This window comes from Castellaniella sp. (assembly GCF_047971665.1).
GTDB lineage: Bacteria > Pseudomonadota > Gammaproteobacteria > Burkholderiales > Burkholderiaceae_B > Castellaniella.
Genome location: NZ_JBKEAA010000002.1, coordinates 1 through 51,811 on the forward strand (window position 1 = coordinate 1; position 51,811 = coordinate 51,811).

Consider the following 51,811-nt stretch of genomic DNA (forward strand, 5'->3'; position numbering starts at 1 on the left):
ATTGCGCGCCGTGCGGCGAAATTGCAGATTGCCGCTGCGGTCGGCCTTCCAGGCCTTGACCAGCGACACGTCCGGCACCAGGGCGCGTTCCATGATGTAGGTGCGGCCATCGATCTCGCGGGTTTCCTTGCCCTCGGCCACCACCGTGCCCACCCCCGTCGCGGTGAAGAACGCCGGAATGCCGGCGCCGCCGGCCCGCAGCTTTTCGGCCAGCGTGCCTTGCGGGGTGAATTCCAGCTCCAGCTCGCCCGTCAGGTACTGGCGTTCGAATTCCTTGTTCTCGCCCACATAGGAGGCGATCATCTTGCTGATCTGGCGGGTGGACAGCAGCTGGCCCAGGCCAAAGCCGTCGACCCCGGCGTTGTTGCTGATGCAGGTCAGGTTGCGTACCCCCGAGTCCCGCAGCGCGGCAATCAGGGCCTCGGGAATGCCGCACAGCCCGAAACCGCCCACGGCGATCATCTGGCCGTCCCTGACCAGGCCCGCCAGCGCCGCGTCGGCACTTGCATAGACTTTGTCCATCCTCTCCTGCTCCTTTCGTGTGGGTACTGCTGGAAGTTCTCAGGCTTCTAGTGTGTACGCGTGCATGCGCAGGACACAAGTGGCTGGCAGGATTTGCAAAAATTCTGGCACGACCCTGACCAGGAGGAGTCTGGGCCGCGCGAGGCAGGCGGGGCCGGGTCTGCTCAGCGCAGCAACGTCCAGGCGCCGTCCTTGACGGTGATGAGTTCGCGTCCGCGCCGGTCGAAACCGCTGTGGTCCTCCGGGGTCATCGTGTAGACCCCCTGGGTCGCCACCAGTTCGTGCGTCTGTTCCAGGGCATCGCGCAGGGCGCGCCGGAATTCCGGCGTGCCCGGCTTGGCGGATTTCAAGGCGATGGGGATGGCGTGTTGCAGCAGCAGGCCGGCGTCATAGACGTTGGCGCCGAAGGTGGCCGGCTTTTCGCCGTACATCGCCTGATAGCGCTTGATGTAGTCCTCGACGATGGGTTTGGACGGGTTGCTGTCGGAGATCTCGGGCAGCACGAGCATCAGGCTGGCCGCCAGGATGGTGCCTTCGGCCGATTTGCCCGCGAATTTGAGGAACGCGGGCAGCGCGGCGCCATGGGTCTGGTAGAAGCGGCCCTTGTAGCCCTGTTGCGCCAGTGTGGTCTGGGGCAGGGCGGCGGCACCGCCTGTGCCGGCGATCAGGATGGCATCGGGATTGGCCGTCAGCAGCTTCAGGGACTGGCCGGTGACGGAACTGTCGGTACGCTGATAGCGTTCGGTCACGGTCAGTTTCAGGCCATTGTCTGCGGCCATGCGGCTGAACACCTTGTACCAGTCGTCGCCGTAGGCGTCCGCGAAGCCGATGAACCCGACGGTCTTGATCCCGCGCTTGACCATATCCTGGACCAGGGCCTGGGCGATGATGCCGGTGTTCTGGGTGGTCTTGAAGGCCCACTTTTTCTGTTCGGTCATGGGCAGCACCACGGCGGCCGCGCCCACGGGCGCCAGCATCGGCGTGCCCGATTCCGCCGCGAACTGCAGCACGCTCATGGAGTTGGGTGATCCGGTGGGGCCGATCAGGGCATCGACGTGTTCCTCGGTGATCAGTTTCTTGAAGGCCGTGACGGTCTGCGTCGGATCGCTGGCATCGTCCAGCGTGATGTATTCGATGTCCTGCCCGCCCGCCTGGGTCGGCAACAGCGGGACGGTGTTTTTCTGCGGAATGCCGACCAGGGCGGTCGGCCCGGTGGCGGACACCACGACGCCGATTTTGATCTGCGCTTGCGCGTGGAACGGGATGGCCAGGGCCAGGGCGGCCGCAAGGGCGGCGGCATGAATGCGGATCTTCACGTCAGGTGTCTCCTTTATGTGGCGCGCGGCCCGTATGTACGGACCCCGCTTGAATTTCACCTGATTGTAATGAAAAGGACGGAAAGATCGACCGGATTCAGGTGGCCGTCAGCCTGAAGACGTTGGTGTCCATCCGCGATATGCCGCGTTCGGCGAATTTGGGTTCCTGTGCCAGGACATCGCGGGTTTCGAGCCGCTCCATGCGCCAGCGGTCACCGTAAAGGGTTTTGATTTCGGCTTCGGGCACAGAAAACGGCGGCCCGTCCATTTCCGCTTGCGGGTAATCCAGCGTCAGCAGCAACGTGCGACAGCCGACAGGGAGCTGGCCGTAGACGTGGCGCACGTAGCGTGCGCGCAGCTCAGGCGTCAGGGCGATCAGCGCCGCGCGGTCGTAGCAGGCGGTGCAGCGGGTCAGGACTGCGGCGTCCAGATCGAAAATATCGCCGCACAGGAACTCGATCCGGCCGGCGCGATACAGCGTGCCATGGGGCGTGGCCTGGACGTCGGGCCGCAGCTTGTGTTCCTCGAAGAACTGCTCGACGGCAATCGGCGAAAGCTCCACCGCCAGCACGGGATGGCCCTGTTCCGCCAGCCAGGCGATGTCCAGGGTTTTGCCGGCCAGCGGCACCAACACCCGGGCGTCTGCCGGCAGGTCGAGCCCGGGCCAGTGTTTTTGCAGCAAGGGCATGACGCGGGATTGATGAAAGCCGGTTTGTCCCTGCTCCCAGCGTTGCAACCAGAAATCCGTATCCATGTGTGTCTCTTCGTAGGGATGGGCGCCTGCCCGCCGGGTCGGAAAACGCCCGGTGTCGGTGGCGGCTGGTGGCATGATGACACAGGACCGTACATCGGGAAACTTGAAACGTTCCTCCTCCGCCGCGATCATGAAACGGTCGATCACGCATCGCAGGGGTACAGGATGAATCAGCCGATGAAGGCATTTTTGCCGCCGGACCGTCCCAAGGCAAAAAACGCCCCCCCTGGGGGGGCAGCAAGCGGCCATGGGCTGCGCAGCGTGGGGGGCTTTTTGGCGGCTTCCGTCGTCGCGTTGGGCCTGGCGGGGCCCCTGACGGTGTCCCGGCCGGCGGGAGCCCAGACGGTATACGAGGCCGTGGACCGGCCGACCGATGAACAGCTGCAGCGCTACGCGGCCGCCGTGCGCAAGGTCAGCGCCGTGGCGGCGGAATACCAGCCCAGGCTGGAGGCCGCTCGGGACGGGCCGGCCAAGCAGGCGGTGCGCGTCGAGGCCGACCAGAAGATGGTGGATCAGGTCGAGGCGGGTGGCATGAGCGTCGCCGAATACAACGGCATCAGCCGCGCCGTGCGCGAGAATCCCGAACTGCGCCAGAAGGTCGAACGCTTGGTCGGCCAGTAGCGGCGACCGCGGCGGCGGCCGTCAAGGGCCGCCCTTGCCTGACTCGCGTGCTGCGCGGGTGTTTCCGCGAAAAGGGTCAGTTCTTTTCAGACCAGAACACGCCGCCCGTGGCCCAGCGGTCCTTGCTGACCTCCGTCAGGATGATGTCCACCGAGTCCGGCTGACAGCCCAGGACTTCGCAGGTGCGTTCGCTCAGGGCGCGGACGAGTTCGCGCTTCTTTTCGGGGGGGCGGCCCTCGAGCAATTCAATGTGCATGGTCGGCATGGCGCGGCTCCTGTGAATGGAAGGGAGCCTAGCATATCCCGCGCGCTTTCTGTGTCCGTCTTTCCCGATGTTCCGGCGAGGCAAGCCCCTGCCGGCGGCATCAGTGTTTACCCTCAATATGTTGTAAATATATTTATTGGATATTAGACTGGCGGCAGCGCGGTTCCGGTCCGGTCATCGCGTATTCCAATTCAAGGGGGAGACCATGAAGAAGATTTTCCGTACCTTGGCCGTGGCGGCCTTCACGATGTGCACGGTGGGCGCCGCGACCGCGGCCGACGTGACCTGGCGCGTGCCGACCTCGGTGCCCGAAGGCTCGCCCTTCTACCAGAACTTCCTGGAGCGCTTCGCCTCCAACGTCAAGATCATCACGTCCGGCCGGGTCGAGATCCAGCCCTTCGGCGCCGGGGTGATCGTGCCGGCCCTGAAAGTGTTCGACGCGGTGCGCGACGGCGTGGTCGAGGCTGGCCACTCCACGCCCAGCTACCTGGTCAACCAGGATCCGGAAAACGCCATTTTCTCGGGCTTTCCGGGTGGCATGGGGCCGGACGCCTACAAAGCCTGGCTGTACCAGGGCGGCGGCAAGGAAAAGCTGGAGAAACTGCGCGCCGGCCAGGGGCTGAAGACCATGATCGTCGGCATCGGGTCTTCCGAAATCATGGCCCACGCCAACAAGCCCATCCGCGGCGCGGAAGACCTGAAGGGCCTGAAGTACCGCACGTCCGGCCCCTGGGCCGAGGTGATGCGCGACTATTTCGGCGCCGTTCCGACCGTGGTGCCGCCGGGCGAGATCTATACGCTGCTGCAGCGCAAGGGCGTGGACGCGGTGGAATGGGCGCCGCCCTCGGCGAACATGCCCGAAGGTTTCCATCAGGCGGCCAGGTACATCGTCGTGCCGGGCGTGCATCAACCGACCTTCATGTGGGAAGTGGTCGTCAAGCAGGAAACCTGGGACAAGGTGCCCACGGACCTGAAACCGCTGATCGAAGCGGCCGCCCATCTGACCACGGAGCAAAGCCTGGACTATTTCTATGACGCCGACATGAAGGCGATGGAGAAGTATCGTTCCGGCCGCAACGAGGTCATCACGCTCAGTCCCGAGTTCGTGAAACAGTTGTCCGACGCGGGCTACGACTGGATGCGCAAGACGGCCGAAGCGCAGAAGGCCGCCGGCAAGCCGGAGATGGCTGAGGTGCTGGCCGACTACGAGGCTTACCACGAGCGCTGGAGGGCCGAAAGCAACTACCTGATGCGCGACTGATCCGCGACGCGCACAGCGAGGCCGAGATGCTCAATGCCCTGACCCGATTCGCGAACGGCGTGTCCTGGTGCGCCTCCCAGCTGGCCAGCGTGGCGGCGGCCGTCCTGACCGTGGCCATGATCTACGAGGTCTTCGCCCGCTACGTGTTCGACGCGCCCACAGTCTGGGCCTTCGATGTGGCCTACATGGCCAACGGCGCCGTCTTCCTGCTGGGCGTGGCCTACGTCCTGAGGGAAGACGCGCACATCCGCATCGACGTGCTGCGCAGCCGCCTGCCCGCCCGCTTCAACCGCGGCGTCCAGGGCGTCGCCTACCTGCTGGTCCTGGCACCGTTCTTCGGCATGCTGTCCTGGATCGCCGTGTCGCACACCTGGCGGGCCTGGGTGCGGCACGAGGTCGAGACGGTCAGCCCCTGGGCGCCACTGATGTGGCCGTTCTACCTGTGCTTCGCGATCGGGCTGACCGCCTTGACCCTGCAATTGGCGGTGGAGGGCCTGCGGGCCTTCTGCGGCCTGGATTCCGACGTCAAGAAGGAACACTGATGAATCCGACCGTCGCCGCCCTGATGTTCCCGGGGATGTTCCTGCTGATCTTCCTGGGCATCCCCGTTTCCCTGTCCCTCATCATTCCCGCCCTGGTCGCGGGCTGGTTCGCCTTCGGCGACCAGGTGTTCAACCAGCTCTACGGCGGCTTGTATTCGGCGGCCACCAACTACATCCTGTCGGCCATTCCCATGTTCGTGCTGATGGGCGCGATCCTGGAACGTTCCGGCATCGCCGCGCGCCTGTTCCGCACCATGCAGCTGTGGCTGGGGCGGCTGCCCGGCGGCCTGGCCGTGGCGACCATCGCCATGGGGGCCACGTTCGCGGCCGCCGCCGGCGTAGTGGGTGCGGTCGAGGTCATGGTGGGCCTGATGGCCATCCCCGCGATGCAGCGCTTCCGCTATGACAATTCGCTGATCGCCGGCACCATTTGCGCGGGCGGTTCGCTGGGCACCATGATCCCGCCCTCGGTGGTGGCCGTGGTGTACGCCTCGCTGGCACAGATCTCGGTGGGCGAGCTGTTCGCCGCCCTGCTGTTCCCCGGCATGCTGATGGTGGGGCTGTTCGTCCTGTACATCGTCGCCGTCTGCATTCTGGATCCGCGGAAAGGCCCCCGGGCCGACGATCCGGACATGCGCCTGCCTGTGATGGAAAAGCTGAAGATCACGCTCAGTGGCCTGCTGCCGACCATGCTGTTGATCGTGGCCGTGCTGGGATCGCTGATGGCCGGCATCGCCTCGCCCACCGAGGCCGCGGCCGTCGGCGCGATCGGCTCGCTGATCCTGTGCATCTGCTACGGCAGGTTCAGCCCGGCCGTGATGCGGGAATCACTGGCGATCACGGTGAGGATCTCCGCCATGATCCTGCTGATCGTGGCCGGCGGTATCATGTTCACGGGGATCTTTGCCGCCAACGGAGGCTCGCGCCTGATCCAGGGGCTGATCTCCGACATGGGCCTCGGGGTGCCGGGCACACTGGCGCTGTTCCTGTTCATCGTGTTCCTGCTGGGCTTCGTGCTGGACTGGACCGCCAACGTGCTGATCTGCGTGCCACTGTTCCTGCCCGTCCTGACGGCGGCGGGCGTGGACCCGGTCTGGTTCGGCGCACTGGTGATCATCGTCATCCAGACCAGCTACCTGACCCCGCCCATGGCGTCCTCGATCTTCTACCTGCTGTCGATCGCGCCGCCGGACATGAAATACGGCCAGGTCTGCAAGGGCGTGGTGCCCTTCATCCTGGTCCAGTTCGCGACCCTGGCGCTGGTGGCGCTGTTCCCGGCCCTGGCCACCTGGCTGCCCCAGCGCGTCGTGGGATTCTGATTTCGATTCCGGGGCTCTGCGCCCCGTCCCTGCCCGGATGTCCGGGCCGTCTTTCTCGCTTTTAGGAATGTATATGAAAACCGAAGGAGTCCTGGTTCCCATCGTCACCCCGTTCGCGGCGGACGGCAGCGTCAATGTGGACGCGTTGCGCACGCTGGTGGACCGGTTCATCGAGGCCGATGTCGCGGGTATCGTGGCCTGCGGCACCACGGGCGAATACTATGCGCTGGAAGACGACGAGCGCGAACTGGTGTTGCGCACGGTGGCCGAGGCCACCCGGGGCCGCGTGACGGCGATCGCAGGTATCAACGCCCTGTCCACCACCCAGGCCATCCGCAACGCTCAGCAGGCCGAGGCGCTGGGCTACGATGGCCTGATGCTGTCCACGCCGCCCTACAGCCTGCCGGAGCAGGCGGGGATCGCACAGCATTTCCAGACAGTGGCGCAGGCGACCAGGCTGCCCATCATCATGTACGACTTCCCGGCGCGGGTGGGCGTGCAGATCGCCGTGGACACGGTGATCGAACTGGCGCGCATCCCCAACATCGTCGGCATCAAGGAAAGCAGCGGCAGCTTCAACCGTGCCCTGGCCCTGATCCAGGCCGGCATCCCTGACTTCCAGATCATCAGCGGTTCGGACGACATGGCCGCCGACTTCCTGTTCTGGGGCGTGCGCAGCTGGATCAGCGGCGGCGCCAACGTCTTCCCGGGCGAGCAGGCCGCCATGGTCAAGGCCGCCGGCGAAGGCCGATGGGACGAGGTCCGCGACCTGATGAGCGGCATGTACCCGGTGATCCTGGCGATGGAGTCCGGCGACTACAACCAGAAGGCCAAGCTGGGCTGCCGCCGCCACGGCGTCGAGGCCGGTCCGGTGCGCCTGCCCCTGGCCCCGCTGACGGAACAGAACGAACGCGCCTTCCTGGCGCTGCTGGACGCCTACCAGGGCTGAGGAGACCACCATGCTGCAGACCAAGGAACAGATTTTCGCCCAGGCCCGCGCGGGCAGTCTGTGGGCCGGCCACCTGATTCCCGGCCATGACGCGCCGGGCGCCCGGATGGACAACACCACGCCGATCGACAACAGCGTGATCGGCGCCATCGAGTCGGGCACCGCCGCCGACATCGATCTGGCGGTGCGCTCGGCGCGCGCCAGCTTCAAGTCCGGCGAATGGTCGCAGCTCGCCCCCGCCGAGCGCAAGCGCATCCTGCTGGGATGGGCCGACCTGATGACGGCCCATGCCGAGGAGCTGGCGGCGCTGGATTGCATCGATGCCGGCAAGCCGATCACCGAATGCCTGAACACGGACCTGCCGGCCACGCTGGACACGTTCCGCTGGTACGCCGAGGCCATCGACAAGTGCTTTGGCCGGATCGCTCCGACGGGGCCGGCCGCCACCGGCCTGATCGTCAAGGAGCCCATCGGCGTGGTGGGGGCGGTGCTGCCCTGGAACTTTCCGGCCCAGATGTATGCCTGGAAGGTCGCGCCCGCGCTGGCCGCGGGCAATTCGGTCATCGTCAAGCCAGCCGAGCTCACCTCCCTGAGTGCCTATCGCATGACGCAGCTGGCCCACGAGGCCGGGGTCCCGGCCTCGGCGCTGCAACTGGTGACCGGCCTGGGCGAAACCGTCGGTGAGGCGCTTGGCCGCCATATGGACGTGGATGTGGTGTCCTTCACCGGGTCCACCGAGGTCGGCCGTTATTTCCTTAAGTATTCCGCCGAGAGCAATCTGAAGGAAGTCGTCCTGGAATGCGGCGGCAAGAGCCCCCAGGTGATTTTCGACGATGCGGACCTGGACGGCCTGGTGGATCATGTGCTGGCCGCGGCCTTCTGGAACATGGGTGAGAACTGCAGCTGCGGTTCGCGGCTGATCGTCCAGGCAAGCGTCAAGGACGCGGTGGTGGACCGCTTGCGTGCCCGCCTGTCGACCTGGAAGGTCGGTTTTCCCACGGACGAGTCCGTGCAGATCGGTCCCATGGTCGAGCGGGCGCATTTCGACAAGGTGCGCGGCTTTCTGGAGGGCGCGCAGGCCGACGGCGCACGGCTGGCGCATGGCGGCCGCATCCATGCGGAACTGGGCAGCGGCTGGTATGTCGAGCCGACCATCTTCGAGGGCGTCACGCGTGAGTCGCGGCTGTTCCGCGAAGAGGTCTTTGGCCCGATCCTGGCGGTGTCCACCTTCGAGACCGAGGCCGAGGCCATCGAGCTGGCCAATGACAGCCACTATGGGCTGGCGGCGTCCCTGTACACCCGCGATGTGAGGCGGGCGCAGCGTGTGGCGCGCGCCATCCAGGCCGGGACGGTGTCGGTCAATGGCTTCTCGGAAGGCGACATCACCACGCCCTTCGGCGGTTACAAGCAATCCGGCTTTGGCGGTCGCGACAATGGCCTGGAGGCCCTGGACCAGTATCAGCAGGTCAAGACGATCTGGTATGTGAATTAGCACTGCGCCTCGCGGGCTGCCTGCCGCTCGGATCCGTCCGGCCTCAGCCTTCGATCACGGTGTGGGTGAATTCCATGAGGTAGTCCATCAGCGCATCGGCGCCGGCGATGGCGCGTTCCGGGTCATTGGCGTGGATGCCTTCGGCCAGCATCAGATGGCAGCGGGCGCCGCGTTCCAGGTCGCCCTCGTGCTGGTAGGCATACCAGAAGCGCCGGCACTGGATGATCATCGGAATGATGGCGTTGACCGCATACGGGTTGCGGCTGGCCTCGTGCGTGACACGATCCAGCGCCTGGTCGGCCTGCATGTAGCCGGTCAGATCGCCCTGGCGCGCCGCCTCGGTCATGTCGTGCGCGCATTGCAGCAGCGCGGTGCGCTGTCCCGCCGTGGCGCGGCGGGCCGCCGACCCGGCGATCAGCCGCTCCAGCACCCGCCGGGTTTCGATCAGGATCAGGTGTTCGGCGATCCGGATTTCGCTGACGCGCAGTCCGCGGCGGGGCTGCTGCTCGATCAGGCCGCTGGCCACCAGCCGCATCAGGGCTTCGCGGATGGGCGTGCGGCCCAGGCCGGTCATCTGGATCAGGTCGCTTTCCACGATCGGCTGGTTGGGTTCCAGTTGCAGCGTGGCGATCATCTGCTCGATGCGGTCGTAGGCCGTTTCGGTGGCGCGGATCTTGATGGTGGGGGAGGAGGAAGTCATGGCGTGTGAACAGTCCCGGTCCGGGTCAGGATGCGATGCCCCACCGGAAGGGGTCGTCGTCTTGCAGGATGAGCGTGGTCTCGCCGCTGATGTGGGCGTGACCACGCAAGGTCGGGATGATCTCGCCGTGTTCGCCCGGTTCGTAGCTGGCCAGGAATTGACTGCCAATGATACTGGACTGGCGCCAGACCTGTCCCGCGGCGAGCTTGCCGTCGGCGGCCAGACAGGCCAGTTTGGCGCTGGTGCCGGTCCCGCAGGGTGAGCGGTCATAGGCCTTGCCGGGGCAGAGCACGAAATTGCGGCTGTCGGCATCCTCGTCGGCGCCGAACAACTCGATATGGTCGATGCGGGCGTCGTTGCGTCCCCGGATGCCCTGGCTGTCCAGCGCCTGGCAGATGGCCCAGGCATATTCCGTCAGCGCGGCGCGGTCGGCATCGGGACTGACCCGCTCGGGGGCGTTTACCAGGAAGAACCAGTTGCCGCCCCAGGCGACGTCGCCGCGCACGATGCCGTGGCCCGGTACCTCGACGGCGGCCTCTTTGCGGTAGCGATAGGCGGGGACGTTGCGGACGCTGACTGAGCCATCGGTGTGCAGGGTGGCGGTCACAGTCCCCACGGGGGTCTCGATGCGGTGTTCGCCCGGCTCGATGCGGCCCAGCCAGGCCAGCGATGCCAGCAGGCCGATGGTGCCGTGACCGCACATGCCCAGATAGCCGGTGTTGTTGAAGAAAATGACGCCGGCCGTGGCCGCTGGATCGACAGGTGCGCACAACAGCGCGCCGACCAGCACGTCATTGCCGCGCGGCTCCAGGATGACGGTCTTGCGCCAGTCGTCGTGCCGTTCGGCCAGCTTTCGGCGGCGTTCGGCCATGGAGCCCGCGCCCAGGTCGGGAAATCCGTCCAGCACCAGCCGGGTCGGCTCTCCGCCGGTGTGGGAATCCAGGATGGCGATGCGATGCATATCGAGTCCTCAAAAAAAGCGTGCCGGTCGGTAGGGCGTCAGGTCGATGGCGGGGGGCTTGTCGTCGATCAGGTCCCGGATCAGGCGGGCGGTGGCCGCGGATTGCGTCAGCCCCAGATGACCGTGGCCGAAAGCGTAGAACATGTCCGGATGGCGGCGGGCGCGACCGATCACCGGCAGCGAGTCGGGCAGACTGGGCCGAAAGCCCATCCACTGCTCGCCGCCTTCGATGCGCAAGGCGGGCAGGAAGGCCTTGGCCTTGTCCAGCATGGCCTGGGCGCGACGGTAGTCGGGAGGACGCTTCAGACCGGCCAGTTCGACGGCGCCGCCGACCCGGATGCCGCAGCTCAGCGGCGAGACCACGAAACCATGGTCGGAGAACGTGATCTGGCGGCGCAGGTCCAGCGCGCCCGGCGGCAAGGTCGTGTTGTAGCCGCGTTCGGTTTCCAGCGGGATCGGATCGCCCAGCAGGCGGCTCAGCTGGTGCGACCAGGCGCCGGCGGCGATGACGATCCGGCGCGCGGCCAGCGTGGTTCCGTCATCCAGCGCCAGCTCGCCGCCGTGGGCGGCGGGCTCGATGGCGCGGACTTTGCGGCGCAGCAGCCGGGCGCCCAGCGCCTGGGCCTGCCGGCCGATATCCACTGCCAGCGTCTGCGGGTCATCGACATTGCGCCAGCGGGGGATCAGCATGCCGTGCGTGAAGCGGGGGGCCAGGCCGGGCTGCAGTTCGGCCAGTTCGGCGCCCTGGACTGGCCGGCTTTCGATGCCGTGGGCGAGTCGCTCGCGGGCGGTTTCCCGGGCGGCGTCGAAGCGGGTGGCCCCTTCGTAGACTTCCAGCACGCCTTCGGTGCGCAGGTGGCCGTCCAGCCGGGCGCGGGCCAGCATGGACAGCATTTCCGTCTCGGCCAGACCGATCAGGGCGGCCTGCGCCTGGATGTTGGCGCGGTAGTGTGAGGGCCAGCTGGCCCGCCACAGGCGCAGCAGCCAGGGCGCGATGCGCGGCAGGTAGGCCGGAGGCAGGCTGAGCGGCCCCAGTGGGTCGAACAGCCAGCGGACGGCCTTGCGGAGGATGCGTGGAGAGGCCAGGGGCAGGATTTCAGCGAAGGCCAGGGCGCCCGCGTTGCCCCGACTGGCGCCGCTGGCGGGATCGTTGGGCTCGACCACGACGACGTCGTGTCCCGCCTCGCGCAGGTACAGGGCGCAACTCAGGCCGATGATGCCGCCGCCCACGATGGCGACGTCACAGGAAGAAGCGTTCATGATGTGTTCTGGTCGGGGTCCGGGGTGGACCCGATAGCCAGAATGATTTCACATGCGCTATAAATATTCAACCAATATATTTATAGCGTATGCCTTGGACGTCTGACCTGCTGGATGACCTTCGACGGGTGCCGCCGTGGCGGCACCCGGTCCGGCTCGCCCTTTCCGGCCCCGGGAAAGCCCTCAGGCCTTCCCGGGCGGTCGGGCCTATTCCAGCGCCTTGACCATGTCCTCCAGGACGTTCTTGGCGTCGCCGAACACCATCTTGGTCTTGTCCATGTAGAACAGCTCGTTGTCCAGACCGGCATACCCGGCCGCCATCGAGCGTTTGTTGACGATCACGGTGCGGGCCTTGTAGGCCTCCAGGATCGGCATTCCGGCGATGGGCGAATTGGGATCGTTCTTGGCCGCCGGGTTGACCACGTCGTTGGCGCCCAGCACCAGCACCACGTCGGTCTGGCCGAATTCGCCGTTGATGTCCTCCATCTCGAACACGTGGTCGTAGGGGACTTCGGCCTCGGCCAGCAGCACGTTCATATGCCCGGGCATGCGGCCGGCCACCGGATGGATCGCGTATTTCACCGTCACGCCCTGGGAGGACAGCTTTTCGGCCAGTTCTTTCAGTGCGTGCTGGGCGCGCGCCACGGCCAGGCCGTAGCCCGGGACGATGGTGACGGTCTCGGCGTTGCTCATGAGGAAGGCGGCGTCGTCGGGGCTGCCCGATTTGACGCTGCGCTGGGCATCGGACGCGGCGCCCCCGTCCGATGCCTCGGCCCCGACGCCGCCCAGGATCACGTTGAAGAACGACCGGTTCATAGCCTTGCACATGATGTAGGACAGGATCGCGCCGGACGAGCCCACCAGCGAACCGGCAATGATCAGCATCGGGTTGTTCAGCGAGAAGCCGATCCCCGCCGCTGCCCAGCCCGAGTAGCTGTTCAGCATGGAAATCACCACCGGCATGTCGGCGCCGCCGATCGGAATGATGATCAGCACGCCCAGCAGGAAGGCGATGAGGGTCATCAGGATGAAGGGCAGCCAGGATTGCGTGGCCATGAACCAGAAGCCGCAGGCCAGCATCAGGATCGCCAGCAGCAGGTTCAGCATGTGCTGGCTGGGGAAGACCACCGGCGCCCCCTGAAACAGGCGGAACCTGTACTTGCCCGAGAGCTTGCCGAAGGCGATCACGGAACCGGAGAACGTGATAGCGCCCACGAAAGTGCCGATGAACAATTCCAGCCGGTTGCCTGTGGGGATGGGCGCCCCGTTGGCCGCGATGCCGAAAGCATGCGGCTCGGCGACGACCGCGGTGGCGATGGCGACGGCCGCCAGACCGATCATGCTGTGCATGAAGGCGATCAGTTCGGGCATTTTGGTCATCTGGACCTTGCGCGCCAGCACGGTGCCGATGGCGCCGCCGATCAGCAGGCCGAGAATGACGCGCCCCAGGCCGCCGGCCGTGGCGCCGTCACGGGCCAGTCCGATGATGAGCGCCGCCGTGGTCAGGATGGCAATCGCCATGCCGACCATGCCAAAAGTATTGCCCCGGCGGGAGGTGGTCGGGTGCGACAGGCCCTTGAGCGCCTGGATGAAACAGACCGAGGCGACCAGATAGAGCAGGGTGACGAGATTGGCCGAGATCATGCCTGGTCTCCCTTGCGTTCTTTTTTCTTGAACATCTCCAGCATGCGTTGGGTGACCAGAAAGCCGCCAAAGACGTTCACCGCGGCCAGGGCCACGGCGAAAACGCCCATGGATTGCGCCAGACCGCCGTCGGTCAGCCCCGTCGCCAGCATGGCGCCGACGATGACGATGGCCGAGATGGCGTTGGTGACGGCCATCAGCGGTGTGTGCAGCGCGGGAGTCACGTTCCAGACCACGTGGAAGCCGACATAGACGGCAAGCACGAAGATGATGATGTTGATCAGGGTGGGATTGACGGCTTCCATCAGGCGCTCCTTAGAACCTGGCCATCCTTGCAGACCAGGCAGGCGTTGACGATGTCGTCGTCTGCCGGCAGGGCGAAACGGCCCTCGGCGTCGATGACGAGTTTCAGGAAATCGAGCAGGTTGCGCGCATACAGAGCGGAAGCGTCGGTCGCCAGCAGCGCGGGCAGGTTGGACAGCCCGACCAGGGTGACGCCGTCGTGTTCGACGACCTCGCCCGGAACCGACAGCGGGCAGTTGCCGCCGCGCTCCACGGCCAGATCGACGATGACCGAGCCGGGTTTCATGGCGGCGACCGTATCCGGCTGGATCAGGGTCGGCGCGGGCCGTCCGGGGATCAGGGCGGTGGTGATGACGATGTCGGCCTGTTTGCAGCGCTCGGCCACCAGGGCGGCCTGCCGTGCCATCCATGCGGCTGGCATGGGCCGGGCATAGCCGCCGACGCCTTGCGCGATTTCGCGTTCCTCGTCGGTTTCGTAGGGCACGTCGATGAATTTGCCGCCCAGCGACTCGACCTGTTCGCGCGCGGCGGGGCGGACGTCGGACGCCTCGACCACGCTCCCCAGGCGCCGCGCGGTGGCGATGGCCTGCAGGCCGGCCACGCCCGCGCCCAGGACGACCACGCGGGCCGCCTTCAGGGTGCCGGCGGCGGTCATCATCATGGGGAAGATGCGGCCATAGTATTGTGTGGCCAGCAGCACGGCCTTGTAGCCGGCCAGGTTGGCCTGGGACGACAGCACGTCCAGACTCTGTGCGCGGGTGGTGCGCGGCGCGGCCTCCAGGGCGAAGGCCGTCAGGCCGGCACCCGCCAGGGCCTGAAGGCCCTCGGCGTCAAAAGGATCCAGCATGCCGAGCAGTACGGTGCCCGATTTCATGCGGCCCAGTTCGGCCGCCTGGGGACGGCGGACCTTCAGGACCAGTTCGCTGCCCAGGGCGGCCTCGTTGTCCGCCAGTTCGGCACCCGCCTTTTCGTAGTCCGCATCGGGATGACGGGCGGCCTTTCCGGCGCCGCGTTCGATCAGTATCCGATGGCCCGCCTGGGCCAGTTTCTTGACGGTTTCGGGTGTGGCGGCGACCCGGGTTTCACCCAGAAGGGTCTCGCGGGGGATACCTATCTGCATGGCGACCTCCCGGCAGGGGTGTGACGGTATTGCGACATGGGGCTTCCTTGGGTTTTATCGGGTTGGAAGGGGGCGAAACCGGATTCAGCGGCTGGTGTCCAGCGCCTGGCGCAGGTCATCGAGGATATCGTCGATGTGTTCGATGCCGATGGACAGGCGGATCATGTCTTCACCGACCCCGGCGCGGGCGAGCTCTTCGGGACTGAGCTGGCGGTGCGTGGTCGAGGCCGGATGGCATGCCAGGGACTTGGCGTCGCCGATGTTCACCAGCCGGACGATCAGTTGCAGGGCGTCGATGAATCGCGCGCCCGCCGCCAGCCCGCCCTTGATGCCGAAGGACAGGATGCTGGCAGGCAGCCCGCCCATGTATTTCTGCGCCAGGGCGTGCTCGGGATGGTCCGGCAGGCCGGCATAGTTCACCCAGGCCACTTGCGGGTGATCCTTGAGGAAGCGGGCCACGGCCAGGGCATTGGCGCAGTGGCGTTCCATGCGCAGCGCCAGGGTCTCGATGCCTTGCAGCACCAGGAAGGCATTGAAGGGAGAAATCGCGCCGCCGGTATTGCGCAGGGGTACGACGCGGCAGCGGCCGATGAAGGCGGCCGGACCGAAGGCCTCGGTGTAGACCACGCCGTGATAGGACGGATCCGGCTCGTTGAGCATGGGGAACCGGTCGCGGTGCTCGGCCCAGGGAAAGGTGCCGGCGTCCACGATGGCCCCGGCGATGCTGGTGCCGTGACCCCCCATGTATTTGGTCAGGGCGTGCACCACGATGTCGGCGCCCCACTCGATGGGCCGGCACAGGGCGGGCGAAGCGACCGTGTTGTCCACGATCAGCGGCACGCCGTGGCGATGGGCGGCCTCGGCCAGCGCCTGGATGTCGATGATGTTACCCGCCGGATTGCCGACGGATTCGCAGAACACCGCGCGGGTGCGCTCGTCGATCAGGGCCTCCAGCGCGGCCACATCGTCATGGGGGGCGAAGCGCACCTCCAGACCCTGGCGCGGAAAGGTATGCGCGAACAGGTTGTAGGTGCCGCCGTAGAGTTTGCTGGTGGAGACGATGTTGTCGCCCGCCTGCGCCAGCGTCTGGATGGCGTAGGTGATGGCCGTCATGCCCGAGGCGACAGCCAGCGCAGCCACGCCACCCTCCAGGGCCGCGACGCGCTCTTCGAGCACGCCGGTGGTGGGGTTCATGATGCGGGTATAGATGTTGCCCGCGACCTTCAGGTCGAACAGGTCAGCGCCATGCTGGGTGTCGTCGAACGCGTACGAGGTGGTCTGGTAGATCGGGACGGCGACCGATTTGGTCGTGGGGTCGGGCGAGTAGCCGGCATGGATGGCCAGAGTCTCGAAGCGGCGAGTCATGGATGCAGTCTCCTGTGCGGTGTTCTGGTGCAGTCAGCCATCGTACTGATGAATATATTCTCAATATAAGGCCTTCGACCGCATTTTTTTATAGCTTTGAATCATAATGACCATTGGCATTCTTCTACGAAATGCAATGTGGTGCAATAGAATGCGGCCATACGCTGTAAACGCCCGTGTCGGGCACGAGCATGGGTTAGCATTCCAGATGTTGTCCGGCTCGCGAGCGCGGACTGCTGATCGAGGATGCGGGTTCAAAAATGAATGTCTGGTTGAAGCGGGTGTTGTTCAGCCTGGTCGTGGCGCTGTTGCTGGCCGTGGTGGGGTTGGCGATTTTCTTGCTGACTTTCAATCCGAATGCCTACAAGGCCAGGCTGCAATCCCTGGTGTACGAGCGGACGGCGCGCACGCTGACCATCGGCGGCGATATCGGCTTGTCGCTGTTCCCCCGTATCGGCCTGTCCGTCAGCGATGTCGCCCTGTCCAACCGGGGAGCCAAGGACACGTTCGTCTCCATCGACAGCGCCCGCTTCGCGGTGGCGATCTGGCCCCTGTTGTCGAATCAGCTGGTGGTCGATCATGTGGCCGTCACCGGCCTGAAGGCCTATGTCGTGCGCGATGCCAAGGGGCGCTTCAATTTCAGTGATCTGCTGAGCGCGGATGCGGTGAGCGCTTCGGCCGCCTCGCCCATGGCGGTCGTCGCGGCGGCGCCCAGTGCCCGGTCGGATTTCACTATCGACATCGCCGGCCTGGAACTCAAGGGCGGGCGGGTGCAGTACATCGACCAGCGCGACGGCCTGACCACCACGTTCAACCAGATCGAGGCGAATACGGGGCGGGTGACCTACGATCAGCCGTTCGATGTCTCCCTGAAGGCCGTGATCGCCGGCAGCGATCCGGTGCAGAACGCCCAGTTCCAGGCCCAGGCGCTGTTGCGCCTGAATCCCGAGAAGCGGGGGTACGCGGCACAGAAAATCAATATGACGCTGGGCGGGCGGCTGGGCAACCTGGACGAGGCGCATGCCACGTTGCGGGGCAATCTGGCCTATGACGGCGAGGCCCGTCAGTTTGCCGCCGGTGATCTGGAACTGGCGCTGGACGGCAATATTGTCGGCCCACATCCCATCCAGGGGCTCAAGGTCAATCTGACGGCGGCGCAACTGCGGCTGGACCAGCGCAATGCCGCGCTCAAGATCGACAAACTGGTGCTGCGCGCTTTAGGCCAGGATCGCCAACGCAACCTCGATCTGGCTCTCGAGGCCCCCGCGCTCGCCATTTCGCCCGATTCCGCGCAGGCCGACCCGGTGACCGGAACCCTGAAATGGTCCGGCGGCGACACGCTGGCTGTCTCGCTCGGCCTGGAAGGCCTGTCGGGCAATGCCAGCCAGTGGCAGTTCCGCAAGGCCAGTCTGGATGGCGGGCTGACGCAGGGGGACCGTCTGCTGCGTCTGAAACTCACCTCGCCTTTGACCTGGGACACGGCGCTGCGCAAGGGCTCCCTGAGCGCCGTCAAGGGCGACATGGTCGTGCGCGACCAGCGGTTGCCCGGCGGCAGTTATGAGTTTCCCATGATCGGCCGCGTGCACCTGGACATGGTGCAGGACCAGTTGTTGGCGGATCTGAATGCCGTGATCGACGGCGGCCAGGCGGCTTTCAAGTCTCAGACCACGAGGCTGGGCACGCCTCAGCCCCAGACCCGGTTTTCGCTGAACACGGAAAAACTCGACCTGAACCGCTGGCTGCCGGTGCCGCAGGCCCCGGCCGCGGCCAGGCAATCCGTCGAAGCGGACAAGGATACCGGCAAGGACACCGATAAGGGCGTGGACAAGGACGCGAACAGGGACAAGGCCGTGGGCGCGGCCAAGGCACCGTCCGCCCCCATGGACATCGATCTGTCGTTCCTGCGGGGGCTGGATGTCGAAGGCACGGCAAGGATCGGCGATCTGCGGATGCGCGACATCCAGCTGACGGGCGTCGATGTTCAGGCGCGGATCCAGAAAGACGTCCTGACGGTGTCCAGCCTGTCGGCCGGTTTGTACGAGGGGACGCTGTCGGGGCAGTTCAGCGCGGCAGCCGACCAGACATTCGGTCTGAAGCTGAACCTGGACAAGATCGCCGTGGCGCCGCTGATTCAGGCCGCCGCCAAACAGAACCTGCTGTCGGGCCTGGGGGCAGCCCAGATCGACCTGCGCATGCAGGGAAAAACACTGGACGCGTTGGAGCGTTCTCTGACGGGGAGGGTGTCCGTGCAGTTGCGCGATGGCGCGGTGCAGGGCGTGGATGCCTCGCGCACGCTGACCGAGGTGGCCGCCGTCCTCGGCAATGTGCTCAAGGGACGCATGGACGCGCTGGCCTCACCGTTCGACGCCCGGCGCAGCACGGCGTTCAGCAGCCTGGATGCCCGCCTGGATCTCAAGGACGGCCAGGGGACGCTGTCGAAACTGACCGTGGCCTCCGATCTGGTGCGACTGTCCGAAGGCAAGCCGGCAAACGTCGATGTGCCGGGGCGCAGCCTGGACCTGGTCCTGCAGGCCCAGGTGGCGGCGCGGTTGCCCAAAGGGCTGGACATCGCGCTGACGCCGCTGCTGGGCGCGACCATCCCCATCCGCGTCACCGGCCCCTGGGCGCATCCTGAATATGATGTAAGCTGGGCGGATATTCGCAATCCTTCCGTCCAGCGCGTCCTCAAATCGGGACTGATGGAACTGCTCAAGGGGCAGGATCTGATCGATCGGGCCTTGTCGGCGCCTGACTCGGAGGCCCAGGGCACGGCGCCCAATCCCGCCCCGGCGCCCTCGGCGCCGGGCGCCGATCCGGTAGAACGCATCGGCAAGGCGCTCAAGGGCCTGCTGGGACAGTAATGACCAAGACAAAACCACACATCATGACGACCGATACCGCTTTCCAGCCGATTGCCGGGGCAGCCGCCCTGGCCGATGAGGCCGCTCAGCCCTACGACCGCCGTTGGCTGACCGTCGATGAACAGGACCGCTGGCTCGATGCCTCGAGGGCGCCGGGCCTGTCCGGTCTGGAGGTCAGCCTGCGTTTCGGCTATCTGGTGATCCGCGCCGACGGCATGCTGCGCCTGGATATCCCGCTGGATGTGATCGAAGACGACGACAGTGTCGAGCGTACCGCCCGGGTCGGCGGGCAGGCCGTGCGGGTCGTGGACGAGGGCGATCTCGCCTCGGCCTGGTTCTCGCAATGGCTCGGCCAGCCGTGCCGGCTGGTCAAGGTTCACCCCGACGCCGGCCCCGTCGACTGGGCCGCCTAGCCCGATCTCTGTCCGTCTCCCGGAGGATCGGACAGAGATCCGGGATCATTCCCCGCTCGCGGCCTCCTGGGCCTCGCGCAAGGTCTTGGCCTTGGCGTGCAGCCAGCGTTCCACGGACGGGAACACGAATTTGCTGACATCCCCTCCCAGCGTGGCAATCTCTCGCACGATGGTGCCGGAGATGAACTGGTACTGGTCCGACGGCGTCATGAACAGCGTCTCGACCTCGGGCAGCAGGTGACGGTTCATGCCGGCCATCTGGAATTCGTACTCGAAATCCGAGACGGCGCGCAGGCCTCGCACGATGACGCGGGCATCCTGCTCCCGCACGAAATCCTTGAGCAGGCCGCTGAAGCTGCGCACGCGGACGTTGGGGTAATGCCCCAGGACCTCCTCGGCGATCTCCAGGCGTTCATGAAGGGGAAAGAACGGCCGCTTGTTCTGACTGTGGGCCACGCCCACGACGACCTGGTCGAACAGGCTGGCCGCTCGTCGCACGAGATCCTCGTGCCCACGGGTGAGCGGGTCGAAAGTACCCGGGTAGACGGCGGTGATCATGAGGTCTCCGTATAGGTTGACGGAATTGTTGGTCGTTATCGAATCGGTTCTTTCCGCTTGTCATGGCGTCGGCGCCCGGATTCCCCAGGTGCCCGAACACGCAGTCGAGGGTCGGTTCAAGGGGGGCGCCAGACAGCCATTATTCATATTTTTTTGCATCGCAGCAAATCGGATCAACCCGTACGGATCAATCCATAGCGGACCTGACCCGCCCGCCCTTGCCGCAGCAGTTCCCAGCCGGAGGGCAGGGCGTCGAAAGAAGCCTCTGATTCCAGATAAAGCAGGCCGCCCGGCAGCACGGCGCGGTCCAGCAGGGGGTGCAGGCGTGGCAGCCAGCCTGCGCCGAAGGGCGGATCGAGCATCACCAGATCGTAGGCAGGCGCTTGCAGCGCGCGCAGGAACGCACAGGCCTCGCCCGCATGAATGCGGATGGCGGGCGCTTTCAGGCGGGCCTGGACGGCGCGCAAGCCGGCCAGCGCGGCCGGGGCCTGTTCGACCAGTTGGGCGGTTTCCACGCCCCGGGATGCGGCCTCGAAGCCCAGCGCCCCGGTGCCGGCGAACAGATCCAGCACATGGCGGCCGGTGAATGTGCCGTCCCAGAAATGCGCCAGCCAGTTGAACAGGGTCTCGCGCACCCGGTCGGGCGTCGGGCGCAGGTGCTCACCGTGCGGAACGGAAATGGGCGTGCGGCGGTAGGCACCGCCTACAATACGGATCTGGTGTTTTTTCATGCTCGGTACGCGGGGTCCGTGCCGGGTCCGGCAGGATCGTTTTCAGTGTAAAGCCTATGTTCAGTTTCTTTAAACGCAAGAAGTCGCCCGCCCAGCAGGCACCGGATCCCGCGCTGGAAGTCCAGGATGCGCCGGAGATTGCGCCTGTGGCGCCCACCGAGCTGCCCGCCGTCCCGCCTGATACGGCCGCTCCGCCCGATACAGCCTCCCCGGCTGACGCGGCCATCTCGCCTGATCCGGTTGATCCGGCCGATGCGGCGGACGTGCGCATTCCGGATGACATGCCGGCGGTCGCTGATTCCGCGCCGGCCTCTGTCGCCGAGGCCGCCTCCGCACTGGTCGAGGCGCCTGCGCAGCCCCCGGATGCCTGGTCAGACCGGCCCGATGAGACCGCCGATCCGCTGGTCCGGCTGGACAGCGTCCGCGCGCCGGACAAGGCGGGCGCCGAGGCCGCCGACTCCTGGTTGAGCCGCCTGCGGCGCGGCCTGTCGCGCACCGGGCAGAGCCTGGGCGGACTGTTCAGCGGGGTCAAGGTCGATGAGAACCTGTTCGAGGAGCTCGAAACCGCGCTCATCATGGCGGATGCCGGCGTCGAGGCCACGGAAAAACTGCTGAACGAACTGCGCACCCGCGTGCGGCGCCAGCGCATCGAGCAATCCGAAACCGTGCGGGCCGCCCTGCGCGACATCCTGACCGAACATCTGGCCGTGCTCGAAAAGCCCTTTGTTGTCGGCGAGGCCGCGCCCATGGTGATCATGATCGCCGGGGTCAACGGCGCGGGCAAGACTACCTCCATCGGCAAACTCGCCCATGCGCTGCGTGAGCGTCAGGCCTCGGTGCTGCTGGCTGCCGGCGATACCTTTCGCGCCGCGGCCCGCGAGCAACTGATCGCCTGGGGCGCGCGCAATGGTGTCACGGTCATCGCCCAGGAGGGCGGTGATCCGGCCGCTGTGGCGTTCGATGCCGTCAATGCCGGGCGGGCCCGATCGGCGGATGTGGTGCTGGTTGATACTGCGGGCCGGCTGCCGACCCAGCTGCACCTGATGGAAGAGCTGAAGAAGATCAAACGCGTCATCGGCAAGGCCGACGCGTCGGCGCCGCACGAGATCCTGCTGGTGGTGGACGGCAACACCGGCCAGAATGCGCTGGCGCAGATTCGCGCGTTCGATGCGGCATTGGGCCTGACCGGCCTGGTCGTGACCAAACTCGACGGCACGGCCAAGGGCGGGACGCTGGCGGCCGTCGCGGCCGGGAGCCAGGGGGTGCGGCCCGTGCCCGTGTACTGGATCGGCGTGGGCGAGGGCATGCAGGATCTGCAGCCCTTCCGGGCGGCGGAATTTGCCGACGCCCTGTTGGGCGGGCCGGAGTCCGTCAGGGGCTAAAATGTTCTTTTACCGTTTTTGATTCGGCAGGCATGGCATGAATATGGCATCCAGCGCGGCATCGATCGAGCCGCCTTTCGATATTTCCCCGGTCCAGGAGATCGTGAACGAGCTGCGCGCCGGGCACATGGTCATTCTCGTGGACGAGGAGGACCGTGAAAACGAGGGCGATCTGGTCCTGGCGGCCGATTTCGTCACGCCCGATGCGATCAATTTCATGGTGACCCATGCGCGCGGGCTGGTGTGCCTGACGCTCACGCAAGAGCGCTGCGAGCAGTTGCAACTGCCGCTCATGTCCAATCAGAACGGCACGCGCTACGGCACCAACTTCACGGTCTCCATCGAGGCGGCCGAAGGCGTGGGCACCGGCATTTCCGCCGCCGATCGCGCCCGCACCATCCAGGCCGCCGTGGCGCGCGACGCCCGGCCGGCCGATCTGGTGCAGCCGGGGCATATCTTCCCCGTGCGCGCCGTCCAGGGCGGCGTCCTGGTCCGCGCCGGCCACACCGAGGCGGGCTGCGACCTGACGGCGATGGCGGGCCTGAATCCCGCCGCCGTGATCTGCGAGATCCTCAAGCCCGACGGCTCCATGGCGCGTCTGCCGGACCTGATGGTCTTCGCCCGCGAGCATGGCCTGAAAATCGGCACCATCGCCGACCTGATCCAGTATCGCAGCGAACACGAATCCATGATCGAGCGCCTGGTCGAGCGCCCCGTGACGACGCCCTGGGGCACGTTCCGGGCGGTGGCCTATCGGGATCACGCCGCCAACGCGCCGCACCTGGCGCTGGTGCATGGCGACATCCATCCCGACCAGGAGGCGCTGGTGCGCGTGCACGAACCGGCCAGCATGCTGGATTTGCTGTGCGAAGACGCCACGCGCCACAGCTGGACCATTCCCCAGGCGCTGCAGGCCATTTCGCAGGCGCCCAGTGGGGTGCTGGTGATGTTGAACTGTCATGGCGGCGCCGACCTGCTGTTCGCCCAGTTCGACGCCTGGGCCCGCAGCGGTGATGATGCGCAGGCCGCGCAGCCGGCCATCGACGGCGAGCGCCACGGCCTGCGCACGTTCGGCATCGGTGCGCAGATCCTGCGCGATCTGGGCGTGGGCCAGGCGCGTCTGCTGGCGCGGCCGCGCAAAATGCCCAGCATGGCGGGGTTCTCCCTGACCATTACGGGTTACCATAACGAACCCGGCGTATCCGACGCCGTGGCCTGACCAAGGAATCGCGACTATGAACCCCTACGTGATGACCCCCGACATGAACGGGGAAGGCCTGCATATCGGCATCGTGCGTGCTCGGTTCAATGAGGAAATCGGCACGGCCGAATTGCAGACATGCCTGGACGAACTGGCCGCGCTGGGCGTGGACGAACGCGACGTCATGGTGGTGTCCGTTCCCGGTGCCCTGGAGCTGGGCGTGACCCTGGCCCAGATGGCCGAGACTTTCGAATTCGATGCCCTGATCGCCCTGGGCGCCGTGATCCGCGGTGAGACCTATCACTTCGAGATTGTCAGCAACGAATCGGCATCGGCCATCAGCCGCATCGCCCTGGAAACCGGCATTCCGGTCGCCAACGGCGTGCTGACCACCGACACCGACGAGCAGGCCCAGGCGCGCGCCGCCGACAAGGGCCGCGACTGCGCCCGTGCCGCCGTCGAGATGGCCAACCTGGTGGCTGCGCTGGAACCGGAATCCGAGGACGACGAGGACGAGGACGACGATTTCGACGACGAAGAGGATGTGGATGACTGAGTCCAAGCCCGCGCGCGCCGGTCGCGCCAATGCCCGCAGCGCACGCCGCCTGGCGCGCGAATTCGCATTGCAGGGCGTGTATGCCTGGTTGCTGCGCGGTGGCGCCGATCTGGGCGAGCTGGGCGAGATCGACGCGCATGTGCGCGATGGCGAGGACTTCGGTCAGGCCGACGCGCAGTGGTACCAGACCCTGCTCCAGGGCGCGGCGGCTCAGGCCGATGCGCTGCGCGAACGGTTCGTGCCCTATATCGACCGGCCGCTGGCGGAGCTGTCCCCCATTGAGCATGCCGTGTTGCTGATCGGCAGCTTCGAGCTCGTCCAGCATGTCGAGGTCCCCTATCGCGTGGCGATCAACGAGGCCGTCGAGCTCGCCAAATCGTTTGGCGGCACCGATGGTTATCGCTTTGTCAACGGCGTGCTCGACAAGCTCGCCGCCGAGGTCCGCGCTCCCGAGGTCCAGGCCACGGCGCACCGCTGACGCGGCAAGGACGATCCTATGCAGGCGGATGGCGAATTCGACCTGATCTCGCGGTATTTCAAAAAACCGGCGCCCGCCCGCATGCTGGGCGTGGGGGACGATTGCGCCCTGATGCCCCTGTCGCCGGGGTACGAGCTGGCCATCAGCACCGACATGCTGGTCGAGGGGCGGCATTTTCTGCCGGATGCCGATCCCGAATCTCTGGGCCACAAGGCCCTGGCCGTCAATCTGTCCGACCTGGCTGCCATGGGCGCCCGCCCCCTGGCTTGCACGCTGGCGCTGTCGCTGCCCGCGGTCGATCATGCCTGGCTGGCGGGGTTTTCCTCGGGGTTTCATGCGCTGGCGCGTGAATCCGGCTGCCCGCTGGTGGGGGGCGACACGACGCGAAGCGATACCGGTGTGGTGCTCAGCATCACTGTTCTGGGCGAGGTTCGCCGGTCGCACGCCCTGCGCCGCGACGCCGCCCGCGTCGGCGACGATGTCTGGGTGTCCGGCACGCTGGGCGCGGCGGATCTGGCGCTGCGCCTGACCCTGGGCCGGTTGCCTCCCGATCCCGAACGCCTGCGGGCCACGCTCCCGGCGCTGGACCGGCCCGTGCCGCGCCTCGGTCTGGGCCGGTACCTGGCCGGCGTGGCCAATGCCGCCGTCGACGTGTCGGACGGCCTGCTGCAGGATTTCAGTCATATTCTTCAGGCCAGCCGTTGCGGTGCCGATCTGTGGCTGGATGCCTTGCCGGCGCATCCGGCGCTGGCCGGACTGGATGAGGCCCTGCGGCGCGAGGCCCTGCTCTCGGGCGGAGACGCCTATGAATTGTGTTTCACCGCGCAGCCTCAGTGGCGGGAGCAGATTCAGGTGCTGGGAAGCCAGTTGGAGGTGCCTGTGACCCGTGTGGGCACGCTGGTGCGCGGCACGGGCGTGCGCGTGCTGGATGGCGCCGGCGGAATCGTGCCGGTGGTCCGCCAGGGTTTCGATCATTTCTCCGCGCCGCATGGAGCCCGCGCATGACGGATCAGCCCTCTGTGCAGGATCAAGGGCCCGGCCCCGTCCAACCCATCCGCCGTCCTTCGGCCGGGTGGGTCTTCTCGCGCCCGGAACGGATCCTGGCATTCGGCCTGGGGTCAGGGCTGATTCATCCGGCGCCGGGCACCTGGGGCACGCTGGTCGGCTGGCTGCTGTGGGCCGTTTTGCTGCGCGATCTGCCCGACGCCTGGATGGCGCTGGTGCTGCTCGTGTCGTTCGGGATCGGCTGCTGGGCCGCCCAGCGATGCGGCGAGGCGCTGGGTGTGCCGGATCATGGTGGCATCAACTGGGACGAGATCGTCGCCATCTGGCTGGTGCTGTGGCTGATGCCTCATGGCCTCTGGTCCCAGATCGTCTCGGTGGCGCTGTTCCGCCTGTTCGATATCGCCAAGCCTCCGCCGGTGAGCCTGCTCGACCGGCGTTTCAAGAACGGCTTCGGGGTCATGATCGACGATATCGTCGCCGCACTGTATGCTTTGCTGGCGGGGGCATTGCTCGTGCGATTTTGGGGGTTGTCATGAACGAACGTGAAACACGGGCCCTGGCGGGCGAGGTGGGGGCCGCCCTGCGCGCCGCAGGCTGGTTCTGCGCCACGGCGGAATCCTGCACCGGCGGGTTGCTGGCGGGCGCCATTACCTCCTGCCCCGGTTCCAGCCTGTGGTTCGAACGCGGTTTCATCACATACAGCAACGCCGCGAAAATCGAGCAGTTGCGCGTGTCGCCCGATACGCTGGAACGCTTTGGCGCGGTCAGCGAGGAAATCGCCATGGAAATGGCCAGCGGCGTGCTGGCGGCGGTGCCTCAGGCCAATCTGGCGCTGTCCACCACCGGCATTGCCGGACCGGGAGGCGCGACCACCGGCAAGCCGGTCGGCATGGTGTGTTTCGGCATTGCGCGTCGCGCCGGCGCCGGGATCGTGACCCGGGCCATCACCCAGGTGTTCGAGGGCGACCGCGAGGCCGTGCGCGACGCGGCGGTCTGCCGCGCCCTGCAGGCGGCGCTCACGGCGCTGGGCAAGGATTGACGCTCATCCCTGCGGTTTCAGAACTGCGGATTGATGCTCAGCGACAGCATGGCCGACAACTGACACAGCGGCCTGCCGGCGGCCTGATGCAGGGCATTGAAGGCCGCCTGCACGGCCTGCAGATCCCGCTGGCTGGCGGGCTCGCGGTCGATGACCCCCGCCGTCTTCAAGCGCGCGACCACATCGCTGGTCACCAGGAACGTATCCTTGCCCGCCAGACGCAGAAATCCGGCCGACGAGCGCCCGCCCAGCCGCGCGCCCCGCTTGGCCAGCAGGCGCCACAGACCGATGATGTCGTCGATGGGCCAATCGGCAAGGAAGGCGCCGAAGCTGCTGCCGCGCTCCTGGCGGATGTCCAGAATGAACCGGGCGTTCTCGGGGATGGTCTTCAGTTTGGTGCGGTCGCGGATGATCCGGTCGTTTTTCATGTGGGCTTCGATGTCTCGCGGCTCGAGCCGTGCCATGGTTTCCGGATCGAAACCGTCGAAGGCCTGCTCGAATTCCGGCCACTTGGCATCGACCACTGTGTGCTGCATGCCGGCCTGAAAGACCCGCTGAGTCATGGCCGAGAGGTAACGGTCATCGTTTTTTTGTTTCAGTGCCCGAGGGGACAGCGCCTGAGGCAGAAAGACCTCCATGGCTGCATCTGATTCAAAGCGCGCGCGCACGGTGTCATAAAGCCAGCGATAATCCAGCGTCATTTCAGCGCCTCGCGGATCGCGTCGCGTGTGTCGCGGGCGGCCTGCGCGGCGGCCTGCGCCCAATCGTCGCCCCGGCCGGCGTACAGGATGGCGCGGGATGAGTTGATCATCATGCCGGTGCCCGCCGCCGTCCGTCCGGCGCGCACGGTCGCCGGAATGTCGCCGCCCTGGGCGCCGACACCGGGGATCAGCAGTGGCATGTCGCCGATCCGCCGGCGCACCTGCTCGATCTCGTCGGGGAAGGTCGCGCCCACCACCAGCGCGCATTGCTCCGTGGTGTTCCAGGTCCGCGCGACCAGATCGGCCACGTGCAGGTACAGCGGCATGCCGTTGGCCATGCGTGTTTCCTGCAGGTCGGCGCCGCCGGGGTTGGATGTGCGGCACAGGACGATGACGCCGCGGTCCCCATAGTCCAGGTAGGGCTGCACCGAATCCCGGCCCATGTAGGGATTGACGGTCACGGCATCGGCGCCGTAGCGCTCATAGGCTTCGCGCGCGTATTGCGCGGCCGTACTGCCGATGTCGCCGCGCTTGGCGTCCAGCACGATGGGCAGGTCCGGGTGTCGCTCACGGATCGCCGCGCAGATGTCCTGGAGCTGATCCTCGGCGCCCAGCGCGGCAAAATAGGCGATCTGCGGCTTGAAGCCGCACACATAGGGCGCAGTCGCCTCGACGATGCGCAGGCAGAACTCGGTGACTGCATCGGGGCGGTCTTTCAGTTCTTCGGGGAAGCGTCTCGGGTCCGGGTCAAGGCCCACCATCAGCAGGGAGTCCTGGCGAGTCCAGGCGCGGTTCAGCTTGTCGATGAAGGTCATGGCGTCGGGCAGTCCGTGGTGTCGGGTTGAAAAAGGGCGGGGCGGGCGTGTGGATAGCGGTCGCGCCCCGGATCTCAGTGTGGTTCAGGGGGTCATGAGGGCCACCAGCGTGGCGCCAGCACGGCAATCCAGACTGCGCCCGTCAGGATCAGCACCAGCAGCACCGCTGCGCTGCCGACGTCCTTGGCGCGTCCCAGCAAAGGGTGGTGTTCTGTGCTGATCGCATCGGCCAGCGCCTCGATCGCGGAATTCAGCAGTTCCACGACCAGCACCAGCACCAGTACACCGGCCAGCAGCAGCCGTTCGATGGCCGTGTTGCCCAGCCACAGTCCCAGCGGAATCAGGATTGCCGCGAGGAGGGTCTCCTGACGGAACGCGGCCTCGTGACGCCATGCGGCGCCCAGTCCTTGCAGTGAATAGCCGAACGCGCGCACGATGCGCAGCAATCCGCCGGTGCTTTTGTAGGAGGAGGGTCGGGTCATGGGTCGGCCGATCGGGAGAGTGTCGGCATTGTATAAAAAATCCCCGCCACGGCGAACCGGGGCGGGGATGTGGCAGGACACGGCAGAGTCCTTTCGGACGATTTCGTGCCTGACGAGTCCGAGCAGCGTGTCCGCTGCAAGGTGAGGCCGGGCGCCGGTCTGGCGCCGAGGCGCCGGACCGGGAAGGGCACAGGGGCTTAGAAGCCGCCCATGCCGCCCATGCCACCCATGCCGCCCATGTCGGGCATCGGGGCTGCGGGCTTGTCTTCGACGATTTCAGCCACGGCGGCTTCGGTGGTCAGCAGCAGGCTGGCGACCGAGGCAGCGTTTTGCAGCGCGGTGCGGGTGACCTTGGTCGGGTCGATCACGCCTTGCTCGACCAGATCGCCGTATTCACCGGTGGCGGCGTTGTAGCCGTAGTTGCCTTCGCCCTGTTCGACCGCGTTGACGATCACGCTGGCCTCGTCGCCGGCGTTGGAGACGATGGTGCGCAGCGGGGATTCGATGGCGCGCAGGACCAGCTTGATGCCGGCGGCCTGGTCGGCATTGTCACCCTTGACCTTGGCCACGGCGGCCTTGGCGCGGATCAGCGCCACGCCGCCGCCGGGGACGATGCCTTCTTCGACGGCCGCACGCGTGGCGTGCAGGGCGTCTTCGACACGCGCCTTCTTTTCCTTCATTTCGACTTCGGTGGCCGCGCCCACGCGGATCACCGCCACGCCGCCGGCCAGCTTGGCGACACGCTCTTGCAGCTTTTCACGGTCGTAGTCCGAGGTGGCTTCCTCGATCTGCGCGCGGATCTGCTTGACGCGGGCTTCGATGTTCTTGGCATCGCCGGCGCCGTCGATGACAGTGGTGTTTTCCTTGGCCACTTCGATGCGCTTGGCCTGGCCCAGCTCGGCCAGGGTTGCCTTTTCCAGGGACAGGCCGGTTTCCTCGGAGATCACCGTGCCGCCCGTCAGGATGGCGATGTCTTCGAGCATGGCCTTGCGGCGGTCGCCGAAGCCCGGCGCCTTGACGGCGGTGGTCTTCAGGATGCCACGGATGTTGTTCACGACCAGGGTGGCCAGGGCTTCGCCCTCGACGTCCTCGGCCACGATCAGCAGCGGACGGCTGGACTTGGCGACTTGTTCCAGCACCGGCAGCAGGTCACGGATGTTGCTGATCTTCTTGTCGAAGATCAGGATGTACGGATCATCCAGAACGGCGACTTGCTTGTCGGGGTTGTTGATAAAGTAGGGCGACAGATAGCCGCGGTCGAATTGCATGCCTTCGACGACATCCAGTTCGTTTTCCAGGGACTTGCCGTCTTCGACGGTGATGACGCCTTCCTTGCCGACCTTGTCCATTGCGTTGGCGATGATTTCACCGACGGAGGTGTCGCTGTTGGCCGAGATCGAGCCGACCTGGGCGATGGCCTTGCTGGTGGTGCAGGGCTTGGACAGAGAGTGCAGGCTGTCGACAGCGGCGACCACGGCCTTGTCGATGCCGCGCTTGAGGTCCATGGGGCTGATGCCGGCGGCCACGTATTTCAGGCCTTCTTCGACGATGGCCTGTGCCAGCACGGTGGCGGTGGTGGTGCCGTCGCCCGCGTTGTCCGAAGTCTTGGAAGCGACTTCCTTGACCAGCTGGGCGCCGATGTTCTCGAACTTGTCCTTCAGTTCGATTTCCTTGGCGACGGAAACGCCGTCCTTGGTGACGGTGGGCGCGCCGAAGGAGCGGTCCAGCACCACGTTGCGGCCCTTGGGACCCATGGTGGTCTTGACGGCGTTGGCCAGGATATTGACGCCGCGGACGATGCGCGTGCGGGCGTCGTCACCGAAATAAACTTGCTTTGCAGCCATGTTGAAATTCCTTGGGATTGAACAGTGAGGTGGCTTACTGGATCACGGCGAGGACTTCTTCCTCGCGGATGACGAGCACTTCCTCGCCATCGACCTTGACGGACTGGCCGGCGTACTTGCCGAACAGGACCTTGTCGCCGACTTTCAGGTCGACCGGGATCACTTTGCCGTCCTCGGTTTTCTTGCCGGGACCGACAGCCAAGACTTCGCCTTGATCGGGCTTTTCAGCCGCGCTGTCAGGGATGACGATACCCGAGGCGGTGGTGCGCTCGTTGTCCAGACGCTTGACGATCACACGATCGTGCAAAGGACGCAGTGCCATGGAGAAACTCCTGTACATAGAAATTGAAGGATGCAGGGGGCGGAGCCTGTTAGCACTCGCTCCCGTTGAGTGCTAATTATAAGGACGGTTTCCGGAGTTTCAAGAGGGGGTGACGGGATTTGTTACAAATTGGAGGGTGTTCAGCAGCGGGATGTCGCGCAATCAGCATTCCCGCCTCGCCAGCTTCATCTGCCGCGCAACCCTGCGCCAGCGCACAGGCGTATAGGCGGGTCCTTGAATCATTGGGGTAAACGCTGACCCGGAACCCTCGTCCCCAGGCAATTATGACCATCATCAAAAATGGTGATTGGACGCTCCGTCGGTGCCTGCTTATGTTGTGGTGACCCCCTCGACCAATAAGCAGGAGACAACATGCTGAACCTGAAATCGCTTTCCCTGAGGCCGGTGCTGGCCGTGCTTTCCCTGGTGGCGTGCGCACCGGCCCTGGCGGGGACCGTCACCGTGATCACCTCGTTTCCGAAGGATCTCACCAACGCGTACAAACAGGCCTTCGAGGCCAAGCATCCCGACATCAATCTCGAAATCCTCAACAAGAACACCGTGTCCGGCATTGCCTTCGTGAAGGAAACGGATGCCGGCAAGCGGCCCGATGTATTCTGGGCGAGCGCGCCCGATGCCTTCGAGGTGCTGTCCAAGGCCGGCCTGATGGCCGACAGTACGGACCTGCACAATTCGGATGTGCCCAAGAATATCGGCAGCTTTCCCATCAACGACCCCGAGGGCAAGTTCATGGGGCAGGCCCTGGCGGGCTACGGCATCATGTACAACACCCGGCTGCTCAAGGCACGCAAGATCGCACCGCCCAAGACCTGGACCGACCTGCTCAAGCCCGAATGGTATGGGCTGGTGGGCATGACCTCGCCCTCGCGTTCGGGCACCATGCATCTGACTGTCGAGACGATCCTGCAGGGCGAGGGCTGGGGCCAGGGCTGGTCTACATTGCTGCGCATGGCGGGCAACAGTGGCGCCATCACGGAACGCTCCTTCGGGGTGCCTGACGGCATCAACAATGGCCAGTTCGGCGCCGGCCCGGTGATCGATTTCTTTGGCCTGTCCAGCAAATATTCCAAATTCCCCGTGGATTTCATCTATCCCGATGAAACCGCGATCGTGCCCGCCAATATTGGTCTCATCAAAGGCGCCCGCAACGAGGCCGAAGCCAGGGAATTCATCAAGTTCACCGTCAGCCCGGCGGGCCAGGAACTGTTGCTCAAGCCGGAAATCTCGCGCCTGCCGGTGCTGCCCTATGCCAAGCTGAGCAATATTCCGGAGGGCTACCCGGATCCTCAGGAGATCGCCGCGCGCAGCAAGGTAAATTTTGATACGGCGCTGTCGCAGAACCGCTATTTCATTGTCCAGTCGCTGTTCGATCAGACGATCACCTTTCGGCACAAAGAACTGCAGGAAGCGACGGAGGCCATTTATGCGGCGGCCGCCAGGCTCGGTGACAAGGCCAATCAAGGTGAGGCCAAGAAGCTGCTGGACAAGGCGCGACAACTGGCCTGGTCGCCGTTGCTCAGTCATGCCCAGGTCCAGGATCCGGAATTGCAGGCATTGTTCCATGCCGATAAAAAGGATTCGGCCGTGACCCAAAAGCTGTCGAAGCTGCAGGGTGACTGGAATAATCAGGCAAAGAGCAACTATGCCGAAGCGGTGAAGCTCGCCCAGCAGGCCGCTGGGCTGTAAGGCGGATCAGCGGTTTGGGTTTGCTTCGCATGTGAAACGCGCGGTGCCCCAAGGGGCCCGCACCCGATATCGTCAGTTCTGTCCGGAGACATGTCTGCGGACGTAGGGGCCCTTATGTCGCAAACCATCGCCCTTGGTCAGCGAGCCTACAGTGCCGTACGACGACAGTCGCTTGGCATCCAGTTGGTGGCGCTGTTCGTACTGCTTTTCCTGCTTCTGTTTCTCGTGATTCCAGTCGGGAATGTGTTCTACAGTGCGTTCGTCAATTCGGATGGCAGCCTGACGATCGGTCACTTCATCGCCTTCTTTCATCAGGCGCTGCTGAAAGAGTCCTTCTTCAACAGCCTGTATGTTGCCAGCATGGCGACGCTGTTCGCCTCGCTGATCGCGGTGCCGCTGGCGTACCTGACGATCCGTTTCCAGTTTCGTGGGGCGATCTTGATTCAGACCCTGGGGGTGCTGCCGCTGATCATGCCGCCCTTTGTCGGGGCGGTGGCGTTGCAGCTGATCTTTGGTCAGGCGGGCAGCGTCAACTTGCTGCTGGCCGAATATTTCGGCGTCACGATCCCGATCATGGACGGACTGAATGGCATCATCTTTGTCGAGGCGTTGCATTATTTCCCCTTCATTCTCATGAACCTGACCGTGGCGCTGCGCAACATCGACGGCGCCATGGAGGAGGCCGCCCTCAGCCTGGGCGCGCGTGGCTGGCGACTGTTCCGCCGTGTGATCTTCCCCCTGGGATTGCCTGGTTATATCGCGGGCGCCTCGCTGGTTTTCGTCAAGGTTTTCGACGATCTTGGCACACCGCTGGTCATGGGCACCACCAACATGCTGGCGCCGCAGGCCTACCTGCGCATCACTCAGGTGGGTCTCGATGATCCCCTGGGCTATGCCATCAGCGTCATCATGATCGCCTTTTCGATCCTGGCTTTGTGGCTCTCGGCCAGCGCGCTCAAGGGACGCGACTATTCCACCCTGCAGAAGGGCGGAAATTCGCTGCAGCAGCGCCCCTTGAGCCGCCTGCAGTCCCTCATGGCTTATGCCTGGATCCTGCTCGTCCTGCTGCTGGTGCTGTCGCCGCACTTCGGCATCCTGATGCTGTCGCTGGCGACGGTCTGGAGCTACGCGCCCCTGCCCGACGGTTACACCCTGGCGCACTATGTCGATGTCTTCCAGGACTCTCAGGGCATGATCGCCAACACCTTGCTCTATGGCGGTCTGGCGGCGGGCCTGGATGTGATTTTCGGTACAGCCATCGCCTATGTGCTGCTGCGCACCCGCCTGGTCGGCCGCCAATGGCTGGACTGGATCGCGTCGGCAGCCCTCGCCATTCCCGGGATCGTCCTGGCCATCGGCTATCTGCGCACCTTCCGCAATGTGAACATTCCCTTGACCGAAATCGGGCTCACCTCCACCTGGGTGCTCATCATGCTGGCCTACGCCGTGCGACGCCTGCCGTACGCGCTGCGGTCGTGCGTGGCTGCGCTGCAGCAGATCCACACTTCGCTCGAGGAGGCGGCGACCTCTGTCGGGGCCAATCGCTTCAGCATCATCCGGCGGGTCGTCATCCCCCTGATGGGCGGCGGCATCCTGGCCGGTTTCGTGATCAGCTTCATTACTGCGGCGGTCGAGCTGTCGGCCACCCTGATGCTGGTCACGCGCGACAGTGACGCGCCCATGAGTTATGGCATCTACCTTTACATGCAAAGCGCGTCGGGTCGAGGGCCTGGCGCCGCGCTGGGCGTCATCGCCGTAGTGGCGGTCGCCATCGGCACCTACATCTCCCATGTCATCGTCGAGCGCAGTTCTGCGCGTCAACGCCAGTCCCGAGCTCTTTAGGAATCGTCATGAAAAAAGTGAGCGTCGAGTGTCGAAACCTGCGCCTTTCCTACGGCCGCAACGAGGTTCTCAAAGACATCAGCCTGCTGATTGAACCCGGTGAATTCTTTGCCCTACTGGGGCCGTCGGGGTCTGGAAAATCCACCCTGCTGCGTCTGATCGCCGGCTTCAACATGCATGATTCCGGCGAGTTGCTGGTCGACGGCAAGGACATCGGCCGTGTGCCGCCGCACAAGCGCAATATCGGGATGGTGTTCCAGAGCTATGCCCTGTGGCCGCACATGAGCGTCTGGGATAATGTTGCCTTCGGTCTGGTCGAGCGCAAGATGAAATCCGCCGAGATCCGTGAAAAGGTGGAGGCAGCCCTGGATCTGGTCAGTCTGTCTCAATATGCCAAACGCCGTCCCAACGAACTGTCCGGCGGCCAGCAGCAGCGGGTCGCGCTCGCGCGCACCATCATCATCGAACCGCAGGTGCTGCTGCTGGACGAGCCTCTGTCCAATCTGGACAAGAAGCTGCGTGTGCAGATGCGGCAGGACCTGCTCGCGTTGCAGCGGCGTCTGGGGATCACCACGATCTTCGTGACGCACGACCAGGAAGAGGCCATGACCACGGCCGACCGCATGGCTGTGATGGATCAGGGCGTCGTGCAGCAGGTAGGCAGTCCCACCAATCTCTATGATTATCCACGCAACCGGTTCGTGGCCAATTTTGTAGGAACGATGAATGTGCTGGATGGTCAGATCCGCGAGCGCTCGAGTACGCACCTGTCCTTGGATGTCCCTGGGCTGGGCGACATCCGGTTGCCGCACAATGGCAATGTGCCCGAGGGGGCCCGCCTGGCGGCCAGCTTCCGGCCGCACACCGTGCAGATCGAAAAGGCGGGTGGCCGGGGCGATGCCTGCCTGATCTGGCTGCCGGGCATCATCGATCATCGGGAGTTCCTGGGCGAGTTCACTCGTTACAGGGTGCGGGTGGGCGACCATTTGGTGACGGCGGATCAGGCGCACCTGACCGGGCTGGAGATCTACCCCGCTGGCGCTGAGGTCTCGATCGGCCTGGAGCCGACCCAGATCCGCCTGCTGGCGGCCTGATCTTTCCTCTGTCTTTATGGAAATCTATCAGATCCGTGCCTTCGTCACGGTTGCCCGCACCGGGAATCTCACCCGGGCGGCGGATGCCCTGCATCTGACGCAACCGGCGGTCACCGCACAGATCAAGGCCCTGGAACAAAGTCTGGGTGTGGCGCTGTTCGACCGGACCAGCGGCCGTATCACTCTGGCGCGTGCCGGCGAAATGCTGCTGCCCACGGCCGAGGCGCTGCTGTCGCAGGTCAATCAGCTCAAGGCGAATGCCGCCCGCCTGAAGGGCGAGTTGCACGGAACCGTCAATCTGGGCGTTCCGAGTGAACGCATGGATTTCCTGCGGCTGGCGCACCTGGCCAGCCGCATCACGGCCAGTCTGCCGATGGTCGATTTGCAGACCCACATCCTGCCGTCGTCCGAACTGATCGACCAGGTGTCCGTCGGTACGCTGTCGGCGGCCCTGACCATTACCGCCTGGCCGCCGCGTGATGTCCTGTGGGTCCCGCTGCGTACGGTATCCTATCGCCTCGTCGTGCCCAATTCGCTCGCGGCGCAGGCGCGCGAGGCCGGCTGGCCAGAGATCGCCGTGATGCCATGGGTCGATGGTTATCCAGGCAGCCATACGCATCTGCTACTGCGCGAATTATTCGAACGACATGGACTCGTGCACCGGACGGTGATGAACAGCGATGATCTGGCCAACATCGACGCGCTGGTGCGTGCTGGTGCCGGTTGCGCCTTGATGCGCGAAGAGGTTGCCCTGACAGGCGCGCAGCATCAGGACTTCATCGTCTGGGGTCATGCCAGAGTCGATGCCGTTCTGGGGTTTGCCGTGTCTCATGAGCACGCGGCCGATCCGGTACTGATCGCGCTGATTTCCATGCTCAAGGAGATCTGGGATCTGCAGACGATTGAAGACGAGGACTGAGCCGGTCATTCACAAGGACAACGATGCCCACGACCTTCTGGCTGGTTCGCCATGGCGAAACCTTATGGAACACTGAACGCCGGCTCCAGGGCTGGCAGGATCTTTCCCTGAATCCGGCTGGTGTGGCGCAGGCGCGCCAGCTGGAAGCCTGGCTGCGCTCGCCGCACTTCGATGCGCCGATCGAACGCATCGTCACCAGCGATCTGGCCCGGGCTCGCCAGACGGCCGAGATCGCCAGCTCGCACTGGCGCCTGCCCATCGAGCGTCTGGCGATGTTGCGGGAGCGGCATTTTGGTTCGTACGAGGGACAGCCGCTGGATGCCCTGCGCAACCCACAGGGCCAGCCGGTCGGGTTTCATGCCTTGGACGATGGCATGGAGGGTGGCGAATCCCTGGGTGAATTCCGGCGGCGCATCCAGCAGGCGTTCGAGCAATTGGCGCAGGCACATCCAGCGCAGCATCTGCTGGTATTCTCCCACGGTGGCGTGATCGATATGGCCTGGCGCCTGGCAACCGGCGCGGATTCCACTGTGCCCGGCCCTCGTCTGATCATCAACACCAGCATCAATCAGTTCCTGATCGATACGCAATGCGCCTGGACGCTGGGACAATGGGGCGTGTGCGGTCATCTGGAACCGGGGGTCGGGGGACTGTAGCGACAAAGGGGGCTGACCGGCGCAGCGGGCCGGGGATCAGTCATTCATGTCGAAGGGGCGGTGCATCGTGCCAGGTACATCTGTTCGGGTCGTCGGAACCTTGGGTGCGGCCCAGACGCTGGCCTGGGCTTCTTCCTACTACCTGCCGGCCATGCTGGCCGATCCGATGGCCCGTGACCTGGGCTTGTCCGCGCCGACCATCTATGCAGCCTTTTCCGCCGCCATGGCGGCATCGGCGCTGGTCGGCCCCTGGGCCGGCCAAGCCATCGACCGCTATGGCGGGCAGATCGTCCTGGCGGGCACGAGTCTGGTGTTCGCGCTTGGTCTGGGCCTGCTCGGTGTCGCCCAGGGCCTCTGGACGATGGTGGCCGCCTGGCTCGTCGTCGGCGTGGCGATGGGCGCAGGGCTTTACGAGGCGGCGTTCTCCTGTCTGGTGCATCTCTATGGCCACCGCGCGCGTGGCGCGATCACGGGCATTACCTTGATCGCGGGTTTTGCCAGCACCGTCGGCTGGCCGCTGTCGGCCTGGATGGGGACGCAGTTCGGATGGCGCGAGGCGTGTTTCGGCTGGGCGATCATGCATCTGCTGATGGGCCTGCCGCTGAACGCCTGGCTGCCGAAAGTCCCGGTGTGCTCGAGCTTCGGGGGCGCTCTGGCCGCCAACGAGGCGCAGGCCGGTGCGTCTGCGGCCGCCGAGTCGGCGCGCCCCGGGCTGGCCACGGCGCTGCTGTCGTTCGTTTTTGCCGCGACCTGGTTCATCAGCACGGCGATGGCGACACACCTGCCGCGGATGCTGGAGACGGCTGGCGCGACATTCGCGGCGGCGGTCGCGGTGGGCGCGCTCATCGGTCCCGCCCAGGTGGCTGGTCGCCTGCTCGAGTTTGGATTCCTGCGGCGCGTTCATCCCCTGCTGTCGGCGCGCCTGGCGGCGCTGGCGCATCCCGTCGGGGTGATGGTGCTGCTGTTCGCCGGTCCCGCGATGGCCCCGGTTTTTGCCGTGCTGCACGGGGCGGGCAACGGCATCCTGACCATCGCCAAGGGCACGTTGCCGCTGGTGTTTTTCGGAACGCGGAGGTATGGCGCGCGGCAGGGCTGGCTCATGATGCCGGCGCGCGTCGCGCAGGCGCTGGCGCCGCTGCTCTTCGGCATCGCGCTCGATGCCTGGGGCGCCCGCGCGCTGTGGCTGTCGGGCGGGATCGGCCTGGCCGCCTTTGCCGCGTTGCTGCTGCTGCGCGCGCGGGCGGGCGATCTCCCGCCTTGATCAGGGTCGGCTGCGTCCGGATCGTGCGGAGGTCGGGTCCAGGAACTGCTGCTGGAAATAGTTGCGGAAGGCCGCCATGGCGGGGGTGTAGTCCACGCCCTGCCGCCAGCCGAGACCGATGTTCATCGTCGGGATATCGTCGCGCAGGTTGATGGTTTCGATGCGCTTGCCCTCCAGGGACCAGGGGCGATAGACCATGTCGGACAGGATGCTGACCCCCATGCCGTTGGCAACCGTGCTGCGGGCGGCCTCGACCGAGCTGGTGCGCAGGAGGATGTTGGGCCGGTAGGGAGTCTTGCTCCAGTATTTGAGCGCGGTTGCCGCCGCCTCGTCGACGGTGAGCATGACGTAGGGCTCGAGCGATACGTCGGCCAGCGTGACCTCGGCCTTGTCGAGCAGCGGATGTTTGCTCGGCACCCACAGGCGGCGTTGCGAACCGAAAAACGTCTCGAATGACAGATCATGCAGCGCGACGTTGGATGTGATCAGCACGCCCATGTCGTAGCGCTGCATGATCAGGCCTTCTTCGATGTCTTCGCGGATCGCTTCATGCACCTTGACCTGGATGTGCGGATGCAATTGGGCGAATCGCTGCAAGTGATGCGGCAGGAAATAGCCGAGGACGGTGTAGCTGGCCGCAATGGTCAGGGTGCCTTTCACGCTCGTGGCCTCGACGGGCATGCGCTCGGCCGCGTCCGCGGCCGCGAGCACCGCGTAGGCATGGCTCAGGAACCGGCGCCCGGCGCTCGTCAGTTCAACGCCATGGGAATGACGTTCGAACAGCTGCTGGCTGACCATTTCCTCGAGCTCGCGCACGGCGGTGGTGACAGCGGATTGCGAGATGTTCAGCTGGACGGCGGCCTGGGAGATGCGGCCGACTTCGGCCACTGCGGTGAAATACTTCAACTGCCGGATCGAGAGTGCCATGGTCGTCTTGATGAAAAGGTGATTTCAATCAGGATAATCTTTTTTTCAAATATCCAAACTTGTTGATCATGGGAAATTTCGATGCTTCCCTCTTGCGATCCCGTAAGATTTTCGTCAGTAGATCATTATTTTTTGCACTTGCCATCTGTTTTTCAGATATCAAACCATCAAAAAATAATACTTTCCGCCGCCATGAGGAGGCTCTATTCTCTGTTGCATTCAGTCTCAACAGGGACTTGCAGGATTCCATACACAAGGGTAAGTGCAGGTGAAACAACACATTGACCTCAACTCCGATCTGGGTGAAGGCTTCGGTCCATGGACCATAGGCGACGGCGTGGACGACCAGTTGATGCCGCTGATCAGCTCGGCCAATATCGCGACAGGTTTTCATGCGGGCGATCCGAGCATCATGCGCAAGACGATTGCCATGGCCAAGCAGCACGGCGTCGGGATCGGCGCGCATCCGGGATTCCGCGATCTGGTGGGTTTCGGCCGGCGCCACATTCATGCCCGGACCGAAGAGCTGGTCAACGATGTGGTGTATCAGCTGGGCGCCCTGCGTGAGTTTGCCCGGCTGGCCGGCATGTCGCTGCAGCACGTCAAGCCTCACGGCGCGTTGTACATGCATGTCTCGCGCGATGAGGAATTGTCGCGCGCCCTGGTGAGCGCCTTGCAGCAGGTCGATCCCACGCTCCATCTGTATTGCATGGCGGGCTCGGTCGTGCACCGGGTCGCCCTGGAGATGGGGCAGCCTGTGGTGCGGGAGTTCTACGCCGACCGCGACTACGACATGAGCGGCTCGATCGTCTTCACGCGCCGTGTCGAGGCGCTCGATCCGCAGGCCATTGCCTCAAAGGTCGTTCGCGCCTGCACGGAAGGGCTGGTGCAGACGGTGGAGGGGCAGGACGTCGCCATTGAATTCGATTCGGTCTGCATTCACAGCGACACGCCGGGGGCGCTCGAGCTGGTGCGTGCGACACGATCCGCTCTGGCCGAAAGAGATATCGCCGTGACAGGCATCGATAAACTCGTTTCGGCTTGATCCTTCAAAAATACGATCAGGAGACATAGATGTCCGATATCCATGAAGTACTGAGCCCCTTGCCGGGGACTTTTTACCGCAGCCCCTCGCCCGAGGAGCCGCCCTTCAAATCCGAAGGCGACGAGGTCGCCGTCGGCGACGTGCTGGGACTTGTGGAGGTGATGAAGCAGTTCAGCTACATCAACGCCGAAGCCGCCGGCCGGGTCGGCAAGTTCCAGGTCGAGAATGGCGCGCCCGTCGATCCGGGCCAGGTCATCGTGACGATCCAGCCTGCGTAGAGATCAGCGATATGAAAGCTGCTTTCAACAAGGTGCTGATCGCCAATCGCGGAGAAATCGCCGTACGCATCATCCGGGCGGCGCGTGAGCTGGGGCTGCGGACCGTCGCCGTCTACAGCGATGCGGATGCTCACAGCCAGGCCGTGCGGATGGCCGATGAGGCGGTGCGGATCGGCCCCGCGCATGCGAGCAAGAGTTATCTGGATGTAGAGGCCGTACTGCAGGCCGCCGTGCAAAGCGGCGCGGGCGCTGTGCATCCCGGGTATGGCTTCCTCTCGGAAAACGCGGATTTCGCCGAGCGGATCGAGGCGGCCGGCCTGGTCTTCATCGGGCCCACGCCCGATGCCATCCGGACCATGGGCGACAAGGCCGCCGCGCGCGCCGCCGCCATGCGGGCCGATGTGCCCACGGTGCCAGGCAGCGTGGGGGTGGTGGAGAACGCCGACATCGCCGCCGCATTGGCCAGCGAGATCGGTTATCCGATCATGATCAAGGCCTCTGCCGGAGGCGGCGGGCGCGGGATCCGCATTGCCAATGACGAGTCCGAGCTGCGTCAGCAGTTCACGACGGCAACCGCCGAGGCCAGGGCCGCTTTCGGCAACGGCGAGGTCTATCTCGAGCGATTCATTCGCAGCGCCCGTCACATCGAGGTGCAGATCCTCGGCGATGGCACGCATGCCGTGCACTGTTTCGAGCGCGAATGTTCCTTGCAGCGCCGACGCCAGAAAGTCTGGGAAGAGGCGCCCTGCGCGGGTATCAGCGAACAGACCCGCGCCGCGCTGTGCGAGTCGGCGCTGCGCCTGGCCAATGCGGTGTCGTACCGGGGCGCCGGCACGCTCGAGTATCTCTACGATGACGACACGGGCGAGTTCTTCTTCATCGAGATGAACACTCGCATCCAGGTCGAGCATCCGATCACCGAGATGATCACCGGCATCGACCTGGTCAAGGAAATGATCCGGATCGCGCTGGGTGAGCCCCTGCGCCTGAGGCAGCAGGACATTCAGATGTCCGGCACGGCCATCGAGGTCCGGATCAATGCCGAGAACGCGGCCAAGGGGTTCATGCCCAGTCCCGGTGTGGTGTCGAATTTGGTGGTGCCAGGCGGTCCGGGTGTCCGGTTCGATTCGATGCTGTTCCCCGGCTATACCGTGCCGGCCTATTACGACTCGCTGCTCGGCAAGCTCATCGTGCACGATGGCGACCGCGCCAGCGCGCTGGCGCGGATGCGCCGCGCGCTGCAGGAACTCAAGGTCGAGGGAATCCAGACCACGATCCCGTTGCATCAGGCGTTGTGCGACGACGCCCGGGTGGGATCGGCCGATTTCAATACCGGGTTCCTGGAGACCTGGCTGGCGGAAAACCCACTGGCGCAGACGCCTGTGGCCGCTGGTTCACACACTAATTCTGATGACTCTTTGAAGGTGACCGGATGAATGAAGCCTCCCTGCCCGACAAGGCCCGCTATACCTTCGGTGGAGACGAGCACCTCTTTGTTGAAATCAGCGAAGAGATGTCGTTGTCCGCATTCTTTAAAGGTATGGCGATCTGCAATACGCTGCGCCAGCAGGCTGTCCCTGGCGTCACGGAGATCTGCCCGGCCAATGCCGCTTATCTGGTGCGGTTCGATCCCGACGTGATCCTGCCCGACGACCTGCTGGAAATCCTGCGGCAGATCGAAGCCAATCTGGGCGCCGCCGACATGAACATGAAAACACGCATTGTCGAGGTGCCGGTGCTCTACAACGATCCGTGGACGCACGAAACCCTGATGCGTTTTCGTGAACGGCACCAGGATCCGAGCAGCACGGATATCGAATATGCGGCCCGCATCAATCATCGCGAATCGGTCGATGCCTTCATTGCCTCGCATTCCGGCGCGCCCTGGTTCGTGTCCATGGTGGGGTTCGTCTCAGGCCTGCCGTTCCTCTATCAGATGGTGGATCGTGAACAGCAGCTGCAGGTGCCCAAGTACCTGAGTCCACGCACCGACACACCCAAACAGACGGTGGGTTATGGCGGCTGCTTCAGCTGCGTCTATTCGGTGCGCGGCGCGGGGGGCTACCAGATGTTCGGCGTCACCCCCGCGCCGATCTTCGATCCCGAACAGAAGCTCCCGTACTTCAAGGACCTGATGGTGTTCTTCAAGCCGGGCGACATCGTGAAATGGAAACCGATTGACCGCGCCGAGTATGACCGCCTGATCGAAGAGGTCGGGGCGGGAACCTATCAACTGAAGATCGAGCCGGTGTCGTTTTCCCTGCAGGAATTCATGGCCGACCCGGACAGCTACAACCAACAACTGCTGAAGGTGCTGTATGGCAATTGAAGTCATCAAGCCAGGATTGGCGACCAGTGTGCAGGATGCAGGACGTCCTGGGTATTACCACCTTGGCATTCCGCTGTCGGGTGCGCTCGATCAGGAAAGCTACTTGTTGGCGAATCTGCTGGTCGGCAATGACGAGGGCGCCGCGGCGATCGAATGCACCTTGCTGGGACCGGAGTTGCGCTTCGATGCGCCGGCGGTCGTGGCGGTGACCGGCGCGCAGGTCGTGGTCCGCATCAACGGCCAGGAAGTCCCGCGCTACGAGTCGTTCGCGGTGAAAGCGGACGACAAGATGAGTTTCGACTTCATGAAGGCGGGTGCGCGCTGCTTCATCGCTGTGGCCGGAGGCATCGATGTGCCCGAGGTTCTGGGCAGCCGTTCGACCTATGGCCTGGGCGCGTTTGGCGGCTACCAGGGGCGCAAGCTGGCGGCGGGCGACCGCCTGCCGGTGGGGACCGCCTCGGTGCGGACCAAGGCCGGCCGCTGCGCGAAGGCCGAATGGATTCCGGCCTTGACCAAGGAGGTCTCCCTGCGGGTGCTGCCCGGGCTGTATTGCCACCGGCTGCTCCAGGAGTCCGTATCCAGTTTCTTTGCGGAGACCTGGACAGTCGGCTCGGAGGCCGACCGCATCGGTTACCGCTACAAGGGCGGCACCCCCCTGCAATTCAAGCCGCGCAGGCCGCCGTTCGGCGCGGGTGACGATCCCTCCAATATCGTGGACGCCGGTTATCCGTACGGCTCGATCCAGGTGCCGGGGGGGCGCGAGCCCATCATCCTCCAGCGCGACGCGGTCTCGGGGGGCGGCTATGCGACGATCGGCGCCGTGATCAGCGCCGACATGGACCGCATCGCTCAGATGCAGCCCAACAACAAGGCGCAGTTCGTCATGGTCGACATGGCCCAGGCATTGCAGGCCCGCGCCGAGCGCAGGCAACGAATCAACCAGATGCGATCCGAGCTCGCGCATTGATTGCGACGAGTCCCTTCTCTTTCCCAAGCCAACGGAGTTCATCATGAACGGTATCTCCCTGCGCGTTTCCTTTGTATCCAGTGTCTTTGCCGCCGCGTTGATGTGGCAGGGCGGCGCCCATGCCGCCGATTGGTTCCCCTATAAAGCAGAAGTCACCGATCCTCCCTTCGCGGTCGATGGCAAGCAGTCGCCCATCGACTACACGCCGCAGGCCAAGGCGTCGAAGAAATGGGATATCTGCGTGTCGTTTCCCCATATGAAAGACGCCTATTTTCTGGGTGCCGACTACGGGGTGACCGAAGAGGCCAAGCGTCAGGGCGTGAAGATGACGCTCGCCGATGCGGGCGGCTACACCCATCTGGCCCGACAGATCTCGCAGATCGAGGATTGTGTGGCGCGCGGTGCCGATGCTGTGGTGATCGTGTCGATCTCCGGCGATGGGCTGAACAGTGTGCTCGAGACGGTGGCGGCCAAGAAGGTGCCGATCATCGATCTGATCAACGGGATCAATTCGCCCAACGTCTCGGCCAAGTCGCTGGTTTCGTTCTACACCATGGGGCATTCGACCGGCGAGTATCTCGCCAGGAAGCATCCGGCGGACTCGCCGGAGGTCAAGGTTGGCTGGTTCCCGGGGCCTGCCGGCGCGGCATGGGTCGAGGCCGCGAACAAGGGGTTCATGGCGGCTGTCGAGGGCAGCGCCGTCAAGGTGCTCGATCCCAAGTACGGCGACACCGGCAAGGAGGTCCAATCGCAGCTGGTCGAAGACGTGCTGCAAGGCAATCCGGATCTGGCCTATGTGGCCGGGACGGCTGTCACGGCCGAGGCCGCGGTGGGGATCTTGCGGTCGCGCAATCTGGACAAGAAGGTCAAGCTGCTCTCCTTCTACATGACGCCGGGCGTGTATGACGGCATTCAACGGGGCCGCATCATCGCGGCGCCGGCCGACTCCGTGGTGATCCAGGGGCGGATCGCGATCGATCAGGCCGTGCGCCTGCTCGAAGGCAAGGAGGTCAAGCGGCATGTGGGACCGAAGATCTTCATGGTCGACAGCGACAACATCAAAACCGTGAAGCTCACCGATATCCTGCCGCCCAAAGGCTTCCGTCCGGTTTTTGAAGTCAAGTAACGCAGGGGCCAGCATGCACGAAGACGCCGCACTTTTGCGCACCGTATCCCTGAGCAAGCAATACCCCGGGGTGCTGGCGCTTGACCAGATGGATTTCGACGTGCGTGCTGGCGAGGTCCACGTCCTGTTCGGAGAGAACGGGGCGGGGAAATCCACATTGATTTCGCTGCTCGCGGGCGCCAACACGCCCAGCGGCGGCGAGATCCGGATGCGCGGAGAACGTGTCCGGTTCGCCACCGTGCATGATGCCCGCCAGCAAGGCATCAGTGCGGTGTTCCAGGAGTTTTCGCTGATTCCGACGCTGTCGGTCGCGCAGAACCTGAGCCTGGGCGAGGAGCCTCAGCGCGGCGGGCTGCTGAGCCAGGCAGCCGTCAAGCAACGCGCCAGCGAGATGCTGGCCGATCTGGGCTTCGAGATCGACGGCGAGGCCTCCGTGGCCACATTGACGCGCGCCCAGCAGCAGATGGTGGAGATCGCCAAGGGCCTGCGCGGCGAAGTCTCGGTGCTGATCCTGGACGAGCCGACCGCCTCTTTGACCGGCAAGGAGGCGATCCGCCTGTTCGAGCTGGTCGAAAGGCTGAAGGCGAGAGGCGTGGGCATCATCTACATCTCGCACCGCATGCAGGAGATCTCGCGGATCGCGGATCGCATCACGGTTCTGCGCGATGGCCGCAAGGTCACCACGGTCGATGCCAGCACGGTGACACCCGATCAGCTGATCGCCTTGATGAGTGGCCGGGTCATCGAGCAGATCTACCCGGAAATCGCCCATTGCCCCGGCGATGTCGTACTGGATGTCCAGGGGCTGAGCTCGATGAACGGCGTACGCGACGTGTCGTTGACTGTAAAACGCGGCGAGGTGGTCGGGTTCGCCGGACTGGTCGGGTGCGGCAAATCAGAGTTGTTCCGGGCGATATTCGGGCTGGATCCGGTCAAGACGGGTCGCATCGTGTTCAACGGCAAGCCGCGTGTCAGGGCGGCGGTCCGCGAGATGCTGGACGACGGTTTTTTCTATCTGCCACCTGATCGCAAGGGCGAGGGCCTGGTGCTGGATTTCACCTCGCGCGCCAACATGACCTTGCCCTTGTTGAACGGGCCGATGCGCGGCTGGGGCGGCTGGCTGCGCAGAAAGCTCGGCAAGCAGTTGTCGGCGCAGGCCGCGCAAGGCGTGGAGCTGGTGCCGCGCAATCTCGACAAAAGCGTGGCGCTGTTGTCCGGAGGTAACCAGCAAAAGGTGCTGTTCGGCAAGGGAATGACGCGCGAGGCCGCGCTCTATGTCTTCGACGAGCCTTCGGTCGGCGTCGATGTCGGCACGCGCAGTGTGCTGTATCAGGTCATTCAGCGATTGTGCGAGGAGGGCGCGGCCGTGGTCGTGATCTCATCGGATCTGCCCGAGGTGCTGAACCTGAGCCATCGCCTCTATGTGATGCGCAACGGAGAGATCGCCGGCGAGCTGGGGGGCGATGCGATCGATGAGCCCGCCGTGCTCAGTTTGTTTTTCAATTCCAACGAATGAAATCTATGACTTCCATTCCCACATCTGTTTCGTCTGTCCATGCGGCTGAAACCTCTCCCGGGCTCTCCGCCCGCCTGGGGGGGATTTTGAGTCGGTGATTTACAGTGTTTCTACAGGGAAATGGGGCGAATTCTAGCGTAGGTTGAAATAGGTAAAACCAGTTTCAAATCAGAAGGTTAGCGTATTTTACCTGAATTGGTGAAAACTGGTCACTGTACCTGTACTGTACCGAAATTTCGGTACAGTGTAGACGTAGCAATGTCAGCGCAAATAAATGCACTCGACCCATTAAGGAAATGCAGTTGGCAGACTTCAATGTCCGGTGGAGGCTGGATGCGGTCGTTGATCAGCAGCGGTTAAACATGCGCGCGCAAGAGATATTCATCGCGACGGGCTGCTGGACAGCTCCGGCTTGCTCTTTAACGGCCATGACACCTTTTGAATTTCGCGCCACTCCCGCATGGACAGGGATCATTTCGTCCCGGTTTTTTGATCTTTCCAAGAGAAGGGGCGTTTTCCGGTTGCTTGAGATTCACCGCCCGCGTTGGGTGAGCCATTCGGGCAGCATCTTCGTAGATGGAGGCGTTTTCTTCCGTTCGCTCTGTTGGTATGTGAACTGCGAACGATTGCGCCCGGTGATAGGTTCCATCGGAACTAATCTCTGCAACGACGCCAATCACGTTAGAAGCCTTAACGGCTAACGAAGCTGCACTGGCCTTCTCATTTACTTTTTTCCAGTCAATTTGCTGGCCGTGTTGTTGTAGCCAGACAAAGAGCGGCTCTCCGTCCCCGGCCAGCACAAAGTAACGGGCGGGATGTTGATTCAGCGTTTGGCGAAGGTCGGTGAGCATCTTGGCCAGATCTTTCCGGCCTTCTTCTCCTAGGTCACGGATATGGCTCTCCGCCGAAAGCCAACCTTGCGCTCGGGTTACGTCAAGAGCATCAAGCAGCTTTCGCACATCTTCAGGGAAGTTCTGGGTCGGAAACGGCCTGGCCTCCCAGTCTTCACCCTCGAAGCTCTTATCAACGATGTCGCTCATGCCGTCCCAGATAAGCATGTTCACCTTGCCGTCCTGCAGTTGCTCGGCGATATCCTGATCGAATCGGTTCTTCTTCAGGTACGCACCAAGGTGGTCAAACTCGTCGAAGAGATGAGCCCGACGCATCCCGGCCACCGCTTGCCGCACCTCCATGTAATGGGCGAACTGGCCGGGTGTGGGAAGGAATCGCTTGAGTACAAACAGGTCGTCAATAGACAGCGAAACGAAGGGATGCCTTCCAAGTAGTGGCTCAACCTGCGGCAGTTTCTTGCAGTACGCTGAAAAGGGCGAGAATGATTCAACCGTCAGCCCAATCGGCACCATTACTCGGTAGTCGGAGCGGCGGACGCGGCTACACTCTTCATATTTGCCGTCCACTAGGCGGTAGAGGGACACTTCATCGGCCGAATTCAGGTAATTGAAGAAGCGCTCACATTGCTTGTACGCTTTAAGCACCAAGTCCTGAACGGATTGGGCGTGGCGGCCGAAATCAAGCGCTGGCGATGCGATGGTGGCGGCCGCACCGGCCTTGGCCTCAACCAAAAACAGCACATCATCAATCAGGATGAGGGTGTCATTTTCGGACCACTGCTTGCTGGCAGGATCCTTGTAGTAAATCTCCTGGAGCACTGTGGCGTCGGGAAGCTGAGCGGCCAGAAGGTCGGCGAAGGCAGCTTCGCTCATCAGCTTCTGACGATTCTCAAAGGTCTTCTTGTAGTCCGGTTTTCGCTGAAGCAGGTTGTAGAGAAGAGAACGATACCCCGCATCGCGGGCGAAACACGGATCGACGGCGTAGTAATCTGACCCAAGCTGGATTAGGGGTTTCTTCCGGGCCGGTAGTGTCCGGTAGGGGGTTCCCACAAAATCGCCCGCGGAGAAGAACTCGGTTTCTTCGCCGCGCCGGTACGCCAAGTCTGCTAGCAGCGTCGGTGGTAGCTTCGTGTGACGGCTCACATTTGCGATGCCGCCCCGAAACATGTCATCCATTGCCCGCCCAGCGGCTTTCGCCTGTTCCGCATTAGCCGCAACCCATGCCTCCATAATCTCTTCCAGAGGCTTTTCCTGTGCCGCAGCGAAGGCCTGAGCGGCCTCCATCTGCTTAATCATCTCCATAGAGGCTTCGGCATGTCCAGAACGCGTGGCGTCGGCCATGGCCTGGAAACCTTCCGCGATATAGGCAGCACCAACGCCATACGCTTCCTCTAAAACCTCATTGTGAGGCGCCAGAACGTAGCGGTAGAACTCGCCTTCCAAAACTTGGTAGCGGTTCCCGCGCATCATGACCCAATTGGATTTCGCGCGAAATTCAATGTCGGCGGTGTCGGGACCGAAGATTCCATCTTTTGTATCAGCAGACGTGGCCATGGCGAAAAGTATGGCTTGCTCTCGCAGTTTGCGGCCAAGTTCAAACAGCTCTGCGCACCGGGCTTCGTCGAATGTCATATTTGCAGGAGCGGCATCTGACGCGAGAACCGCGTGCACGTACTCCAGCAAGAACTGGTTTTCGTTAATCAGGTCATCCGGGACGTCCGTTTGGCATTGCTCTTCGGCGGAGCTTTGGTCTGCAATCGCTTTCATCATGCGCTGTGCGTAGATGTAGCCGAGCAGGTCATGCGGAGGCATAGCGACGATCAGCTCGCGCATCCGGGCGGATGTGGCTTCCATGTCTTTCAACAGGGAAGCAGCGGCGTCTTTCCGTTTTTTATCGTCCATAACTACTTATTCCTGATGCTTTTGAATCTGCAAGTCCACCGCGAGGGGGGGCGGGAGGTACCAAACGCCCCCACTTGTTCGTAGAGTGGTAGTTAGCCCAGAAAGCGCCGACGCGCGGACCTTCAGGGATTGAGATCCCCTGCATCCAGAGCCCGTAGTACGGCGTCGAAAGCCCTGTCGCACTCACCCGCCAACCATTTGAAGTGAGCGCGCAGCGTCCCATGGGTGGATCGTGCTAGCCTTTCCTCTTTGTCCTTCTCAGTGATCGAGCTGTGAGCCCGGAGCGTACTCCGCAATCCGTGCAGCCTTGAAAGCGGCGTAAGCGTGGTTTTAGCTTGGTCCTCGGATAGTCCGGTAGCTACCAGAATGGCCCCTAGAACCCGGAGCGATGCCCAACTGGGCTCCGCTTTCGCGCCCTTGTCTTCGAGGACCTTGCGCAATGGCTTGAGTTGGAACCCCTCGACCACTAGCTGGTCGAGAGCCATGATCTCGTTGGCCCACTCAAACGTTGAATCGGTTGCTGGGTAGCGGGCAGCGTCGAGATGCTCGGAGCTTCGTGGCAGCCACCATGCGGGTGGCGTGTCGTTGAGCTTTCCGATCTTATATTTCAAGAGGTGGAGCGGGTCGTACTCAGAGCTGAACTCGCCCATGATGTCGTTTTCATGTGCTCGCTTTGAGATGGGACCCTTCGACCATTCGTTGAACGATTGCCAGTAGCGCTGTTCTTCAATTGGGAGGCGTGCGAGATCGCCGATATAAGCGTGAACCTGCCCTGCTTCGTTAATGTCGTAGCCCTTCAGATACCACGCATTGCGGCAGCTGATCGTGCGGTCATCGAGGGTGTACTTCTCAGGGTCAGACTTGAAGCGGTGCAAGACATCCGGCCGGAAGAAGGCCGGTGATATCTCCCAAGGAAGGTTTGACTCCTGGAAGTAGTTGGAAAGGAACTCAGGAGCGCTGGATGTTTCGATCTCGACCCCATTCTTGCGGTCGAAGATCTTGAAAGTCGCGTACTCGCGCTTGGTTGGGTTCGACTCTTCCTTCCAATCGTCGATCAGTTGCTGCAGGGGAATGGCGGTGCGGACGATCATCCGGCCGTTTACGTAGCTGGCATTGGCAATGCCGCCACCGTGATAAAAAAGATCAGGTGCACTTCGGTCAATTCGGTTATGGTCGCCCCAGCCGTTGAAGCTGTCCCGGGCAACCCGCGTGAAGTCGAACATGAACACCAGCGCCATGTTCGCCAGTGCCATGTACGTCGAAAGATCTTTGGCGAGAATTGTGACGGCAGTGAGGCTTTCGCGGACGTCTCCGAATTCGGTTCGCAGAATGCGGATCACGTCTTCGATGTCGCCGCGGTCATCGAGTCGGCAGTAGGCATTGCGTTCGGATACAAAGTGTAGACCTAGCGAATGCACCAGTTTCTGGCTCAACTCCACAGGGCTCTCTCCCTTCTGCACACCGTGGAACGATCTGCGAAAGATCAGCTTCTCGCCGCCAGAGAGCGACTTTCCCCCTTGCCTCAGCGGCGGCTCAAGGTAGACTTTGTGACCTTCACCGCCCCCGTAGCTCTTCTGGATTACCCAGCTCTCGTCAGTCTCGACAAAGCAGTGCATCAAGTCTTCTTGGTCAGCAGGCGTCACCTGCTGAGCGGGCGCGAGCACGCCGTGTATTAGAACGGCTGGGCCACTCGCGTAGATCACGATTTCTTCACTCTGCGCATTCGCCTTGAGGAACGTGACCGAATCTTCCGCGCCAACTAGCCAGTCTGCGGCTTTGTCAGTTGGAGGCTGTGCGAGGGCTTTTAGCGTTGCCATGTTGAATCGACGAGTCATATGGAAGCAGCCTTTGTTGTCAGGGGTACGGTGGGATTGCTTGGTTTAACAGATTCAAGTTAGGCCTGCAGCCGTGAAGAGGTTGGTCTTCAGCCAAGAATCTAACGTCGAAACTCTCACAAAGTGGGTTGGCACAGGATAAGGAGGGTGAACCATCCAGTAGGAGATATCCCGGCTGACGTAGAGTTCGACGTATCGCTCTGCAGCCTTGACGGGCTTCGGCCATCCTAGGAGCTCTAGCATCCGGGTTCGGTGCTGCTCTAAGAAGACACCTCTGCGAAGCACCTTTCCGATCTGACCCTTGTCGTCGTCCTTGCGACCAAAGATTTTGTCGCGAATCCGGCGACCGTCCTTCATTGTGTAGGCCGGTTGGTTGTACTTACACTCGACCGCAGCCAATAGATTGTGATCAGGCCAATATGCGAGGACGTCGAAGTCGCCAACATCTTCGAATCCTTCTGCTCGAAACTTCCGATAGAAGTCGATGCCTCGCACGACAAACGAGGTATGCCGGCGGAAGATCTCTTCACTGCGGAATTCCAGCCGCCTCTCGATGCTAGCCTTCACCTGCCGAACGCCGTGTTCGATGTTAGGCCAACCGAAATCGGCAGGTAGGTAGCCATCGCGCACCGACGACATCCAATTGAACATGCAGCGACTCGCCGCCTCGGCGCCCCAGCGCAGCTCATCACCTACCTGCACCAGTGGCCGGATGACGTATCGGTGAACACGCTTGATGTGCTCCCAGTAGGGTACCTCCTCCTCTTGGACGTC

At 64.0% G+C, this 51,811-nt stretch carries 49 protein-coding genes and 1 pseudogene; 28 read left to right on the forward strand and 22 right to left on the reverse strand.

Going from position 1 to position 51,811, the window contains the following annotated elements:
* The 3 genes from ACK5JE_RS00150 to ACK5JE_RS00160 form a co-directional block, all read right to left on the reverse strand.
* Positions 1-522, reverse strand: a 522-nt coding sequence (locus ACK5JE_RS00150) for a CoA transferase subunit A (RefSeq protein ID WP_416799694.1), incomplete at its 3' end; no start/stop codon positions are given.
* Positions 523-686: 164 nt separating this feature from the next.
* Positions 687-1,838 carry an ABC transporter substrate-binding protein gene (locus tag ACK5JE_RS00155; protein WP_416799695.1) on the reverse strand — a complete coding sequence of 384 codons (1,152 nt, stop codon included), beginning with the start codon at positions 1,836-1,838 and terminating at the stop codon, positions 687-689.
* Between the two features lie 97 nt (positions 1,839-1,935).
* Positions 1,936-2,592, reverse strand: a complete 657-nt coding sequence (locus tag ACK5JE_RS00160) for a thiopurine S-methyltransferase (RefSeq protein WP_416799696.1) — start codon at positions 2,590-2,592, stop codon at positions 1,936-1,938.
* 177 nt (positions 2,593-2,769) lie between these two features.
* Here ACK5JE_RS00160 and ACK5JE_RS00165 point away from each other — a divergent pair, with 177 nt between their 5' ends.
* Complete coding sequence (locus ACK5JE_RS00165; RefSeq protein WP_416799697.1) at positions 2,770-3,213, forward strand: DUF4168 domain-containing protein; 444 nt, start codon at positions 2,770-2,772, stop codon at positions 3,211-3,213.
* 76 nt (positions 3,214-3,289) lie between these two features.
* On the opposite strand, the gene ACK5JE_RS00170 is transcribed toward ACK5JE_RS00165, so the two are convergent.
* Entirely contained in the window at positions 3,290-3,496 is a 207-nt protein-coding gene (locus tag ACK5JE_RS00170; protein ID WP_416799740.1) for a 4-oxalocrotonate tautomerase, read from the reverse strand.
* A gap of 187 nt (positions 3,497-3,683) precedes the next feature.
* Here ACK5JE_RS00170 and dctP point away from each other — a divergent pair, with 187 nt between their 5' ends.
* The 5 genes from dctP to ACK5JE_RS00195 all read left to right on the forward strand — a co-directional run bounded on the left by dctP (position 3,684) and on the right by ACK5JE_RS00195 (position 9,041).
* Positions 3,684-4,739, forward strand: a complete 1,056-nt coding sequence (gene dctP, locus ACK5JE_RS00175; RefSeq protein WP_416799698.1) for a TRAP transporter substrate-binding protein DctP — start codon at positions 3,684-3,686, stop codon at positions 4,737-4,739.
* Between the two features lie 26 nt (positions 4,740-4,765).
* The gene (locus ACK5JE_RS00180) at positions 4,766-5,281 is read left to right on the forward strand and encodes a TRAP transporter small permease subunit (protein ID WP_416799699.1); all 516 of its coding nucleotides are present in this window, start codon (positions 4,766-4,768) and stop codon (positions 5,279-5,281) included.
* Positions 5,281-6,600, forward strand: a complete 1,320-nt coding sequence (locus tag ACK5JE_RS00185) for a TRAP transporter large permease (RefSeq protein WP_416799700.1) — start codon at positions 5,281-5,283, stop codon at positions 6,598-6,600. Before ACK5JE_RS00180 ends, ACK5JE_RS00185 begins: the two co-directional genes overlap by 1 nt.
* A 73-nt stretch (positions 6,601-6,673) precedes the next feature.
* Positions 6,674-7,549, forward strand: a complete 876-nt coding sequence (gene dapA / locus ACK5JE_RS00190; protein WP_416799701.1) for a 4-hydroxy-tetrahydrodipicolinate synthase — start codon at positions 6,674-6,676, stop codon at positions 7,547-7,549.
* A 10-nt stretch (positions 7,550-7,559) separates the two neighbouring features.
* Positions 7,560-9,041 (forward strand): aldehyde dehydrogenase, encoded by a 1,482-nt coding sequence (locus ACK5JE_RS00195; RefSeq protein WP_416799702.1) that lies wholly within the window; start codon positions 7,560-7,562, stop codon positions 9,039-9,041.
* 43 nt (positions 9,042-9,084) lie between these two features.
* Here ACK5JE_RS00195 and ACK5JE_RS00200 read toward each other — a convergent pair whose 3' ends face one another.
* The 7 genes from ACK5JE_RS00200 to ACK5JE_RS00230 all read right to left on the reverse strand — a co-directional run bounded on the left by ACK5JE_RS00200 (position 9,085) and on the right by ACK5JE_RS00230 (position 16,394).
* Entirely contained in the window at positions 9,085-9,741 is a 657-nt protein-coding gene (locus ACK5JE_RS00200) for a GntR family transcriptional regulator (protein WP_416799703.1), read from the reverse strand.
* A gap of 25 nt (positions 9,742-9,766) precedes the next feature.
* The gene (locus tag ACK5JE_RS00205; protein WP_416799704.1) at positions 9,767-10,702 is read right to left on the reverse strand and encodes a 4-hydroxyproline epimerase; all 936 of its coding nucleotides are present in this window, start codon (positions 10,700-10,702) and stop codon (positions 9,767-9,769) included.
* Between the two features lie 9 nt (positions 10,703-10,711).
* The gene (locus ACK5JE_RS00210) at positions 10,712-11,962 is read right to left on the reverse strand and encodes an NAD(P)/FAD-dependent oxidoreductase (RefSeq protein ID WP_416799705.1); all 1,251 of its coding nucleotides are present in this window, start codon (positions 11,960-11,962) and stop codon (positions 10,712-10,714) included.
* Positions 11,963-12,169: 207 nt separating this feature from the next.
* Positions 12,170-13,606: an NAD(P)(+) transhydrogenase (Re/Si-specific) subunit beta gene (locus tag ACK5JE_RS00215; RefSeq protein WP_416799706.1), complete on the reverse strand. Its 1,437-nt coding sequence runs from the start codon at positions 13,604-13,606 to the stop codon at positions 12,170-12,172.
* The gene (locus ACK5JE_RS00220; RefSeq protein ID WP_416799707.1) at positions 13,603-13,911 is read right to left on the reverse strand and encodes an NAD(P) transhydrogenase subunit alpha; all 309 of its coding nucleotides are present in this window, start codon (positions 13,909-13,911) and stop codon (positions 13,603-13,605) included. Before ACK5JE_RS00220 ends, ACK5JE_RS00215 begins: the two co-directional genes overlap by 4 nt.
* Entirely contained in the window at positions 13,911-15,029 is a 1,119-nt protein-coding gene (locus tag ACK5JE_RS00225) for a Re/Si-specific NAD(P)(+) transhydrogenase subunit alpha (RefSeq protein WP_416799708.1), read from the reverse strand. The genes ACK5JE_RS00220 and ACK5JE_RS00225 overlap by 1 nt, the downstream gene beginning before the upstream one ends.
* Before the next feature lie 84 nt (positions 15,030-15,113).
* A complete protein-coding gene (locus ACK5JE_RS00230) occupies positions 15,114-16,394 on the reverse strand; it encodes a bifunctional O-acetylhomoserine aminocarboxypropyltransferase/cysteine synthase (protein WP_416799709.1) in 1,281 nt (426 codons plus the stop codon).
* Positions 16,395-16,654: 260 nt separating this feature from the next.
* Between ACK5JE_RS00230 and ACK5JE_RS00235 the strand changes: the two genes are divergently transcribed.
* Positions 16,655-19,255: an AsmA family protein gene (locus tag ACK5JE_RS00235; RefSeq protein WP_416799710.1), complete on the forward strand. Its 2,601-nt coding sequence runs from the start codon at positions 16,655-16,657 to the stop codon at positions 19,253-19,255.
* A 23-nt stretch (positions 19,256-19,278) separates the two neighbouring features.
* Complete coding sequence (locus ACK5JE_RS00240; RefSeq protein ID WP_416799711.1) at positions 19,279-19,668, forward strand: MOSC N-terminal beta barrel domain-containing protein; 390 nt, start codon at positions 19,279-19,281, stop codon at positions 19,666-19,668.
* 45 nt (positions 19,669-19,713) lie between these two features.
* Here ACK5JE_RS00240 and coaD read toward each other — a convergent pair whose 3' ends face one another.
* Positions 19,714-20,226 (reverse strand): pantetheine-phosphate adenylyltransferase, encoded by a 513-nt coding sequence (gene coaD / locus ACK5JE_RS00245; protein ID WP_416799712.1) that lies wholly within the window; start codon positions 20,224-20,226, stop codon positions 19,714-19,716.
* A 173-nt stretch (positions 20,227-20,399) separates the two neighbouring features.
* Positions 20,400-20,957, reverse strand: a complete 558-nt coding sequence (locus tag ACK5JE_RS00250; RefSeq protein WP_416799713.1) for an RsmD family RNA methyltransferase — start codon at positions 20,955-20,957, stop codon at positions 20,400-20,402.
* 56 nt (positions 20,958-21,013) lie between these two features.
* On the opposite strand from ACK5JE_RS00250, the gene ftsY reads away from it, so the two are divergent.
* The 7 genes from ftsY to ACK5JE_RS00285 are packed head-to-tail and all read left to right on the forward strand — an operon-like array spanning position 21,014 to position 26,618.
* On the forward strand, positions 21,014-22,339 hold the full coding sequence (gene ftsY, locus ACK5JE_RS00255; RefSeq protein WP_416799714.1) for a signal recognition particle-docking protein FtsY: 1,326 nt from the start codon (positions 21,014-21,016) through the stop codon (positions 22,337-22,339).
* Positions 22,340-22,382: 43 nt separating this feature from the next.
* Positions 22,383-23,558 carry a bifunctional 3,4-dihydroxy-2-butanone-4-phosphate synthase/GTP cyclohydrolase II gene (gene ribBA, locus ACK5JE_RS00260; RefSeq protein WP_416799741.1) on the forward strand — a complete coding sequence of 392 codons (1,176 nt, stop codon included), beginning with the start codon at positions 22,383-22,385 and terminating at the stop codon, positions 23,556-23,558.
* A 16-nt stretch (positions 23,559-23,574) separates the two neighbouring features.
* Positions 23,575-24,096: a 6,7-dimethyl-8-ribityllumazine synthase gene (gene ribH, locus ACK5JE_RS00265; RefSeq protein ID WP_416799715.1), complete on the forward strand. Its 522-nt coding sequence runs from the start codon at positions 23,575-23,577 to the stop codon at positions 24,094-24,096.
* The gene (nusB, locus tag ACK5JE_RS00270) at positions 24,089-24,574 is read left to right on the forward strand and encodes a transcription antitermination factor NusB (RefSeq protein ID WP_416799716.1); all 486 of its coding nucleotides are present in this window, start codon (positions 24,089-24,091) and stop codon (positions 24,572-24,574) included. Before ribH ends, nusB begins: the two co-directional genes overlap by 8 nt.
* An 18-nt stretch (positions 24,575-24,592) precedes the next feature.
* Positions 24,593-25,579 (forward strand): thiamine-phosphate kinase, encoded by a 987-nt coding sequence (thiL, locus tag ACK5JE_RS00275; protein ID WP_416799717.1) that lies wholly within the window; start codon positions 24,593-24,595, stop codon positions 25,577-25,579.
* Positions 25,576-26,115 carry a phosphatidylglycerophosphatase A gene (locus tag ACK5JE_RS00280; RefSeq protein ID WP_416799718.1) on the forward strand — a complete coding sequence of 180 codons (540 nt, stop codon included), beginning with the start codon at positions 25,576-25,578 and terminating at the stop codon, positions 26,113-26,115. The genes thiL and ACK5JE_RS00280 overlap by 4 nt, the downstream gene beginning before the upstream one ends.
* Positions 26,112-26,618: a CinA family protein gene (locus tag ACK5JE_RS00285; protein WP_416799719.1), complete on the forward strand. Its 507-nt coding sequence runs from the start codon at positions 26,112-26,114 to the stop codon at positions 26,616-26,618. Before ACK5JE_RS00280 ends, ACK5JE_RS00285 begins: the two co-directional genes overlap by 4 nt.
* Positions 26,619-26,635: 17 nt before the next feature.
* On the opposite strand, the gene ACK5JE_RS00290 is transcribed toward ACK5JE_RS00285, so the two are convergent.
* The 5 genes from ACK5JE_RS00290 to ACK5JE_RS00310 form a co-directional block, all read right to left on the reverse strand.
* Positions 26,636-27,319, reverse strand: coding sequence for a DNA-3-methyladenine glycosylase I (locus tag ACK5JE_RS00290; RefSeq protein ID WP_416799720.1), 684 nt, complete (start codon positions 27,317-27,319; stop codon positions 26,636-26,638).
* Positions 27,316-28,134 (reverse strand): orotidine-5'-phosphate decarboxylase, encoded by an 819-nt coding sequence (pyrF, locus tag ACK5JE_RS00295; RefSeq protein ID WP_416799721.1) that lies wholly within the window; start codon positions 28,132-28,134, stop codon positions 27,316-27,318. Before pyrF ends, ACK5JE_RS00290 begins: the two co-directional genes overlap by 4 nt.
* Positions 28,135-28,226: 92 nt before the next feature.
* Complete coding sequence (locus tag ACK5JE_RS00300) at positions 28,227-28,616, reverse strand: diacylglycerol kinase (RefSeq protein ID WP_416799722.1); 390 nt, start codon at positions 28,614-28,616, stop codon at positions 28,227-28,229.
* 197 nt (positions 28,617-28,813) lie between these two features.
* Positions 28,814-30,460 (reverse strand): chaperonin GroEL, encoded by a 1,647-nt coding sequence (gene groL, locus ACK5JE_RS00305; protein ID WP_416799723.1) that lies wholly within the window; start codon positions 30,458-30,460, stop codon positions 28,814-28,816.
* A 34-nt stretch (positions 30,461-30,494) separates the two neighbouring features.
* Positions 30,495-30,782 carry a co-chaperone GroES gene (locus tag ACK5JE_RS00310; protein ID WP_269360072.1) on the reverse strand — a complete coding sequence of 96 codons (288 nt, stop codon included), beginning with the start codon at positions 30,780-30,782 and terminating at the stop codon, positions 30,495-30,497.
* Between the two features lie 372 nt (positions 30,783-31,154).
* Between ACK5JE_RS00310 and ACK5JE_RS00315 the strand changes: the two genes are divergently transcribed.
* The 6 genes from ACK5JE_RS00315 to ACK5JE_RS00340 all read left to right on the forward strand — a co-directional run bounded on the left by ACK5JE_RS00315 (position 31,155) and on the right by ACK5JE_RS00340 (position 38,261).
* Positions 31,155-32,489: an ABC transporter substrate-binding protein gene (locus tag ACK5JE_RS00315; protein ID WP_416799724.1), complete on the forward strand. Its 1,335-nt coding sequence runs from the start codon at positions 31,155-31,157 to the stop codon at positions 32,487-32,489.
* Positions 32,490-32,603: 114 nt separating this feature from the next.
* Positions 32,604-34,331, forward strand: a complete 1,728-nt coding sequence (locus tag ACK5JE_RS00320; RefSeq protein ID WP_416799725.1) for an ABC transporter permease — start codon at positions 32,604-32,606, stop codon at positions 34,329-34,331.
* Positions 34,332-34,339: 8 nt separating this feature from the next.
* Complete coding sequence (locus tag ACK5JE_RS00325) at positions 34,340-35,425, forward strand: ABC transporter ATP-binding protein (protein WP_416799726.1); 1,086 nt, start codon at positions 34,340-34,342, stop codon at positions 35,423-35,425.
* Positions 35,426-35,441: 16 nt separating this feature from the next.
* Positions 35,442-36,344, forward strand: a complete 903-nt coding sequence (locus ACK5JE_RS00330) for a LysR family transcriptional regulator (protein WP_416799727.1) — start codon at positions 35,442-35,444, stop codon at positions 36,342-36,344.
* A gap of 23 nt (positions 36,345-36,367) precedes the next feature.
* Entirely contained in the window at positions 36,368-37,000 is a 633-nt protein-coding gene (locus tag ACK5JE_RS00335) for a histidine phosphatase family protein (protein WP_416799728.1), read from the forward strand.
* A 67-nt stretch (positions 37,001-37,067) separates the two neighbouring features.
* Positions 37,068-38,261, forward strand: coding sequence for an MFS transporter (locus ACK5JE_RS00340; protein ID WP_416799729.1), 1,194 nt, complete (start codon positions 37,068-37,070; stop codon positions 38,259-38,261).
* Here the strand turns inward: ACK5JE_RS00340 and ACK5JE_RS00345 are convergent, their stop codons facing one another.
* Positions 38,262-39,188, reverse strand: a complete 927-nt coding sequence (locus ACK5JE_RS00345) for a LysR family transcriptional regulator (protein ID WP_416799730.1) — start codon at positions 39,186-39,188, stop codon at positions 38,262-38,264.
* A gap of 268 nt (positions 39,189-39,456) precedes the next feature.
* Between ACK5JE_RS00345 and ACK5JE_RS00350 the strand changes: the two genes are divergently transcribed.
* The 7 genes from ACK5JE_RS00350 to ACK5JE_RS00380 are packed head-to-tail and all read left to right on the forward strand — an operon-like array spanning position 39,457 to position 46,449.
* Positions 39,457-40,233 carry a 5-oxoprolinase subunit PxpA gene (locus ACK5JE_RS00350; RefSeq protein ID WP_416799731.1) on the forward strand — a complete coding sequence of 259 codons (777 nt, stop codon included), beginning with the start codon at positions 39,457-39,459 and terminating at the stop codon, positions 40,231-40,233.
* 29 nt (positions 40,234-40,262) lie between these two features.
* A complete protein-coding gene (locus tag ACK5JE_RS00355) occupies positions 40,263-40,511 on the forward strand; it encodes an acetyl-CoA carboxylase (protein ID WP_416799732.1) in 249 nt (82 codons plus the stop codon).
* Between the two features lie 11 nt (positions 40,512-40,522).
* The gene (locus ACK5JE_RS00360; RefSeq protein WP_416799733.1) at positions 40,523-41,947 is read left to right on the forward strand and encodes an acetyl-CoA carboxylase biotin carboxylase subunit; all 1,425 of its coding nucleotides are present in this window, start codon (positions 40,523-40,525) and stop codon (positions 41,945-41,947) included.
* Positions 41,944-42,840, forward strand: coding sequence for a 5-oxoprolinase subunit B family protein (locus ACK5JE_RS00365; protein WP_416799734.1), 897 nt, complete (start codon positions 41,944-41,946; stop codon positions 42,838-42,840). Before ACK5JE_RS00360 ends, ACK5JE_RS00365 begins: the two co-directional genes overlap by 4 nt.
* On the forward strand, positions 42,830-43,807 hold the full coding sequence (locus tag ACK5JE_RS00370) for a biotin-dependent carboxyltransferase family protein (RefSeq protein WP_416799735.1): 978 nt from the start codon (positions 42,830-42,832) through the stop codon (positions 43,805-43,807). Before ACK5JE_RS00365 ends, ACK5JE_RS00370 begins: the two co-directional genes overlap by 11 nt.
* 43 nt (positions 43,808-43,850) lie before the next feature.
* Positions 43,851-44,933, forward strand: coding sequence for a TMAO reductase system periplasmic protein TorT (torT, locus tag ACK5JE_RS00375; RefSeq protein ID WP_416799736.1), 1,083 nt, complete (start codon positions 43,851-43,853; stop codon positions 44,931-44,933).
* A gap of 13 nt (positions 44,934-44,946) precedes the next feature.
* Positions 44,947-46,449: a sugar ABC transporter ATP-binding protein gene (locus ACK5JE_RS00380; protein WP_416799737.1), complete on the forward strand. Its 1,503-nt coding sequence runs from the start codon at positions 44,947-44,949 to the stop codon at positions 46,447-46,449.
* Positions 46,450-46,868: 419 nt separating this feature from the next.
* Here the strand turns inward: ACK5JE_RS00380 and ACK5JE_RS00385 are convergent, their stop codons facing one another.
* The 3 genes and pseudogenes from ACK5JE_RS00385 to ACK5JE_RS00395 all read right to left on the reverse strand — a co-directional run.
* Positions 46,869-49,202, reverse strand: coding sequence for a YecA family protein (locus tag ACK5JE_RS00385; protein WP_416799738.1), 2,334 nt, complete (start codon positions 49,200-49,202; stop codon positions 46,869-46,871).
* 122 nt (positions 49,203-49,324) lie between these two features.
* A complete protein-coding gene (locus tag ACK5JE_RS00390; RefSeq protein ID WP_416799739.1) occupies positions 49,325-51,019 on the reverse strand; it encodes a hypothetical protein in 1,695 nt (564 codons plus the stop codon).
* A gap of 72 nt (positions 51,020-51,091) precedes the next feature.
* Positions 51,092-51,811 (reverse strand): annotated as a pseudogene (locus ACK5JE_RS00395) (hypothetical protein); the annotation flags it as partial.

Bases quoted from the DNA above. Each gene is read 5' to 3' on its own strand.
- ACK5JE_RS00160 (WP_416799696.1), bottom strand. From the start codon at position 2,592: ATGGATACGGATTTCTGGTTGCAACGCTGGGAGCAGGGACAAACCGGC.
- ACK5JE_RS00165 (WP_416799697.1), top strand. From the start codon at position 2,770: ATGAAGGCATTTTTGCCGCCGGACCGTCCCAAGGCAAAAAACGCCCCC.
- dctP (WP_416799698.1), top strand. From the start codon at position 3,684: ATGAAGAAGATTTTCCGTACCTTGGCCGTGGCGGCCTTCACGATGTGC.
- ACK5JE_RS00180 (WP_416799699.1), top strand. From the start codon at position 4,766: ATGCTCAATGCCCTGACCCGATTCGCGAACGGCGTGTCCTGGTGCGCC.
- ACK5JE_RS00185 (WP_416799700.1), top strand. From the start codon at position 5,281: ATGAATCCGACCGTCGCCGCCCTGATGTTCCCGGGGATGTTCCTGCTG.
- dapA (WP_416799701.1), top strand. From the start codon at position 6,674: ATGAAAACCGAAGGAGTCCTGGTTCCCATCGTCACCCCGTTCGCGGCG.
- ACK5JE_RS00195 (WP_416799702.1), top strand. From the start codon at position 7,560: ATGCTGCAGACCAAGGAACAGATTTTCGCCCAGGCCCGCGCGGGCAGT.
- ACK5JE_RS00200 (WP_416799703.1), bottom strand. From the start codon at position 9,741: ATGACTTCCTCCTCCCCCACCATCAAGATCCGCGCCACCGAAACGGCC.
- ACK5JE_RS00205 (WP_416799704.1), bottom strand. From the start codon at position 10,702: ATGCATCGCATCGCCATCCTGGATTCCCACACCGGCGGAGAGCCGACC.
- ACK5JE_RS00210 (WP_416799705.1), bottom strand. From the start codon at position 11,962: ATGAACGCTTCTTCCTGTGACGTCGCCATCGTGGGCGGCGGCATCATC.
- ACK5JE_RS00215 (WP_416799706.1), bottom strand. From the start codon at position 13,606: ATGATCTCGGCCAATCTCGTCACCCTGCTCTATCTGGTCGCCTCGGTC.
- ACK5JE_RS00220 (WP_416799707.1), bottom strand. From the start codon at position 13,911: ATGGAAGCCGTCAATCCCACCCTGATCAACATCATCATCTTCGTGCTT.
- ACK5JE_RS00225 (WP_416799708.1), bottom strand. From the start codon at position 15,029: ATGCAGATAGGTATCCCCCGCGAGACCCTTCTGGGTGAAACCCGGGTC.
- ACK5JE_RS00230 (WP_416799709.1), bottom strand. From the start codon at position 16,394: ATGACTCGCCGCTTCGAGACTCTGGCCATCCATGCCGGCTACTCGCCC.
- ACK5JE_RS00235 (WP_416799710.1), top strand. From the start codon at position 16,655: ATGAATGTCTGGTTGAAGCGGGTGTTGTTCAGCCTGGTCGTGGCGCTG.
- ACK5JE_RS00240 (WP_416799711.1), top strand. From the start codon at position 19,279: ATGACGACCGATACCGCTTTCCAGCCGATTGCCGGGGCAGCCGCCCTG.
- coaD (WP_416799712.1), bottom strand. From the start codon at position 20,226: ATGATCACCGCCGTCTACCCGGGTACTTTCGACCCGCTCACCCGTGGG.
- ACK5JE_RS00250 (WP_416799713.1), bottom strand. From the start codon at position 20,957: ATGAAAAAACACCAGATCCGTATTGTAGGCGGTGCCTACCGCCGCACG.
- ftsY (WP_416799714.1), top strand. From the start codon at position 21,014: ATGTTCAGTTTCTTTAAACGCAAGAAGTCGCCCGCCCAGCAGGCACCG.
- ribBA (WP_416799741.1), top strand. From the start codon at position 22,383: ATGGCATCCAGCGCGGCATCGATCGAGCCGCCTTTCGATATTTCCCCG.
- ribH (WP_416799715.1), top strand. From the start codon at position 23,575: ATGAACCCCTACGTGATGACCCCCGACATGAACGGGGAAGGCCTGCAT.
- nusB (WP_416799716.1), top strand. From the start codon at position 24,089: ATGACTGAGTCCAAGCCCGCGCGCGCCGGTCGCGCCAATGCCCGCAGC.
- thiL (WP_416799717.1), top strand. From the start codon at position 24,593: ATGCAGGCGGATGGCGAATTCGACCTGATCTCGCGGTATTTCAAAAAA.
- ACK5JE_RS00280 (WP_416799718.1), top strand. From the start codon at position 25,576: ATGACGGATCAGCCCTCTGTGCAGGATCAAGGGCCCGGCCCCGTCCAA.
- ACK5JE_RS00285 (WP_416799719.1), top strand. From the start codon at position 26,112: ATGAACGAACGTGAAACACGGGCCCTGGCGGGCGAGGTGGGGGCCGCC.
- ACK5JE_RS00290 (WP_416799720.1), bottom strand. From the start codon at position 27,319: ATGACGCTGGATTATCGCTGGCTTTATGACACCGTGCGCGCGCGCTTT.
- pyrF (WP_416799721.1), bottom strand. From the start codon at position 28,134: ATGACCTTCATCGACAAGCTGAACCGCGCCTGGACTCGCCAGGACTCC.
- ACK5JE_RS00300 (WP_416799722.1), bottom strand. From the start codon at position 28,616: ATGACCCGACCCTCCTCCTACAAAAGCACCGGCGGATTGCTGCGCATC.
- groL (WP_416799723.1), bottom strand. From the start codon at position 30,460: ATGGCTGCAAAGCAAGTTTATTTCGGTGACGACGCCCGCACGCGCATC.
- ACK5JE_RS00310 (WP_269360072.1), bottom strand. From the start codon at position 30,782: ATGGCACTGCGTCCTTTGCACGATCGTGTGATCGTCAAGCGTCTGGAC.
- ACK5JE_RS00315 (WP_416799724.1), top strand. From the start codon at position 31,155: ATGCTGAACCTGAAATCGCTTTCCCTGAGGCCGGTGCTGGCCGTGCTT.
- ACK5JE_RS00320 (WP_416799725.1), top strand. From the start codon at position 32,604: ATGTCGCAAACCATCGCCCTTGGTCAGCGAGCCTACAGTGCCGTACGA.
- ACK5JE_RS00325 (WP_416799726.1), top strand. From the start codon at position 34,340: ATGAAAAAAGTGAGCGTCGAGTGTCGAAACCTGCGCCTTTCCTACGGC.
- ACK5JE_RS00330 (WP_416799727.1), top strand. From the start codon at position 35,442: ATGGAAATCTATCAGATCCGTGCCTTCGTCACGGTTGCCCGCACCGGG.
- ACK5JE_RS00335 (WP_416799728.1), top strand. From the start codon at position 36,368: ATGCCCACGACCTTCTGGCTGGTTCGCCATGGCGAAACCTTATGGAAC.
- ACK5JE_RS00345 (WP_416799730.1), bottom strand. From the start codon at position 39,188: ATGGCACTCTCGATCCGGCAGTTGAAGTATTTCACCGCAGTGGCCGAA.
- ACK5JE_RS00355 (WP_416799732.1), top strand. From the start codon at position 40,263: ATGTCCGATATCCATGAAGTACTGAGCCCCTTGCCGGGGACTTTTTAC.
- ACK5JE_RS00360 (WP_416799733.1), top strand. From the start codon at position 40,523: ATGAAAGCTGCTTTCAACAAGGTGCTGATCGCCAATCGCGGAGAAATC.
- ACK5JE_RS00365 (WP_416799734.1), top strand. From the start codon at position 41,944: ATGAATGAAGCCTCCCTGCCCGACAAGGCCCGCTATACCTTCGGTGGA.
- ACK5JE_RS00370 (WP_416799735.1), top strand. From the start codon at position 42,830: ATGGCAATTGAAGTCATCAAGCCAGGATTGGCGACCAGTGTGCAGGAT.
- torT (WP_416799736.1), top strand. From the start codon at position 43,851: ATGAACGGTATCTCCCTGCGCGTTTCCTTTGTATCCAGTGTCTTTGCC.
- ACK5JE_RS00380 (WP_416799737.1), top strand. From the start codon at position 44,947: ATGCACGAAGACGCCGCACTTTTGCGCACCGTATCCCTGAGCAAGCAA.
- ACK5JE_RS00385 (WP_416799738.1), bottom strand. From the start codon at position 49,202: ATGGACGATAAAAAACGGAAAGACGCCGCTGCTTCCCTGTTGAAAGAC.
- ACK5JE_RS00390 (WP_416799739.1), bottom strand. From the start codon at position 51,019: ATGGCAACGCTAAAAGCCCTCGCACAGCCTCCAACTGACAAAGCCGCA.